The sequence below is a fragment of the Bacillus sp. CGMCC 1.60114 genome (assembly GCF_042676365.1).
Classification (GTDB): Bacteria; Bacillota; Bacilli; order Bacillales; family Bacillaceae_G; genus Bacillus_A; species Bacillus_A rhizoplanae_A.
Genome location: NZ_JBHTHG010000117.1, coordinates 170,322 through 227,992 on the forward strand (window position 1 = coordinate 170,322; position 57,671 = coordinate 227,992).

Annotated in this window: 60 protein-coding genes (1 of these 60 only partly in view); 45 read left to right on the forward strand and 15 right to left on the reverse strand. The window is 35.9% G+C overall.

Annotation, left to right across the window (positions count from 1 at the left end):
* The first annotated feature begins 54 nt into the window (after positions 1-54).
* Positions 55-192 carry a hypothetical protein gene (locus ACFQZ1_RS19450; RefSeq protein WP_377883834.1) on the forward strand — a complete coding sequence of 46 codons (138 nt, stop codon included), beginning with the start codon at positions 55-57 and terminating at the stop codon, positions 190-192.
* Between the two features lie 172 nt (positions 193-364).
* Here ACFQZ1_RS19450 and ACFQZ1_RS19455 read toward each other — a convergent pair whose 3' ends face one another.
* The gene (locus tag ACFQZ1_RS19455) at positions 365-1,582 is read right to left on the reverse strand and encodes an alginate O-acetyltransferase AlgX-related protein (RefSeq protein WP_377883835.1); all 1,218 of its coding nucleotides are present in this window, start codon (positions 1,580-1,582) and stop codon (positions 365-367) included.
* Between the two features lie 13 nt (positions 1,583-1,595).
* Positions 1,596-2,990, reverse strand: a complete 1,395-nt coding sequence (locus tag ACFQZ1_RS19460) for an MBOAT family O-acyltransferase (RefSeq protein WP_377883836.1) — start codon at positions 2,988-2,990, stop codon at positions 1,596-1,598.
* A 442-nt stretch (positions 2,991-3,432) separates the two neighbouring features.
* Here ACFQZ1_RS19460 and ACFQZ1_RS19465 point away from each other — a divergent pair, with 442 nt between their 5' ends.
* On the forward strand, positions 3,433-3,669 hold the full coding sequence (locus ACFQZ1_RS19465) for a hypothetical protein (protein ID WP_377883837.1): 237 nt from the start codon (positions 3,433-3,435) through the stop codon (positions 3,667-3,669).
* Here ACFQZ1_RS19465 and ACFQZ1_RS19470 read toward each other — a convergent pair.
* Positions 3,666-4,058, reverse strand: a complete 393-nt coding sequence (locus ACFQZ1_RS19470; protein WP_377883838.1) for a DUF1885 family protein — start codon at positions 4,056-4,058, stop codon at positions 3,666-3,668. The two genes, ACFQZ1_RS19465 and ACFQZ1_RS19470, sit on opposite strands and share 4 nt — an antisense overlap.
* 136 nt (positions 4,059-4,194) lie before the next feature.
* Between ACFQZ1_RS19470 and ACFQZ1_RS19475 the strand changes: the two genes are divergently transcribed.
* Positions 4,195-4,491 carry a DUF3055 domain-containing protein gene (locus ACFQZ1_RS19475; protein ID WP_377883839.1) on the forward strand — a complete coding sequence of 99 codons (297 nt, stop codon included), beginning with the start codon at positions 4,195-4,197 and terminating at the stop codon, positions 4,489-4,491.
* 197 nt (positions 4,492-4,688) lie between these two features.
* Positions 4,689-4,820 (forward strand): GapA-binding peptide SR1P, encoded by a 132-nt coding sequence (locus tag ACFQZ1_RS19480; RefSeq protein ID WP_377883840.1) that lies wholly within the window; start codon positions 4,689-4,691, stop codon positions 4,818-4,820.
* A gap of 31 nt (positions 4,821-4,851) precedes the next feature.
* Here the strand turns inward: ACFQZ1_RS19480 and ACFQZ1_RS19485 are convergent, their stop codons facing one another.
* Complete coding sequence (locus tag ACFQZ1_RS19485; protein WP_377883841.1) at positions 4,852-5,682, reverse strand: protein-glutamine gamma-glutamyltransferase; 831 nt, start codon at positions 5,680-5,682, stop codon at positions 4,852-4,854.
* A gap of 283 nt (positions 5,683-5,965) precedes the next feature.
* Entirely contained in the window at positions 5,966-7,441 is a 1,476-nt protein-coding gene (locus ACFQZ1_RS19490; protein ID WP_483861720.1) for an aminotransferase class I/II-fold pyridoxal phosphate-dependent enzyme, read from the reverse strand.
* Between the two features lie 573 nt (positions 7,442-8,014).
* Here ACFQZ1_RS19490 and ACFQZ1_RS19495 point away from each other — a divergent pair.
* Positions 8,015-8,284, forward strand: a complete 270-nt coding sequence (locus ACFQZ1_RS19495; protein WP_377883843.1) for a UPF0223 family protein — start codon at positions 8,015-8,017, stop codon at positions 8,282-8,284.
* An 82-nt stretch (positions 8,285-8,366) separates the two neighbouring features.
* Here ACFQZ1_RS19495 and ACFQZ1_RS19500 read toward each other — a convergent pair whose 3' ends face one another.
* Positions 8,367-8,993 (reverse strand): YktB family protein, encoded by a 627-nt coding sequence (locus ACFQZ1_RS19500; protein WP_377883844.1) that lies wholly within the window; start codon positions 8,991-8,993, stop codon positions 8,367-8,369.
* Between the two features lie 207 nt (positions 8,994-9,200).
* On the opposite strand from ACFQZ1_RS19500, the gene ACFQZ1_RS19505 reads away from it, so the two are divergent.
* Complete coding sequence (locus tag ACFQZ1_RS19505) at positions 9,201-9,389, forward strand: hypothetical protein (RefSeq protein WP_377883845.1); 189 nt, start codon at positions 9,201-9,203, stop codon at positions 9,387-9,389.
* An 88-nt stretch (positions 9,390-9,477) separates the two neighbouring features.
* Complete coding sequence (locus ACFQZ1_RS19510) at positions 9,478-10,266, forward strand: inositol monophosphatase family protein (protein ID WP_377883846.1); 789 nt, start codon at positions 9,478-9,480, stop codon at positions 10,264-10,266.
* Between the two features lie 67 nt (positions 10,267-10,333).
* On the opposite strand, the gene ACFQZ1_RS19515 is transcribed toward ACFQZ1_RS19510, so the two are convergent.
* Entirely contained in the window at positions 10,334-10,513 is a 180-nt protein-coding gene (locus tag ACFQZ1_RS19515; RefSeq protein WP_377883847.1) for a DUF5325 family protein, read from the reverse strand.
* A 141-nt stretch (positions 10,514-10,654) separates the two neighbouring features.
* Between ACFQZ1_RS19515 and typA the strand changes: the two genes are divergently transcribed.
* The 3 genes from typA to ACFQZ1_RS19530 all read left to right on the forward strand — a co-directional run bounded on the left by typA (position 10,655) and on the right by ACFQZ1_RS19530 (position 13,266).
* The gene (gene typA / locus ACFQZ1_RS19520; protein WP_377883848.1) at positions 10,655-12,499 is read left to right on the forward strand and encodes a translational GTPase TypA; all 1,845 of its coding nucleotides are present in this window, start codon (positions 10,655-10,657) and stop codon (positions 12,497-12,499) included.
* 174 nt (positions 12,500-12,673) lie between these two features.
* Positions 12,674-12,976: a YlaH-like family protein gene (locus tag ACFQZ1_RS19525; protein WP_377883849.1), complete on the forward strand. Its 303-nt coding sequence runs from the start codon at positions 12,674-12,676 to the stop codon at positions 12,974-12,976.
* Positions 12,977-12,990: 14 nt separating this feature from the next.
* On the forward strand, positions 12,991-13,266 hold the full coding sequence (locus ACFQZ1_RS19530) for a hypothetical protein (protein ID WP_377883850.1): 276 nt from the start codon (positions 12,991-12,993) through the stop codon (positions 13,264-13,266).
* A 327-nt stretch (positions 13,267-13,593) separates the two neighbouring features.
* Here the strand turns inward: ACFQZ1_RS19530 and ACFQZ1_RS19535 are convergent, their stop codons facing one another.
* Positions 13,594-13,794, reverse strand: coding sequence for a YlaI family protein (locus ACFQZ1_RS19535; RefSeq protein ID WP_377883851.1), 201 nt, complete (start codon positions 13,792-13,794; stop codon positions 13,594-13,596).
* A gap of 274 nt (positions 13,795-14,068) precedes the next feature.
* Here ACFQZ1_RS19535 and ACFQZ1_RS19540 point away from each other — a divergent pair, with 274 nt between their 5' ends.
* Positions 14,069-14,524: a pyridoxamine 5'-phosphate oxidase family protein gene (locus tag ACFQZ1_RS19540; RefSeq protein ID WP_377883852.1), complete on the forward strand. Its 456-nt coding sequence runs from the start codon at positions 14,069-14,071 to the stop codon at positions 14,522-14,524.
* A gap of 292 nt (positions 14,525-14,816) precedes the next feature.
* A complete protein-coding gene (locus ACFQZ1_RS19545; protein WP_377883853.1) occupies positions 14,817-16,145 on the forward strand; it encodes a PhoH family protein in 1,329 nt (442 codons plus the stop codon).
* 164 nt (positions 16,146-16,309) lie between these two features.
* Here the strand turns inward: ACFQZ1_RS19545 and ACFQZ1_RS19550 are convergent, their stop codons facing one another.
* Positions 16,310-16,807, reverse strand: a complete 498-nt coding sequence (locus ACFQZ1_RS19550) for a molybdopterin-binding protein (RefSeq protein ID WP_377883854.1) — start codon at positions 16,805-16,807, stop codon at positions 16,310-16,312.
* 153 nt (positions 16,808-16,960) lie between these two features.
* Between ACFQZ1_RS19550 and ACFQZ1_RS19555 the strand changes: the two genes are divergently transcribed.
* From ACFQZ1_RS19555 to pyc, 3 genes are all read left to right on the forward strand, one after another.
* Positions 16,961-17,245, forward strand: coding sequence for an Fpa/YlaN family protein (locus ACFQZ1_RS19555; protein WP_377883855.1), 285 nt, complete (start codon positions 16,961-16,963; stop codon positions 17,243-17,245).
* A gap of 139 nt (positions 17,246-17,384) precedes the next feature.
* The gene (locus ACFQZ1_RS19560; RefSeq protein WP_377883856.1) at positions 17,385-18,551 is read left to right on the forward strand and encodes an FtsW/RodA/SpoVE family cell cycle protein; all 1,167 of its coding nucleotides are present in this window, start codon (positions 17,385-17,387) and stop codon (positions 18,549-18,551) included.
* A gap of 333 nt (positions 18,552-18,884) precedes the next feature.
* Positions 18,885-22,331: a pyruvate carboxylase gene (pyc, locus tag ACFQZ1_RS19565; protein WP_377883857.1), complete on the forward strand. Its 3,447-nt coding sequence runs from the start codon at positions 18,885-18,887 to the stop codon at positions 22,329-22,331.
* 224 nt (positions 22,332-22,555) lie between these two features.
* Here pyc and ACFQZ1_RS19570 read toward each other — a convergent pair whose 3' ends face one another.
* Entirely contained in the window at positions 22,556-23,503 is a 948-nt protein-coding gene (locus tag ACFQZ1_RS19570; RefSeq protein ID WP_377883858.1) for a COX15/CtaA family protein, read from the reverse strand.
* Positions 23,504-24,018: 515 nt separating this feature from the next.
* On the opposite strand from ACFQZ1_RS19570, the gene cyoE reads away from it, so the two are divergent.
* The 6 genes from cyoE to ctaG all read left to right on the forward strand — a co-directional run bounded on the left by cyoE (position 24,019) and on the right by ctaG (position 29,914).
* Entirely contained in the window at positions 24,019-24,942 is a 924-nt protein-coding gene (gene cyoE / locus ACFQZ1_RS19575; RefSeq protein WP_377883859.1) for a heme o synthase, read from the forward strand.
* Between the two features lie 92 nt (positions 24,943-25,034).
* Complete coding sequence (gene coxB, locus ACFQZ1_RS19580) at positions 25,035-26,084, forward strand: cytochrome c oxidase subunit II (protein ID WP_377883860.1); 1,050 nt, start codon at positions 25,035-25,037, stop codon at positions 26,082-26,084.
* A 33-nt stretch (positions 26,085-26,117) separates the two neighbouring features.
* Positions 26,118-27,980 carry a cytochrome c oxidase subunit I gene (gene ctaD, locus ACFQZ1_RS19585; RefSeq protein ID WP_377883861.1) on the forward strand — a complete coding sequence of 621 codons (1,863 nt, stop codon included), beginning with the start codon at positions 26,118-26,120 and terminating at the stop codon, positions 27,978-27,980.
* Positions 27,980-28,603 carry a cytochrome (ubi)quinol oxidase subunit III gene (locus ACFQZ1_RS19590; RefSeq protein ID WP_377883862.1) on the forward strand — a complete coding sequence of 208 codons (624 nt, stop codon included), beginning with the start codon at positions 27,980-27,982 and terminating at the stop codon, positions 28,601-28,603. Before ctaD ends, ACFQZ1_RS19590 begins: the two co-directional genes overlap by 1 nt.
* 3 nt (positions 28,604-28,606) lie before the next feature.
* Positions 28,607-28,945 carry a cytochrome c oxidase subunit IVB gene (gene ctaF, locus ACFQZ1_RS19595; RefSeq protein ID WP_377883863.1) on the forward strand — a complete coding sequence of 113 codons (339 nt, stop codon included), beginning with the start codon at positions 28,607-28,609 and terminating at the stop codon, positions 28,943-28,945.
* 63 nt (positions 28,946-29,008) lie between these two features.
* Positions 29,009-29,914, forward strand: coding sequence for a cytochrome c oxidase assembly factor CtaG (gene ctaG / locus ACFQZ1_RS19600; RefSeq protein WP_377883864.1), 906 nt, complete (start codon positions 29,009-29,011; stop codon positions 29,912-29,914).
* A 248-nt stretch (positions 29,915-30,162) separates the two neighbouring features.
* On the opposite strand, the gene ACFQZ1_RS19605 is transcribed toward ctaG, so the two are convergent.
* On the reverse strand, positions 30,163-30,528 hold the full coding sequence (locus ACFQZ1_RS19605) for a YugN family protein (RefSeq protein ID WP_377883865.1): 366 nt from the start codon (positions 30,526-30,528) through the stop codon (positions 30,163-30,165).
* A gap of 213 nt (positions 30,529-30,741) precedes the next feature.
* Here ACFQZ1_RS19605 and ACFQZ1_RS19610 point away from each other — a divergent pair, with 213 nt between their 5' ends.
* From ACFQZ1_RS19610 to ACFQZ1_RS19635, 6 genes are all read left to right on the forward strand, one after another.
* A complete protein-coding gene (locus ACFQZ1_RS19610) occupies positions 30,742-31,773 on the forward strand; it encodes a CAP domain-containing protein (RefSeq protein WP_377883866.1) in 1,032 nt (343 codons plus the stop codon).
* Between the two features lie 87 nt (positions 31,774-31,860).
* Positions 31,861-32,274: a YlbD family protein gene (gene ylbD, locus ACFQZ1_RS19615; protein ID WP_377883867.1), complete on the forward strand. Its 414-nt coding sequence runs from the start codon at positions 31,861-31,863 to the stop codon at positions 32,272-32,274.
* 11 nt (positions 32,275-32,285) lie between these two features.
* Positions 32,286-32,531, forward strand: coding sequence for a YlbE-like family protein (locus tag ACFQZ1_RS19620; protein ID WP_377883868.1), 246 nt, complete (start codon positions 32,286-32,288; stop codon positions 32,529-32,531).
* A gap of 76 nt (positions 32,532-32,607) precedes the next feature.
* Entirely contained in the window at positions 32,608-33,180 is a 573-nt protein-coding gene (locus ACFQZ1_RS19625; RefSeq protein ID WP_377883869.1) for a histidine phosphatase family protein, read from the forward strand.
* 76 nt (positions 33,181-33,256) lie between these two features.
* Complete coding sequence (locus ACFQZ1_RS19630; RefSeq protein WP_377883870.1) at positions 33,257-33,709, forward strand: YlbF/YmcA family competence regulator; 453 nt, start codon at positions 33,257-33,259, stop codon at positions 33,707-33,709.
* A gap of 161 nt (positions 33,710-33,870) precedes the next feature.
* Positions 33,871-34,146, forward strand: coding sequence for a YlbG family protein (locus ACFQZ1_RS19635; RefSeq protein WP_154710709.1), 276 nt, complete (start codon positions 33,871-33,873; stop codon positions 34,144-34,146).
* A gap of 350 nt (positions 34,147-34,496) precedes the next feature.
* Here the strand turns inward: ACFQZ1_RS19635 and ACFQZ1_RS19640 are convergent, their stop codons facing one another.
* Positions 34,497-34,886, reverse strand: a complete 390-nt coding sequence (locus ACFQZ1_RS19640; RefSeq protein ID WP_377883871.1) for a DUF7147 family protein — start codon at positions 34,884-34,886, stop codon at positions 34,497-34,499.
* Between the two features lie 439 nt (positions 34,887-35,325).
* On the opposite strand from ACFQZ1_RS19640, the gene rsmD reads away from it, so the two are divergent.
* The gene (gene rsmD, locus ACFQZ1_RS19645; protein WP_377883872.1) at positions 35,326-35,901 is read left to right on the forward strand and encodes a 16S rRNA (guanine(966)-N(2))-methyltransferase RsmD; all 576 of its coding nucleotides are present in this window, start codon (positions 35,326-35,328) and stop codon (positions 35,899-35,901) included.
* Positions 35,889-36,377 carry a pantetheine-phosphate adenylyltransferase gene (gene coaD, locus ACFQZ1_RS19650; RefSeq protein ID WP_377883873.1) on the forward strand — a complete coding sequence of 163 codons (489 nt, stop codon included), beginning with the start codon at positions 35,889-35,891 and terminating at the stop codon, positions 36,375-36,377. The genes rsmD and coaD overlap by 13 nt, the downstream gene beginning before the upstream one ends.
* Here the strand turns inward: coaD and ylbJ are convergent.
* Positions 36,372-37,604 carry a sporulation integral membrane protein YlbJ gene (gene ylbJ / locus ACFQZ1_RS19655; RefSeq protein ID WP_377883874.1) on the reverse strand — a complete coding sequence of 411 codons (1,233 nt, stop codon included), beginning with the start codon at positions 37,602-37,604 and terminating at the stop codon, positions 36,372-36,374. The genes coaD and ylbJ overlap by 6 nt on opposite strands.
* Before the next feature lie 107 nt (positions 37,605-37,711).
* On the opposite strand from ylbJ, the gene ACFQZ1_RS19660 reads away from it, so the two are divergent.
* Positions 37,712-38,503 carry a patatin-like phospholipase family protein gene (locus ACFQZ1_RS19660; RefSeq protein WP_377883875.1) on the forward strand — a complete coding sequence of 264 codons (792 nt, stop codon included), beginning with the start codon at positions 37,712-37,714 and terminating at the stop codon, positions 38,501-38,503.
* The gene (locus tag ACFQZ1_RS19665) at positions 38,496-39,521 is read left to right on the forward strand and encodes a SepM family pheromone-processing serine protease (RefSeq protein ID WP_377883876.1); all 1,026 of its coding nucleotides are present in this window, start codon (positions 38,496-38,498) and stop codon (positions 39,519-39,521) included. The genes ACFQZ1_RS19660 and ACFQZ1_RS19665 overlap by 8 nt, the downstream gene beginning before the upstream one ends.
* 234 nt (positions 39,522-39,755) lie before the next feature.
* Here the strand turns inward: ACFQZ1_RS19665 and ACFQZ1_RS19670 are convergent, their stop codons facing one another.
* Positions 39,756-40,997 carry a nucleotidyltransferase gene (locus ACFQZ1_RS19670; RefSeq protein WP_377884153.1) on the reverse strand — a complete coding sequence of 414 codons (1,242 nt, stop codon included), beginning with the start codon at positions 40,995-40,997 and terminating at the stop codon, positions 39,756-39,758.
* Between the two features lie 153 nt (positions 40,998-41,150).
* On the opposite strand from ACFQZ1_RS19670, the gene ACFQZ1_RS19675 reads away from it, so the two are divergent.
* The 3 genes from ACFQZ1_RS19675 to ACFQZ1_RS19685 all read left to right on the forward strand — a co-directional run bounded on the left by ACFQZ1_RS19675 (position 41,151) and on the right by ACFQZ1_RS19685 (position 42,537).
* A complete protein-coding gene (locus ACFQZ1_RS19675) occupies positions 41,151-41,651 on the forward strand; it encodes a YceD family protein (RefSeq protein WP_154710717.1) in 501 nt (166 codons plus the stop codon).
* A 61-nt stretch (positions 41,652-41,712) separates the two neighbouring features.
* A complete protein-coding gene (rpmF, locus tag ACFQZ1_RS19680) occupies positions 41,713-41,886 on the forward strand; it encodes a 50S ribosomal protein L32 (protein WP_001984764.1) in 174 nt (57 codons plus the stop codon).
* A gap of 129 nt (positions 41,887-42,015) precedes the next feature.
* Complete coding sequence (locus ACFQZ1_RS19685; protein WP_377883877.1) at positions 42,016-42,537, forward strand: RsfA family transcriptional regulator; 522 nt, start codon at positions 42,016-42,018, stop codon at positions 42,535-42,537.
* A 29-nt stretch (positions 42,538-42,566) separates the two neighbouring features.
* Here ACFQZ1_RS19685 and ACFQZ1_RS19690 read toward each other — a convergent pair whose 3' ends face one another.
* Entirely contained in the window at positions 42,567-43,037 is a 471-nt protein-coding gene (locus ACFQZ1_RS19690; RefSeq protein WP_377883878.1) for an N-acetyltransferase, read from the reverse strand.
* A gap of 322 nt (positions 43,038-43,359) precedes the next feature.
* On the opposite strand from ACFQZ1_RS19690, the gene ACFQZ1_RS19695 reads away from it, so the two are divergent.
* The 11 genes from ACFQZ1_RS19695 to murG form a co-directional block, all read left to right on the forward strand.
* On the forward strand, positions 43,360-44,241 hold the full coding sequence (locus ACFQZ1_RS19695; protein ID WP_377883879.1) for a 2-dehydropantoate 2-reductase: 882 nt from the start codon (positions 43,360-43,362) through the stop codon (positions 44,239-44,241).
* A gap of 78 nt (positions 44,242-44,319) precedes the next feature.
* Positions 44,320-45,936, forward strand: a complete 1,617-nt coding sequence (bshC, locus tag ACFQZ1_RS19700; protein WP_377883880.1) for a bacillithiol biosynthesis cysteine-adding enzyme BshC — start codon at positions 44,320-44,322, stop codon at positions 45,934-45,936.
* Between the two features lie 391 nt (positions 45,937-46,327).
* The gene (rsmH, locus tag ACFQZ1_RS19705) at positions 46,328-47,260 is read left to right on the forward strand and encodes a 16S rRNA (cytosine(1402)-N(4))-methyltransferase RsmH (protein ID WP_377884154.1); all 933 of its coding nucleotides are present in this window, start codon (positions 46,328-46,330) and stop codon (positions 47,258-47,260) included.
* Positions 47,261-47,275: 15 nt separating this feature from the next.
* Positions 47,276-47,632: a cell division protein FtsL gene (ftsL, locus tag ACFQZ1_RS19710; RefSeq protein ID WP_377883881.1), complete on the forward strand. Its 357-nt coding sequence runs from the start codon at positions 47,276-47,278 to the stop codon at positions 47,630-47,632.
* A 21-nt stretch (positions 47,633-47,653) separates the two neighbouring features.
* A complete protein-coding gene (locus ACFQZ1_RS19715; RefSeq protein WP_377883882.1) occupies positions 47,654-49,816 on the forward strand; it encodes a penicillin-binding protein in 2,163 nt (720 codons plus the stop codon).
* Between the two features lie 83 nt (positions 49,817-49,899).
* Positions 49,900-51,813, forward strand: coding sequence for a stage V sporulation protein D (locus tag ACFQZ1_RS19720; protein ID WP_377883883.1), 1,914 nt, complete (start codon positions 49,900-49,902; stop codon positions 51,811-51,813).
* Between the two features lie 162 nt (positions 51,814-51,975).
* Complete coding sequence (locus tag ACFQZ1_RS19725) at positions 51,976-53,451, forward strand: UDP-N-acetylmuramoyl-L-alanyl-D-glutamate--2,6-diaminopimelate ligase (RefSeq protein ID WP_377883884.1); 1,476 nt, start codon at positions 51,976-51,978, stop codon at positions 53,449-53,451.
* A 22-nt stretch (positions 53,452-53,473) separates the two neighbouring features.
* Positions 53,474-54,445 carry a phospho-N-acetylmuramoyl-pentapeptide-transferase gene (gene mraY / locus ACFQZ1_RS19730; RefSeq protein WP_377883885.1) on the forward strand — a complete coding sequence of 324 codons (972 nt, stop codon included), beginning with the start codon at positions 53,474-53,476 and terminating at the stop codon, positions 54,443-54,445.
* Entirely contained in the window at positions 54,446-55,798 is a 1,353-nt protein-coding gene (murD, locus tag ACFQZ1_RS19735) for a UDP-N-acetylmuramoyl-L-alanine--D-glutamate ligase (protein ID WP_377883886.1), read from the forward strand.
* 273 nt (positions 55,799-56,071) lie between these two features.
* Positions 56,072-57,169, forward strand: a complete 1,098-nt coding sequence (gene spoVE, locus ACFQZ1_RS19740; protein ID WP_377883887.1) for a stage V sporulation protein E — start codon at positions 56,072-56,074, stop codon at positions 57,167-57,169.
* Positions 57,170-57,340: 171 nt separating this feature from the next.
* Positions 57,341-57,671, forward strand: partial view of an undecaprenyldiphospho-muramoylpentapeptide beta-N-acetylglucosaminyltransferase gene (gene murG, locus ACFQZ1_RS19745; RefSeq protein WP_377883888.1) — the start only. The gene runs 773 nt beyond the window's last position; only the first 331 of its 1,104 coding nucleotides appear in the window; it begins with the start codon at positions 57,341-57,343; its stop codon lies off the right edge, out of view.

Here is a 57,671-nt window from a genome sequence, read left to right on the forward strand (position 1 = left end):
TCTAAATTTCTTTTTATTAATCCTAATAGATAAAAAGAAAGGGAGCGATGTTCCGTGATAGAAGCACTAAAAAATCATCACGATGAACTTGTAACAGTTCTTTTGGAAAAGTTAGTTCCGCAAAATCATTTCCTTCGTGATTCATTTTTATCCCGCTATTTTGGGGCAGTAAGACCCTCGCCTCAAGATTGAGAGGAAGCGGAGAAGATAGGTGAGGGATAACTTGGGCAGCTTCCGTCAGTGGAGGGGAAGAAAACCCCTACGGATGGAAGTTTCACTTTATATTTTTTACAAAAGAAAAAGGCCTAAATCTAAATTTAGATTTAGGCCTTAATATTTTTCTATACATGGTTCTATATTGCATTTATTTAATGGTTTGAAATTTGAACATATCACCAAAAACATTTGTATCGTTGTATAAAAACATTACTATATCAGCATTTTGCTCAGCTAGCTGTTGTTGAACGCTTTTACCTGTTGGATAACGTGGATCAATAAATGTTGTATGGGCAAAATTATGTGCAAATAATGGATAAGTTGCATCAGCATAGGAATCTTTTAGGATAACTACATGCAAGTTATTTTGTGCTTTTGGGTTTATAATATTAATTTCGTCGTAATCACCTTGATATACACTTCCATACCCTGGATCTGGAATATTTTTATCTTTCCCAAAAAACTCTTTCATAGTTTCTTTAGGTGTATCCTCTTTTTTGGGACCAAGATAGACTGTATAGTCATTCCATGATTCGTCTGATTTGAAATATACATAAGGAATTTTTACAGATGATGTATCTATAAGGCGATATAACTGATTGTTCCAGCTACCAACAAATTTTCCTCTTGGCTTTTCCCAAGTGATTTCATAATCGTCTCTGTTAACTGGAGTACCTTTATATTTCTTAGAATGTGAAGCTAAATAGTTCATTGTATATTCATAGGCATAAAATGCACCTTCCATATTCCAATGATGATCAGTAGTAAGATACATCCGATCTAGATCTTTCTTTGTAAAATTTTGTTGAAATGTAGGTAATAAATCGATTACAGGAAAATCGGTTTTACTCATTTCCTGCACAAAATGATCCCTATGTTTTTGTTGATAGCCCCGATTGACATAGGATGGGAATTTATACTCTAGTGCCGTCTGTTTACTTGGTACTAGATCGAAATAAAATTCTGTATTGGCAAAAGAATTCTTAAGATGCGTTAACTCATCAATTCCCTTATCGACTTCATTCATATGATTTGCTTGAAGCGGTTGATACAAAAGGAAGTTGTCATTTGTAACGTGTATACCATTAATAAATGTATGTCTAGAAGCTATTTGTAATTCTGTATAGGTTTTAATAAATAGATCACGAGCGCCAATATGATCTGTAAAATAAAGTTCAGTATCTTTAAAGTATTTACCTGATTTTAAATCATCCAAAGTCATAACGGGATCGATTGCTAAATTTCTATTTTCGAAACTAGAAAAGGTTTTTTTATCTAAATACATAACTTTTCCAGTCCATAGGCACATTCCGAAAATAACAAGTAAAAACCCGGTAATTAACATATAATTGTTGCATTTTTTCATAGCTATCCCTCCTTTAAAAACGGAAGTAAATAAATGGATTATAAGTTGCGTTTGTTAAATACATCATGACAATAACTAGTACACTGAGATAAAAAAGTGGGGATAGAATAGCCACTTTTTTTGTTGAAAGTATATTCTTCAGTACAGAGAAGATTGGGGCCGATGTAACAATTGCTAGTAAAAATATTCCCCAGTTGTTCATGAAATAGAAATAACTATCAATATCGGTAAGCGGTCCGTTTATTCCAAACATAGTTTGTAAAAATTTAAAGCAATAGCTAAAATTATCAGCTCGGAAGAAGACCCATCCGATAATGACTAAAAACATGACATATATGTGCTGAACAGGACGCCATGTGTTTTGTAATATTTTTTCAAAACCAGCTTTTTCTAAAGCGATGAGACACCCATAATAAATTCCCCATATCATAAAGGTCCAGCTAGCACCGTGCCAAAAACCTGTTAGGGCCCAGACGATGAAGAGATTACGATATACTTTCCAAGTAGATACACGGTTTCCTCCAAGTGGAATGTAAACATAATCACGGAACCAAGATCCAAGTGAAATGTGCCAACGACGCCAAAACTCAGAAATAGATTTTGAGATATACGGATAATTGAAGTTCTCTAAGAAATCAAATCCAAACATCTTTCCTAATCCAATTGCCATATCACTATACCCGGAAAAATCAAAATAAATTTGCAGTGTATAAGCGATAGCGCCAATCCATGCGGTAGAAACACTCATTGTTGTTGGATTCATCGCAAAGATTTCATCAGCAATAACTCCTAATTGATTGGCGATTAATACTTTTTTTCCTAATCCGATAATAAAACGACGAATTCCTTCGGAGAATTTATCAGCATCAACAGTTCGTGTATGTAATTGATGGGAAATTGTATTATAACGAACAATCGGCCCAGCAACTAATTGCGGAAAGACAGTAAAATATAATGCGAGATCAAATATATTACGCTGAGCAGCTACTTTCTTCTTATATATATCAATAATATAACTCATTGCATGGAAAGTGAAAAAAGAAATACCAATTGGCAATGGGATTTTTTCTAATACAATATTTGTATGAAAGATTGTGTTTATATTATCAACTAAAAAGTTAGCATACTTAAAATATCCTAAAATAGCTGTATTCATAATAATAGCTAGTGTTAGAATTGTTTTTCTGTTTAAGATCGTTGTTTGTTCTTTCCCAAGCCAAATTCCAAACCAATAGTTCATGAAAATAGAAAAAAGCATAAGAAAAACATATACAGGTTCTCCCCAAGCGTAAAATAATAAGCTGAAGAGTAGGAGAACAATATTTTGTAGTTCTTTTCTTACTACATGGTAGGTAAAAAGAACAGCAGGTAAAAATAAGCATAAAAAAAACAAATTGCTAAAAACCATATGAGAGATTCCTTTCTGTAAGTTTATACACAGTCAATAAAATATTATATCATAATTAAAAGGAGTGGGAAATTTTTGTTAGACCCATTTCTCTTGTATGAGTGGATAGGAATACAGGTGGATGAGGAATAATTGGACGAGGTATGTTGTATTTAATTTCGCACTAACGAATGATAATTTTGAGAGATTTGATAAGCTAACGATTTGTAAAAGCCTGATTGGTTCAATTAATCATGAGTAGAAGACATACTGGTAGAAATTTTAAGTTATTTTAGTTCTATATATAATGCTAGTTATATAAAAGCTAGTTTGAAAAAGTAAAAAACACCTTACTTGTCCTGATTTTTAGGATAGTTAAGGTGTGTTTCTTTATATTATGTAATGATTTCTTATGGTGCCCATATATTGTAATAAAATAGGACGTGTGAAAGGAGGCAATACCATGAGAATAACATTGGTTTCATTCCTCCATTTCATCATATGGGGCGGGTTTTCAATTGTATTATTATTATCGGACCGTGATAAACTGCATTACAAAGTGTTGCTCTTTTTTGTATTTTTTTATTTAGCTTATGTTATTGCCCATATTATGCTGCACTCTAGAAAAGAGGCATTTTTTTTCACTATTGCAAATAGCATGCTTTTTTTTATAAGTAAGCTATTCTTTTTTACTGGCTAACGTTTATGAAAGTACATTGTTCTTCCATTAAAAAGCTGTAATTCTCCTTCTAATTTTTTTGCTAGAAATCTAGAAAATTCATTAGCTTTACCCTTATCTCCAAATGTTGCAGAAGGGGGCAATGTAATTTGTACAAAAGATTGTTCGTTTTCTGTACCTATTCCTACATAAATAGAATGATAGCGTTCATGATTTGCCTTTAGATAGAGAGTTGTTTCCGATGTATCAACTATTTCATATGGAAAGGCAGTATTTGAGTATGTAAAGCCTATTTGTTGGCCTGTTTGAGCTGTAATCGTTTTATAATAATGAAAGAGCTGTTTTACATCGTCTAATGAGATAGATTGCTGTTTTGACTTTGGGACAAGTTTAATAAATGCATCTTGCATGATAAGCCTCCTAATGACATAATATAGCACTATTTTAACATTGTTACAAATTTTTTGACAATTGGAAAGGGATATCCTCTTTTTTGTTTAATATATACAATATGGAAAAACCAAGAAGAAAGGAGAGTAAGAGACGATGTTTGAAAAATTATATGATGAACATGAAAAGGCAAAGGTCCGTTTTCTTGGTTTCATGACAAATGAGACTCGGTATGACTTTGGTGTAGTGTATACAACTATGTTTTTTGGTAAACCGCTTGTTATTTGTATGCAAACTGGTCGATCAACTCTTCTTGGGCAGGATGATATCGAAGATGTGCAACATTTACAAGCTGTTTTTAAATTAAAAACAGGTGAAGAAGCAGCAGATCTAGCGCAGTTTTTTAAGTTTTTGCTACCACCTACATCTGTGCATGCTGAACATGAGGAATAATTGCTAAAAAGCAGTCGTAATAATAAATATACGACTGCTTTTTATTATAAATATTTCATACTAATGTGGGTGGAAAATAATTAGTATGACATAATTAAAAACTATTGACGAAAAAAGTATAACATATTAAAATAAAGACAGAAAGTTAAGCGGTTACAAAAAGTTTTGGGGATTATAATAACAGGGGGAATTTTAAAATGGGAACTATCGTATGTCAAATTTGTGAGAATACAATTGCACATTTTGAGGATGAAAAAGTAACGGTATTATACGGAAAATGTAGCTCTAAATGTGATTGTGAGAATAAAGAGCATACTAAAGCCCAATAAATAAAGGAGCGCCTGCATATGCAGGCGTTTTTTAGTGAACTGAAGTAGTGTGTCCAACTGTTGCAATAATGGCATCATCACGAATTGGAATGAGATCGAGTTTTGTTTGCATTTTCTTCTCAGAAGCAAATTGACTCATCATACGGCTATCTATACGTGTTAGAGAGTCTGTTAAGTATGCCGATAAAAAAGCGAAAGGGACACGTTTTTGATTGAGTAAATCAATAATTTGATGTTCCGTTTTTACACCAACTCCATGACCGTAAAAAAAGAAATTTCCTAAATGAATCGCATTTTCACCTTGCCACTCAATTGTTGCCGGGTTTACTTGTGGGTTTTTAAAATAAACAAGATCACCAGGAACAATCTCTCCCCCAGTTTTTGTGATTAGTTTCAAATCCTTATCATAGTCCCATGTATATAAGAGTAGGTTTGCAAACAAACGATTAAACGTTTCTTCATCATATAGCGCTAATAGCGATTTATAGAAGATAATAATCATTGCGGTTGCACATTCTGTTCCGTACTTTTTACCATTTACAAAAATATCACGAATTGCGAAAGAGGGTAACACATTGGGACGAAGTTGAAAGCCTCCTAAATGAGTACGTTCCCAAAATTCAGGATTACAGTAAGATTGCCCAAATGTACGGAATTGCAGTCCACCTTGAAATAACTCTAGAGCAGAAGTGATGATATAAACACGTATGTTTATATCAAAATTTAACTCATATAATGTTTGAAAGGTATATACTTCTTGGTTTCCTGTCATTATCTCTAAAATTTTTTGTTTTTCCGCAAAGAATGGTTCGTTTTCACTTTTTATATATGGATGCACAATGGAACGCCCAATTACAATCATAAAATCCCACCTATATGTTTACGTTCTTTTTACTTTGTACTTATACACAGTAGGGCTCCCATCTCAAAATTTTAATGTGATAAAGGTGTTAGATAAGAGAGCCATTGCCTGTAATAGTCCTATTGGTAGTGTTAACCAGCAGTAAAAAACAAACTAATGGAAGTATTACTTTATATCGTATGAATAGGCGGTTAAAGAGTGCATAAGAAAAACACTGTGAAAACAAAGTGTATATAATTGTAAAGAAAAAATCCCACTTCACAAATATGAAGTGGGATTGGTATTATTCACTAATTGGCTTATATTCTTTAATGACACGCAGTGTTTGTAATGTCATATCTTCAGGGCCTTGTACAGGTAATCCTGCTTCTAAATTTTTTTGAACATAGTCCAAGTTTTCTTGTGTAATAATTTCACCAGGGGTAAAAATTGGAATGCCTGGTGGATAGACCATAACGAAATCTGCTATAATGCGGCCGGCCGCTTCTGCAAAAGGAACAACTTCTGTTTCAGAATAAAAGGCATCACGTGGTGATAGCGCAAGTACAGGAATTGCTGGAATTTCGACTTGTACTTGTACGCCTTTATCTGCACTATATTTAAATGTAGCAGACAAATCATGCAGTGCGTGTACCAATAGATTTGTTTCTTCTTCTGTATCTCCAAGTGTAACAAGACATAAGATATTATATAAATCAGAAAGCTCTACTTCTATATTATAATGCTCTCTTAACCATAGCTCGGCATCGTGTCCTGTAATTCCTAATTCTTTTACAGAAATGATGAGTTTTGTTGGATCATAATTAAATGTTGCATCTGTTCCTAATAGTTCTTTGCCAGGACAATATAGATGTTCAATCTCATTTACCTGTTGTCGTACATTTTCTGCTAATTGAATTGTTTTCGTAATAATCTCTCGTCCTTCTGTTGCAAGTCGCTTTCTTGCAACATCAAGTGAAGCTAGTAAAATATATGACGTTGAAGTTGTTGTAAGCATACTAATAATAGATTGAACATGCTTTACATTTACAAGCCCCTCTTTTACATTCAAAATAGAGCTTTGTGTCAATGAACCGCCTAATTTATGAACGCTTGTTGCTGCCATATCTGCACCAGCTTGCATTGCAGACATCGGTAGTTCATCATGAAAATGAATATGAACACCATGAGCTTCGTCCACTAAAACAGGTATATTATAAGAATGAACTAACTCGACAATTTGCTGCAAGTCGGCTGCAAAACCAAAATATGTTGGATTAATGACAAGTAATCCTTTTGCATCAGGATGTGCTTCAAGTGCTTTTTTTACAGAAGGAATTGTAATTCCATGTGAAATTCCTAATGTTGGATCAATTTCTGGATGAATAAAAATCGGTTTTGCACCTGAAAAGATAATCGCTGACATAACAGATTTATGAACGTTACGTGGTACGATAATTTTATCTCCAGGACCACAAACACTCATTACCATCGTCATAATTGCTCCACTTGTTCCTTGTACAGAAAAAAACGTATGATCAGCGCCGAATGCTTTTGCTGCTAAATCTTGTGCTTGCTTAATCATACCTTTTGGGTGATGTAAATCATCGAGCGGTGCAATATTAATTAAATCAATTGATAATGCATTATGCCCAATAAATTCGCGGAATTCAGGATCCATTCCTTGACCTTTTTTATGGCCTGGGATATGGAATTGGATTGGATTGCGCTTGCTGTGCTCTTTTAAAGCAGTAAACAATGGTGTTTCGTATTGGGACAATTTATACACCCCTTCTTCTAAATTATTATTAATATTTATTAGTTTTGTTTTATGTTTATCCTGTTCCACTAAACAATAGTAGAGAGAAGGTCTACGCTACTAATTGAAGGATCACTTTATGTTCTACAAAACAAAAGCATTATATCACCTATATTGAAAGATGTATAGAAAAATAATAATGGTAATTATCATTTTTTACGTAGGAAGCTTAATACGTGACTGAATAAGAAATAGTGTATAATGGAAAGAGGAATTGCTATGGAAATGCCTTTAGGCGTATTAGCTTGGGTTGTACAGAAGAATTGAATGGATAACCCCTTAAAGTATTAAAGAACAGAGCATAATGGTTTTGTATGGGTTAGATAAGTGGAGGGAAGAATGAAAGCTATCCCAACTAAGTAAGAGTTTATCCTGCTATTCGCGAATAATAATAGCCAAAATCACAATGTTTTGAGAAAATAAGGATGATCGGTGCGGACTATTGCTCGTAAAAGCCCATACCGAAGTTCTACTTTATAGCACGTATGATATGAAGGGGAACATAGAGTGAAATGGAATAAATGAGGTGTTATTATGGAATATCAATATCCAATTGATTATGACTGGTCAACGGAAGAAATGGTTGCAGTAATTAAATTTTATGAAGCAATTGAGCAAGCTTATGAGAAAGGGTTGAAAAGAGAAAATCTTATGAGTTTGTATCGCCAGTTTAAAGAAATTGTACCAGGGAAAGCAGTAGAAAAGAAAATCGACAAAGAATTTCAAGAAGTGAGTGGTTATTCCATTTATCGAACAATTCAAAAGGCGAAAAATTTAGAAGAAGAAGATATCGTAAAGATGTAAAAATTTTTTGAAAAATATAACATGAAGTGTTATAATGGGATAACAACTAAAAACGGACAATACATGTATTGTCCGTTTTGCTTTATCGATTACAAATATTATATAAAGGAAGGAGTGAGTGTAGCGTTGCTTCGATTTTTTTGATAAATTGTTCATCAGTAAGATTGGTAAACTCTTCTGGAGACATGTGAACTCCCACTAATAACTCTGCTTTTTTTACGGTAGATAACCGCTCGATCATTTTCTGTAACTCTTCTAACTGAAGGGTATCGTGTAATTTTACATCAGGCTTAGTGTGGTCAATGGACCAAACGAAATCATTTGGTATATTCTCTTTTAAATCATTTAAATGTTTTAAAAAGGCATGAGCCGTTTCCACTTTTTGTGGGCACTCATAAATTAAACCAAAGTATATAAAAGCATGTGTACCCCATAATCCAATTTGAAAATGTGGCAACATTTTATATCCGCGTTTATTTGTTGAAAATGCAACCCAAGTATCGTTTGGTGGATTGACTTTACGACGTGCGTGTTTTGCTACATGATAGAAAAAGGATTCACCAGTTTCTTTCGTTAAGAAATGGGCAAATTGTTCGCCTAGGGCTTCTAACTTCGGGTGAATGTTCATTTTAATTGCAGCCATTCTTTCTTCCAGGCCATCTACAGAGAACACTGTAAAATCTTTTTCTTTAAAAGTTTTTGATGTCATGGTTGTTCCTCCAACTCCTAGTTTGTTTCTATTCTAGCATAGCTTGTACAATTCATAAAAAAGACACGTATAAAAAATTTTCAGATAAAAATATAAATTAGTTGCATAGATGATTTATCCCACATAATATAGTATAAAACAAAAAATCAGAAAATTAAGTAAATTTTAGGTTGAGGGCAAACGAATATTGGGAGGAGGCAAACGAATATGAGACAGGTAATTAATGCGTTAAAAAGAACAGATGCGGAGAAGAGAATTCCGGTGTTACGTTTAGAGTTAGATTATGAATTAGCAACTCTATATGATGCTATGATGGAAAATGATGATATGAAAAAAGAAGAGTGTATGAAAAAATTAGAATTGTTAAGACTTGAAATGATCCGGTTAGAAGCGTAATAATAGTGTATGTATAAAAATTTAGTTGGTGCGAACCTTATAAAGGGTTCGTTTTTTCTGTGAACTGTACAGATCGGAGTGTTTAAATATGCAAGAGGTATGGAAAGAAATTGATGTGTACGCAAAACAATGGATAAAGGAAGCTGGACAGCACCTTATTTCATCATTGAAGCAATCCCTTATTATCGAAACGAAGTCAAATGCCTCGGATTTAGTAACGAATATGGATCGAGAAATTGAACAGTTTTTTATTGAGAAAATTAAAGATACATTTCCAGAACATTATATTCTTGGAGAAGAAGGATATGGAGATGAGTTAGCTTCATCTGATGGGGTTGTATGGTTAATTGATCCGATTGATGGTACGACGAATTTTGTTCATCAAAAGCGAAATTTTGCAATTTCAATTGGTATATATGAGAATGGTATTGGAAAAATTGGTCTCGTATATGATCCGGTTCATGATGAGTTATATCATGCGCAAAAAGGTGCAGGAGCATTTTGTAATGATATAGAAATTCCATTGTTGCAGCCGAGTCAAGTGTCTTTAGGTGTTGTTGCTGTAAATGCAACGTGGCTTACTGATAATCCTCGCCTTGATATGAGAAAGATGGCGCAGCTTGTAAAAAAGGCAAGAGGAACACGTTCGTATGGTTGTGCAGCACTTGAAATGGTATATGTAGCGACAGGAAGATTGGATGCGTATGTGACGCCTCGTTTATCTCCATGGGATTTCGGCGGAGGAATGATTATTGTAGAAGAGGTTGGAGGCAAAGTAACGACCTTTAATGGTGATCCACTTCGAATTATTGAGAAGAGTAGCGTTCTCGTTGCAAGACCTGGTGTATATGAAGAGGTATTACAATATGTACAATAAGAGTATAAAATCCATAGAAAAAACAAAAAAGTAAGAGGCATAGAAAATCGCTTCTTACTTTTTGTTGTTATTGTAGTTTTCGCATTTTTCTTTTTGTCACAAAACCGTATCCGATTGTAGAAATCGTACCAATAATGCAAATAATAACACCGATTGGACTATTCTCAGCAATCATAATTCCGATACCAATCATAAAAATAACACCAATGATCGCTGTTAATAAAAAGCGATATTGAATCTGTTCCATATATTTCACCCTCCAATCTCATTGTACTTTCACAAAAGTAAGAATACAACTATATTTTCATTCTTGACTTTATTTTGATTGCCATTGTATCCCCTTCGCTCTTATAATAGAGAAGGATTAAAAAGACACTAGGAGTTGGACATGTTGAAAAAACGAGAAGATTTACGAAATATAGCAATTATCGCCCACGTTGACCATGGTAAAACAACACTTGTTGACCAGTTATTACGTCAAGCGGGGACGTTTCGTGCAAATGAGCACGTGGAAGAACGTGCAATGGATTCAAATGATTTAGAAAGAGAACGCGGTATTACTATTTTAGCGAAAAATACAGCGATTCATTATGAAGATAAAAGAATTAACATTTTAGATACACCTGGACACGCTGACTTCGGTGGTGAAGTAGAACGTATCATGAAAATGGTTGACGGTGTTTTACTTGTTGTTGATGCATATGAAGGTTGTATGCCACAAACACGATTTGTGTTAAAGAAAGCACTTGAGCAAAACTTAACTCCAATCGTTGTTGTAAACAAAATTGACCGTGACTTTGCTCGTCCAGACGAAGTAGTTGATGAAGTAATCGACTTATTCATTGAACTTGGTGCAAACGAAAATCAATTAGAATTCCCTGTTGTATTTGCTTCAGCAATGAACGGAACAGCGAGCTTAGATTCAAATCCAGCAAACCAAGAAGAGAATATGAAATCATTATTTGATACAATTGTTGATCATATTCCAGCACCTATCGATAACAGTGAAGAGCCACTTCAATTCCAAGTAGCACTTCTTGATTATAATGATTATGTAGGTCGTATCGGAGTTGGTCGTATATTCCGCGGTACAATGAAAGTAGGACAACAAGTTGCATTAATGAAGGTTGATGGAAGTGTAAAACAATTCCGTGTAACAAAATTATTTGGTTACATGGGATTAAAACGTCAAGAAATTGAAGAAGCAAAAGCTGGAGACCTAGTAGCTGTTTCTGGTATGGAAGACATTAACGTTGGTGAAACGGTATGTCCAGTTGAACATCAAGAGGCATTGCCGTTATTACGTATTGATGAGCCGACACTACAAATGACATTCCTTGTAAATAACAGCCCATTTGCAGGTCGTGAAGGTAAATATATTACATCTCGTAAAATTGAAGAGCGTCTTCGTTCACAATTAGAAACAGATGTGAGCTTACGTGTAGATAATACAGAATCTCCTGATGCATGGATTGTATCTGGACGTGGAGAGTTACACTTATCTATCTTAATTGAAAACATGCGTCGTGAAGGTTATGAACTTCAAGTATCTAAGCCTGAAGTAATTATTAAAGAGGTTGATGGCGTAAGATGTGAGCCTGTAGAGCGCGTACAAATCGATGTGCCTGAAGAATACACTGGTTCTATCATGGAATCGATGGGTGCACGTAAAGGTGAAATGTTAGACATGGTGAATAACGGAAACGGTCAAGTTCGCCTTACTTTCATGGTCCCAGCACGTGGTTTAATTGGTTACACGACAGAATTCCTAACATTAACTCGTGGTTATGGTATTTTAAACCATACATTCGATTGCTACCAACCAGTACATGCTGGACAAGTTGGTGGACGTCGCCAAGGTGTTCTTGTTTCACTTGAAACAGGAAAAGCATCACAATACGGTATTATGCAAGTTGAAGATCGCGGTGTAATCTTTGTTGAACCAGGTACAGAAGTATATTCTGGTATGATTGTTGGAGAACATACACGTGAGAATGATTTAACAGTTAACGTTGTAAAAATGAAACAACAAACTAACATTCGTTCTGCGACGAAAGATCAAACTTCAACAATGAAAAAACCACGCTTAATGACTTTAGAAGAATCATTAGAGTACTTAAACGAGGATGAGTTCTGTGAAGTAACTCCAGAATCAATTCGTCTTCGTAAAAAGATTCTTGATAAGAGTGAGCGCGAAAGAGCTGCTAAGAAAAAGAAATCTGTAGAAGCTTAAGTAATATAGAGCTGCCTTTTGATAAAAGGCAGCTTTTTTATTGTGATTATTTTTTGAAAATTCGATTTTTGTTGTGGACAGTACTTTTTTTGCAGGGTACTCTTATAATAGGTAAATTGGAAATGAAATAGAAGGAGTCGTTATTCATCTGCGTGAGTAAGGGGGAGAAATGTAGTGCTTGAAAAAATGTCATTTTTTGCGAAGTTGTACAATGTAGATGTCAATCCAGAAGTAGGGATGTGGTTGCTTTACGGTACCATTATTATATTCAGCATTATTGTTTATAATTTAGGGTTTGCTAGAAAATTACCTTTATTAAAGAATGTAGTAATTTATACTGTATTAATACTTGGTTGTACTATTTTAACGTTTTTTGCTATCTTTCTACCAATAGGAGAGGGACTTGTTGTAGCAATTATTATACTTGGTATATATAAGTTGCGTTTACGTCAAGCGAAACAACAAAAAGTAAGCTAAAGGGGTAATGTAAGATGCGTTCTGTGCAAGATGCATTATATAATTGGTTAACGATTAAAATTGTTGCAGAAGCTCGTCCGTATGATGAGGCTGCGCAAGAAACATATATGTTTTTTCATAATATGTTACATGAAGATTATCAGTTGAAGCATGTTACGGTAGAAAAAAAAGAAGACATGTATTTTGTTACATATGAAAAAGAGGGAGAAAAGAAAGCTACTCGGTTTCCACTTGAGTTAGTTGATTGTTTTTTAGACCAGATGAACCGTGAGCCAGAAAAATACAAATAAGCTCTTATCATATTTGATAAGAGCTTATTTGCATAGTGCACATAGTAGATGGCTCTCAGTCTACTATAGAGTGATGTTTGCTTTATTTCGCTATTTTCGTACAGCAAGGTTCTAATTGGTGATGGAAGTTTGACTTTATTACTACCATTGTGTAAGAGAACCAGAGAAAGATGGTAAGTGGAAAATCTATTTTCAAAAACGGATGGTTCTAACGATAAGGATTAATTTTACGATAATTATCGGTATTTCGTTGTGTGTACAATTGTTTTTAACAAAATTCCCATGGTTATTCCACTTGTAATTTCAGCATATACTCCTTTTAGTAGATCACCATTCATCTTCTATTGCCTTATCACGATACACTCTAAAATGTCCTGTTGCTTTTCGTTCTATAGTACGTTCTGTAATTCGATCCGTACATTGCTTGCACATATATGTATGAATAGGACGGTTACGAAGCCGTTTTGCTACTGGATTTTCATCGTTTAAATCTTCTTTTTTATCGCAAAGAATACATTTGACTCTCATTTTGTCACCTCAGCACAAGTTCTATCGTACTTTAGTATATCATGGGTACTAGATATTTTTGAACTATAGAAGGAAAAATAAATATTTTCGCAATTTGAAAAATAGGTTATTATATAAAGTGAAACAACTATCAGTGGGAAGTTTGAATTCTTACTGATGGGAAATTGAACCGCATGGGCTAGAGTCCCGCTTTCTTAGTTTCTTACATTCTTGCAGTGGGAGTCTTATTGCTTATTAGAGCGGAATAAGTATAGATGATTATGGAGGTGGAAATATGGCAAACATAGTAGAACCAACATTAACAGCTATCTTAATGCAAGCGTTGCGTGAAGAACGTATTGTAACAATTGCAACGACTGATTTTGAAAAAAGTGTTCCTAATGTAAGTGCAATTTCATGGGTATATGCAATGGATGAAAAATCTATTCGTTTTGCAGTGGATCAACGCTCGCGTATTGTAGAGAATTTACGTCACCATGCAGGACTTGTTCTTACTGTTATGGCGAATGAATCTGTATATTCTATTAGTGGTGAAGCGATTATAAAATCAGAGCGGATGGAAGGTGTGCCGCTTAAATTAACATTAATTGAAGTTTCTGTGCAAGAGGTTCGTGACGTAATGTTTTACGGTGCGAAGCTTACTATTGAGCCAAAATATGAAAAAACATACGATCTTCGCGCTGCGGCAAAATTAGATAACCAAGTTTTGACGGCAGTGAGAGAGTTGTGAAAAAAGGATGGGCAGCAAAGAAAGTTGTTCATCCTTTTTCTTTATCCCGTTCTTTGCAAACAGTAAGCCTCTTGCTTTAAGACACTAAGAAAATAAAGAAGATAGGTAAGGTAACTGCTGGCAACTATATGAAGAGGATGAAAAAATCATTTTTGGAAGTTCCACTTTATATTTCAAGTGATTTCTATTCTATCTCGTTTGTACCGTACATATAATTATAACAATGGTTCGTCCATAGTATGGATGAAACCCTTGTTCTACAAATTTTATGGTGGAGTCAGGGGGGGAAAGGTTGAGTAAAATTTATGTGCTAGATACGAATGTGCTTTTGCAGGATCCGTTATCTATTTTTTCTTTTGAAAATAATGATGTAGTCATTCCGGCTGTTGTGCTAGAAGAAGTAGATTCAAAGAAACGTTATATGGATGAAGTCGGAAGAAATGCACGCTACGTATCAAAACTAATAGATAAATTTCGTGAACTTGGAAAACTGCACGAAAGTATTCCTCTCGAAAATGGAGGGACGTTTCGGATTGAGCTAAATCATCGTTCATTTGTTCAATTACAAGATATTTTCGTAGAGAAAACAAATGATAATCGTATTTTAGCTGTTGCCAAAAATTTATCATTAGAAGAGCAAGAAAAAGAAGATGGAAAATCTGTCATCCTTGTAAGTAAAGATGTACTTGTAAGAGTAAAGGCGGATGCTCTAGGTTTACAAGCTGAAGATTATTTAAGTGATCGTGTTACTGAAGTAGAAAACATATATACGGGCTTCTTAGAGTATTACATACAAAAAGATATTTTAAACCGTTTTTATGAAAAAGGAGAGCTGCCTCTTTCTGAAATTGCGAATCATCCGTTTTATCCAAATCAATTTATTGTGATGAAGGATGCTTTGGGGGGATCAAGTTCAGCTCTTGGCATTGTTGATCATTCAGGGAAAAAAATAAAAAAGCTTATTTTTCCGAATGAGCAAATTTGGGGGATTCGTCCTCGAAATGTACAGCAAATTATGGGGATGGAATTATTATTACGTGAAGATATTCCTCTTGTTACATTGACTGGGAAAGCGGGAACTGGGAAGACATTATTGGCATTAGCTGCGGGGCTTATGCAAACAGAAGATTTAGGAATGTATAAAAAGCTACTTGTAGCAAGGCCGATTGTTCCAGTTGGAAAAGATATTGGATATTTACCAGGAGAGAAAGCAGAGAAGTTAAGACCTTGGATGCAACCTATTCATGATAATTTAGAATATTTATTTAATACAAAAAAACCTGGAGAATTAGATGCCATTTTAGCGGGGATGGGCTCAATTGAAGTGGAAGCTTTAACATACATTCGCGGACGGAGTATACCAGAGCAGTTTATTATTATAGATGAAGCGCAAAATTTAACAAAACATGAAGTAAAGACAATCTTAACGCGTGTTGGAGAGAAAAGTAAAATTGTTTTAATGGGAGATCCGCAACAAATTGACCATCCGTATTTAGATGAATATAATAACGGTTTAACATATGTGGTAGAAAAGTTTAAAGAACAAAAAATTAGTGGACATGTGAAATTTGTGAAAGGAGAGCGCTCTAATTTAGCGCAACTAGCAGCGGATTTATTGTGAGGGAGAGTGGTGAAAAGCCACTCTTATTTGTTTATCCTGCTATTCACGGGACCTCGAGATTATGAAAAAGAAGAAAGATGGCGGATAACGGTTCGGAAAAGTCTGATTGGTGAAGCTTTCTATCAGTGGGGGACGAAACTCCCCCTACTGATAGAAGTTTCATTTTAAACGATGGTAAACTTTCGAATATATCGAATTGGATCGTTGATATTAGAATTATCTCCAAAATAAAGATGAACAGGACCATCTTCTTTTAGAGGCTTTCCGTTTTTAGAAAAACCGAGAATAGCATCCTTTGCTTTTTGTAGTGAAATAGTTGTGATGCCGGTTTCTGTATGAATTTCTACATGAGTTGCATCGCTGGAAATTTCAGCGTTTTGTAAAAAAGGTAAAAATGGCATACCAAATGTCCCTGTAATAATTTTCTCTTTTTCAAATCTTGCAATGCTTTTATTGACAGGCGGGAAAATAGCCCCTTCTCTAATTTCGCGATCCCAATGTTTAGATGCTTGCTCAGTATAATGTGCTAATTCATTTGTAGTTTCTTTTGGATTTGTAAAGTATGTTGTTAAGTCAACTTTTCGATCATCAAAAATCCAGACACTTGGATCAATTGTAATTGGAAAGCGTACATTTCCATTAATAAATAAAATTTCACTCATTATTGTTCCCCCATTTGTCTTATACTCCCACTTTTCAGTATAATAGGACTAAGGACAATTGTCACAGGAAATGTTTCTATTGCAATTTATGAAAACTATCGCTAATATTAATAGATAGGATAGGAGAGTAGGACGGAAACGGAGGGAACCAATTTGACGTCTGAGACAGTAACAAATCATCAGGAAAAGGCACTTGCCCTTCTACAAGCTGATGCAGAGAAAATTCTAAGACTTATTAAGGTGCAAATGGATCACCTTACGATGCCGCAATGTCCATTGTACGAAGAGGTGCTCGATACACAAATGTTTGGATTATCCCGTGAAGTTGATTTTGCGGTTCGTCTTGGTCTCATTGCGGAGGAGCAAGGTAAGGAAATATTAGGAGAATTAGAACGAGAGCTATCGGCACTGCATGAAGCTTTTACAAACAAACAATAATAGCTGGTTCAAATAAGGAGCTCAAACTGAATCAGTTTGAGCTTTTTGGTGCAAAAAAATGATTTTCCTGAAAAGCAGGAAGAACACAAATACATATGGAATACAACTGTTAAAAAAGAAAAGAGAAAGAGGATTTTGAATGAAAAGAGTTTGGAAGTCCATAGATTATTCTTTAGTGCTTCCTCTTGTTATCGTATGCGTGCTCGGGGTTATTATGGTTTATAGCGCTAGTTCAATCGTAGCGATTACAAAATATGGATACGCGAGCGATTACTTTTTTCGTTCGCAGCTTAAAAAGCAAATATTAGGGACAATCATATTATGTGTTGTTATGTCCCTTCCTTTTCAATTCTGGAGAAAACGAATTGTTAACGTTTTTATTGTTTTTGGTAGTATTCTAATGCTCTGTTTAGTATTGTGGAAAGGAAAGGTTGTAAACAATGCTCAAGCATGGATATTTGGAATGCAGCCAGCTGAGTTTATAAAAGTTGGTGTTATCGTTGTATCAGCTCGCTTTTTGGCAAAACGTCAAGAGACGGATACACCAATTTGGCATGGAGCAGGTAGTACGACAATTTTTTTAGTTTTAACCTTTTTGTTAATTTATAAGCAGCCAGATTTAGGAACGGCTCTATTAATTTTAGGAACAGTTGGAATTATGTTCCTCTGTTCAGGTATACAAATTGGACGCTGGATAAAGCGTGTTACTCTGTCATCTGTTATTTGGGCACCGCTATTATATTTCATTGGTAAACATAGTTTATCACCAGTTCAGATTGCCCGAATTACAACAGCAATCAATCCCTTTAATGATCCGCAAGGTAAAGGCTTCCAATTGGTTAATTCATTTGTTGCAATTGCTTCAGGTGGAGTTAGTGGACGAGGATTAGGAAATAGCATTCAAAAGTACGGCTATTTACCAGAGCCACATACAGATTTTATTATGGCAATCGTTTCGGAAGAACTTGGTTTTATAGGCGTGGCGATTATCTTAATCGCATTATTAGTGATTGTAATTCGTTCTTTTCGAATTGCTCAAAAATGTAAAGATCCATTTGGGAGTTTTTTGGCGATTGGCATAGGAAGTATGATAGGTGTGCAAACTGTTGTAAATTTAGGTGGAATTACAGGGTTATTGCCACTTACTGGTGTACCGGTTCCGTTTATCAGTTTCGGAGGAAGTTCTTTATTAGCGAATTTACTAGCAATGGGGATTTTATTAAATGTAGCTAGTTCTGTAAAACAACAAGAAAATAGAGTTGAGCAACAGCCTAAACAAGAGAGACATCTCGTTGTTGTAAAATAAAGAAGCTTTGTATAAGTATACAAAGCTTCTTTTTTTACATAATTCCAGAAAAAAACGAACCTATTTTGGTCGTTTTGAATAAAAAGTATATCACATTTAATTAAATGTGTTTTACGAAAAGCTTGGTTGCGTATTGAAATTTATGCTATACTAATTTTGTGAGACAAATTGGACAGAAAGCTTATCATTTGTCTAAAAATAAGGTATGATGAATAAAAATAAAGTGCAGCTTTCGGGTAGTGAATACCACTGCTAGAAGTAAGGTACTTATTCCTGCTAAAGCAGGACAAATTTATGTTGTTATGAATGGTAGAAAAATAGAGGGGGAAAATCATGAAAAAGCTGCAACGTATTCAAAAAGTATTAGTAGCTAACCGCGGTGAAATTGCGATTCGTGTGTTTCGGGCTTGTACAGAATTAGGACTACGCACAGTTGCGATTTACTCGAAAGAAGATAGCGGTTCATATCATCGATATAAAGCAGATGAAGCGTATTTGGTAGGAGAAGGTAAAAAACCAATCGATGCATATCTTGATATTGAAGGTATTATTGAAATCGCAAAACGCAATCATGTTGATGCAATTCACCCAGGATATGGTTTTTTGTCAGAAAATATTGAATTTGCAAAACGTTGTGAAGAAGAAGGTATTATATTTATTGGTCCAAAGAGTAAACATTTAGATATGTTTGGGGATAAAGTGAAGGCCAGAACACAAGCACAATTAGCCAATATTCCTGTCATTCCTGGTAGTGATGGTCCGATAAGTATAATTGAAGAAATAGAGAATTTTGCTAAAACGTATGATTATCCGATTATTATTAAAGCAGCTCTTGGTGGCGGCGGTCGTGGCATGCGTGTCGTACGCAGCGAAGATGAATTAAAAGAAGCATATAACCGTGCGAAATCCGAGGCGAAAGCAGCGTTTGGTAATGATGAAGTATATGTTGAAAAGTTTGTTGAAAATCCAAAGCATATTGAAGTACAAATATTAGCAGATGAACATGGTAATGTCGTTCATTTATATGAGAGAGATTGTTCAGTGCAGCGCCGTCATCAAAAAGTTGTAGAAGTAGCACCAAGTGTGTCTCTTTCAGAAGAACTTCGCAATCGTATTTGTGAAGCTGCAGTTCAATTAACGAAAAATGTCGATTATGTGAACGCAGGGACAGTTGAGTTTCTTGTAAAAGAAAACAATTTCTATTTTATTGAAGTAAATCCACGTGTCCAAGTTGAACATACGATTACAGAAATGATTACAGGCATTGATATCGTTCAATCACAAATTTTGATTGCTGATGGCTATGCTTTACATAGCGAAAAAGTAAGTATTCCAAAACAAGAAGATATAATTACACACGGATTTGCGATTCAATCTCGTGTGACAACAGAAGATCCGCTTAATAACTTCATGCCAGATACAGGGAAAATTATGGCATATCGTTCTGGTGGTGGTTTTGGTGTCCGTTTAGATACAGGGAACAGCTTCCAAGGTGCAGTTATTACACCGTATTATGATTCATTACTTGTAAAAGTAACAACTTGGGCGTTAACGTTTGAACAAGCAGCAGCTAAAATGGAACGTAATTTAAAGGAATTCCGTATTCGTGGTATTAAAACAAATATTCCGTTTCTAGAAAACGTTGTAAAACATAAGAACTTTTTAACAGGAGAATATGATACATCGTTTATCGATTCTTCACCGGAATTATTTGTATTTCCGAAACGAAAAGACCGTGGTACAAAAATGCTATCATACATTGGCACAGTAACAGTCAACGGATTTCCTGGAGTAGGAAAACAAGAAAAACCGATTTTTGCAGAAGCGCGCGTTCCAAATGTGAAATATACTGAACCGATTCCAGCTGGTACGAAGCAAATTTTAGATGAGCGCGGAGCTGATGGATTAGTAAAATGGGTTCAAGAACAAAAACAAGTTTTATTAACGGATACTACATTCCGTGATGCGCATCAGTCATTATTAGCAACACGTATCCGTACACAAGAGTTAGAAAAAATTGCTGAACCAACAGCAAGAATGCTACCGAATTTATTTTCGGCAGAAATGTGGGGCGGAGCAACATTTGATGTCGCGTATCGTTTCTTAAAAGAAGATCCATGGGAACGTTTATTACAATTACGTGAGAGCATGCCAAATGTATTATTCCAAATGCTTCTTCGTGCATCAAATGCAGTAGGATATAAAAACTATCCAGATAACTTAATTCAAAAGTTTGTAGAGTGTTCTGCGCAAGCTGGTATTGATGTATTCCGTATTTTTGATAGTCTAAACTGGGTAGAAGGTATGCGCGTTGCGATTGATGCTGTACGTCAAAACGGTAAAATTGCAGAGGCAACAATGTGTTACACAGGTGATATCCATGATCCGATGCGCAGTAAATATGATTTGAATTACTATAAAAGCTTAGCAAAAGAGTTAGAGGCATCAGGTGCTCATATTTTAGGGATTAAAGATATGGCAGGATTATTAAAACCAAATGCAGCATATGATTTAGTTTCCGCATTAAAAGAGACGGTATCGATTCCGGTTCATCTTCATACGCATGATACGAGCGGAAACGGTGTATTAACATATGCGAAAGCAATTGAAGCTGGAGTTGACATTGTAGACGTTGCAGTAAGCTCTATGGCAGGATTAACATCTCAGCCGAGCGCTAATACGTTGTACTATGCATTAGAAGGAAATGAAAGACAACCGAATGTAGATGTGAAATCTTTAGAGAAGCTCTCTCATTATTGGGAAGATGTTCGTAAATATTATTCTTCATTTGAAAGTGGAATGAATGCACCGCATACAGAAGTGTACATGCATGAAATGCCAGGTGGTCAATATAGTAATCTACAACAACAAGCAAAAGCTGTCGGTTTAGGAGATCGTTTTGATGAAGTGAAAGTGATGTATCGCCGTGTCAACGATATGTTTGGTGATATTGTTAAAGTAACTCCATCGTCAAAAGTAGTGGGTGATATGGCTCTATTTATGGTACAAAATCATTTAACAGAGAAAGATATTTATGAGCGTGGTCACGCATTAGACTTCCCAGGATCAGTTGTAGAAATGTTCTCTGGTGATCTTGGACAACCGTACGGTGGTTTCCCGAAAGAGTTACAAGAAATTATTTTAAAAGGAAAAGAACCTTTAACAGTAAGACCAGGTGAACTGTTAGAACCAATTGATTTTGAAGGGGTAAAAGAAGAGTTATTCCATAAGCTTGGTCGTGAAGTAACGATGTTTGATATTGTAGCGTATGCGTTATATCCGAAAGTATTTATGGACTATCAAAAAGTTGCAGAGCAATATGGAAATATCTCTGTTCTTGATACACCAACATTCTTCTATGGTATGAGACTTGGTGAGGAGATTGGTGTAGAAATTGAACGTGGTAAAACATTGATTGTGAAATTAATTTCGATTGGAGAACCACAATTAGATGGTACGCGTGTTGTCTATTTTGAATTTAATGGACAACCTCGTGAAATTGTTGTAAAAGATGAAAGCGTCAAAGCAACAGTTTCACAACGAGTAAAAGGAAATCGTGAGAATCCAAATCATATTAATGCAACAATGCCGGGAACTGTAATTAAAGTAGTAGTAAATGAAGGCGATATAGTGAAAAAAGGTGATTCCATGGCAATTACAGAAGCGATGAAAATGGAAACAACTGTACAAGCGCCATTTACTGGTACGGTGAAAAAAGTGTATGTGAAAGATGGAGAGGCAATTCAAACAGGTGATTTGCTGATTGAATTGGAACAATAAAATAAAGTGAAACTTCCGTTAGTGGGGGGCTTCGTCCCCAAATGATGGTTAGTTGAACCAATCAGGCATTTACTATCCGTAAATGCGGGATGAAACTGCTATGTGTACGATTTTTTACATATCTTACTCATTTGGCAGTTGTAAAAGATAAAAATAAAAAAGAGCTGCTTGATGCAGCTCTTTTTGCTTTTTGAAAATAATAACTTATCGCAATAGAAAAGTTATTATAATAGTTTCTTTTGCTGTGTAGTATGATTCATTTCTGTTTTTTGTATGTTTGTGTTACTACGTGTTACTAGCATAACTAAATAGCATAATACAGCAAATAAGCATGATATAAAGAGTGAATGCAGAAGTGACATCGTTAAGCTTGCTCCTGTGAATACAACTAAAATACCAGAGATTGCTTGACACATCACAAGGATAAATGCAGTGACCCACCCATAATATATAACAGCTTGTTGTTTATATTGCCGGATAGCTATAATCATTGCGTATAAAATCCAAACAAAAATTAATGTAGCGGCAAATCGATGTCCCATTTGTATCCATTCATGAAATTGCGTTGGAAATGGACTGTTTTTGCTGCATAATGGAAAAGTTGGACATGCTAAGCTTGCGTGTTCATGACGTACCAATGCCCCTGTATAGACAACAATGTAACTGTAAATTGTTACACCGTAAATATGAAATTTCATCTTCTTATCAATATTAAGTGAGCGGGCATCAAACTTTTTATCAATTTCAAAGATGAGGAGTGTCAATAAAATAACAGCAGCAAACGAAATAAGAGAGATACCGAAATGAATTGCTAATACAGCTGGAACTTGTCCCCATACAACTGCAGCTGCTCCCATGAGTGCTTGAGCTACTAAAAATACGAAAGACAGAATGGCAAGGGTTTTTGTTTCCCGAACATGTCCGTAGTATTTCCAAGCTAAGACGCATAGTAGTGTAACAAGAATCCCTGCAGAGCCTGAAGTAAGGCGATGACTCAGCTCAATAATTGTGTGCATTGATAGGTGCGAGGAAATCAATTCCCCGTTACATAGCGGCCAAGATTTACCACACCCTTGTCCTGAACCAGTCTTAGTAACCAATGCTCCGCCAAGAAGAACACATAATAAATCAAAACTCGTAATGACTGCTAACCATTTTATAAAACGTTGCAATCCTTTTCACCAGCTTTCTATCCTAAAGTTATTGTGCAATATTTTAATGAAATACATATTATAGAAACAGAAATGCACTACAGTCCTATGATATATAAAATCTTATAAAATAGCAAAGGCGGACGGGAAAGGAAAAGATAAGATAAAATAATACTAAAATCTAGAAAATAAATTACTGATTTTAACAAAAAAAGCGGATTTTATAAATAAATAAACGGAAATACATGCGGAATTTGACAAAATGGTTTATTATAAAAGGTAATTACGTGCTATTATGGAGAGAGTAGGGAAAAACTTTTTTAATCATAGACACAAAAAGTTCATGTTTTCTTCACAATTTTTTCATGAAATATGTTTTAATATATTCGAGTGAGAAGTGTATATTAATAGCAGAACCATAAAACAACATTTCTACTGTAATAATATTGTTATATAGAAGCTAAAGAGTGTTTTATTTCGAGTAAAATGCTCATTGCAGAGTAATTATGATGAAAGTTTTAGAGGGGGTTGAAACGATGAACCATGCAACAAGTCAATTGCATGAGGAATCAGCTGTAACGGATGTGCCGGAAACAAGTCGTGTACAAGATTTGTTAGCGCTTGTAAAAATGGGAATTGTAAATTCAAATACATTAACGGTATTTACTGGTTTTTGGTTGGCTCTACATTTTAATGGATTAAACTTTTTGGATCAGCTTGATAAAATGTTTTTCACAATTGCTGGTTCTGCACTTATTATGGCAGGATCATGTAGTTTGAATAACTACATTGATCGTGATATTGATCATTTAATGGAACGAACAAAAAATCGACCGACAGTAACTGGGAAAATGAAACCGAGTTTTGTATTAACATTCGGTATTGTACTATTACTATTAGGTTTCGTATTCTTGCTTCTTACAACGCCGATGGCTGCATTTATTGGTTTTATTGGAGCATTCACATATGTTGTTCTTTATTCATTATGGACAAAGAGAGCATATACGCTTAATACAGTAGTAGGTAGTGTATCAGGAGCGGTTCCACCTTTAATTGGTTGGGCAGCTATTGATCCAAGTTTGGATCATCCTATTGCTTGGATGTTATTCTTAATTATGTTTATATGGCAAATTCCACACTTTCTCGCTCTTGCGATGAAACGTGTTGAAGAATATCGCAATGCAGGTATTCCAATGCTTCCTGTTGTATATGGATTTGATATTACAAAACGTCAAATTATGATTTGGACAGTCTGCTTATTGCCAATTCCATTTTATATGAGTGCACTTGGAGTAACATTTATGGTAATTGCAACAGTGCTTAACATCGGTTGGATCGCGTTAGGGTTTTATGGCTTCCGTAAGAAAGACGACATCAAATGGTCCGTGCAAATGTTTGTATACTCCTTGAATTACTTAACAATCTTATTTATTTCAATGATTGTTGTAACATTCTTCTAAGACAACGACATCAGGGGATTTCTTTACGTTGAGATTTACTTTACTTACTATAAAGTACAATCTAATTAACAAAGAAAGTGGGGGTTGTTTGCATGAAGAAACAGTGGCGATTGCTTTCGCTTGTTTCACTAGTGGCTTTACTGTTAGGGGGATGCGGTAAAGCCTTTCAATCTACTTTGATTCCACAAGGTGAAGTAGCAAAAATGCAATACGATTTATTGTTGTTAGCCAGTGCAATCATGATTGGTGTCGTTCTTGTTGTTACGATTATTTTCTTGTATGTAATTGTGCGTTTCCGTCAAAGAAAGGGACAGGAAAGCTTTATTCCGAAGCAAGTAGAAGGAAATCACAAGCTAGAAATTATATGGACAGTCATTCCAATTTTACTTCTATTGGTATTGGCTGTCCCTACTGTTACATATACGTTTAAACTTGCTGACGTTAGTGCAATTGAGAAAAAGAATATTGATAAAGATACAATCGTTGTTGATGTAACAGCGAATCTTTATTGGTGGGAATTTTCTTACAATAATGAAAAATTAGTAACTTCGCAAGATTTAGTCATCCCTACAGGTAAAAAAGTATATTTAAATTTAAAGGGTTCTGATATTAAACATTCATTTTGGGTTCCGTCTTTAGCTGGAAAAATGGATACAAATCCAGATAATACAAACAAAATGTGGATTAAAGCGGATAAATCGGGCACATATAATGGTTTTTGTGCAGAATTTTGTGGACCCTCTCACGCTTTAATGCAGTTTAAAGTTAAAGCTGTTGATGAAAGCGAGTACAAAAAATGGGTTGCTAGTATGAAAGACTTAGATGGTAAGAAAGCTGTTGCTTCTACGCAAGAGCAGGAAGGTAAACAAATTTTTGAAAAGAGTTGTATTGGTTGTCATGCTGTTGGATCAAATGATAAAAGACCGCCTTCTGCACGTATTGCACCGAATTTAGCCAACTTCGCAGATCGTGATATGGTTGCAGGTATTACTGAAAATAATGAGGAAAATGTGAAGAAGTGGTTAAAAGACCCTGAAAGCATAAAACCAGGAAATAAAATGACTGGAAAATACGGTAATCTTACTGACGATCAAGTAGATGCATTAAATGCATATTTACAAACATTAAAAGTTGAAAAGTAAAGAGAAACTATTTGCGAAGGGGAGGTTGAAAACGTGAGTTCTGTAGCAAAAAAACAGGGAGTGGGCTCTGTAATTTGGGATTATTTAACGACAGTAGACCATAAAAAAATTGCCATTCTCTATTTAATTGCAGGTGGGTTATTTTTTATCATCGGAGGAATAGAAGCATTATTTATTCGGTTGCAGTTAGCGATTCCAAACAATGATTTTCTCGTTGGAGATATGTACAACCAAGTGTTAACGATGCACGGAACAACAATGATTTTCTTAGCGGCAATGCCACTTGTATTTGCAATGATGAATGCGGCGGTACCACTTCAAATTGGTGCACGAGACGTTGCGTTTCCATTTATTAATGCTCTTGGATTTTGGTTGTTTTTCTTTGGAGGCGTATTTTTAAACTTAAGTTGGTTTTTAGGCGGGGCACCTGATGCAGGTTGGACATCGTATGCATCGTTATCACTCGCATCCAAAGGACACGGTATCGATTTTTATGTTCTCGGTCTGCAAATTGCAGGTATTGGGACATTAATAGGAGGAATTAACTTCCTTGTTACTATTATTAATATGCGGGCACCTGGGATGACATATATGCGGATGCCGATGTTTACATGGACGACTTTTGTAACATCTTCACTTATTTTATTTGCATTCCCACCGCTTACAGTAGGTCTAGCTCTGTTAATGTTGGATCGTTTATTTGGCACAAGCTTCTTTAACCCAGCTCTAGGAGGAAATACGATTATATGGGAGCATTTATTCTGGATCTTCGGTCATCCAGAGGTATACATTCTTATACTCCCTGTTTTCGGAATATTCTCAGAAATCTTCGCTACATTCTCTAAAAAACGTTTATTCGGATATTCATCTATGGTCTTTGCAACGGTATTAATTGGATTTTTAGGATTCATGGTTTGGGCACATCATATGTTCACGGTAGGTCTTGGACCAGTAGCGAATGCAATTTTTTCTGTAGCTACAATGGCAATTGCTGTTCCAACAGGTATTAAAATTTTTAACTGGCTCTTTACGATGTGGGGCGGAAGTATTCGCTTTACAACACCAATGATGTGGGCTGTTGGTTTTATTCCATCATTTGTTATGGGTGGTGTAACAGGCGTTATGCTTGCATCAGCTCCTGCTGATTATCAATTTCATGATAATTATTTCGTTGTGGCTCACTTCCATTATGTAATTGTTGGTGGTGTTGTGTTCGGATTATTTGCAGGTGCTCATTATTATTGGCCGCTTATGTTTAATAAAGTTTTAAATGAGACACTAGGTAAAATTACATTTTGGTTGTTCTTTATTGGCTTCCATTTAACGTTCTTTATTCAGCACTTCCTTGGTTTAATGGGTATGCCACGTCGCTATTTTACGTATTTGCCAGGACAAGGATTAGAAGTTGGTAACTTAATTAGTTCAGTAGGGGCAGTATTTATGGCTCTCGGAACAATCGTACTATTAGTTAATGTTATAAAAACATCTTTTTCTAAGAAACAAGCTGGTCAGGATCCTTGGGATGGCCGTACGTTAGAATGGGCAATTCCAGCGCCGACACCTGAATATAATTTTAAGCAATTACCATTTGTTCGTGGATTAGATCCATTATGGATTGAAAAACGTGAAGGGAAAAACGAAATGACACCAGCAGAACCGATTGGTGATATTCATATGCCAAATGCATCTTTCCTGCCATTTGTCATCTCTTTAGGCTTATTTATTGCAGCATTTGGAGCGATGTATATGCATGCGGGGAAAGAGAAAATGTGGCTAGTAGTAGCAATCATTGGTCTGATTATTACTTTTGGAGCAATGCTCTTACGATCTGTAATTGATGATCATGGATACCATATTCATAAAGAAGATTTAGAAGATAAAGGGGGCAAGGCATAATGCATGTAGAGGAAAAATTAACAAATGAAACCTTTCCAGCAGAGCCTGAAAAAGCAACCCTTGAGGGAAAGAATAAATTTATTGGATTCTGGTTGTTTCTAGGAGGCGAGACAGTACTGTTTGCGTCCTTATTTGGAACATATTTAACACTGAAAAATTCAACAAATGGTGGAGCGTCATCACAAGAGATGTTTCAAATGCCGCTTGTGTTCATTATGACGATGCTTCTGTTAACGAGTAGTTTAACTAGTGTATATGCAATGTATCATATGAAGAATTTTAACTTTAAGCAAATGCAGCTTTGGCTTATTGTCACTGTATTGCTGGGGGTTGGATTTTTAAGTTTTGAGATTTATGAATTTAATCATTACGTTCATGAGTTTAAACATACGATGAGAAGTAGTGCATTCGGTTCTGCATTTTATGCGTTAGTTGGTACGCATGGGTTACACGTACTATTTGGATTACTTTGGATTTCAACTTTAGTAATCCGTAATGCGAAGCGTGGTTTAAATTTATACAATGCTCCAAAGTTTTACGTGGCATCAATTTACTGGCACTTTATCGATGTAGTTTGGGTGTTTATTTTCACTGTAGTATATTTAATGGGAATGGTGGGATAAACAATGGCAATTAAACAAACAAATATAAGTAATCCTAAAGTCGATCTTGCTTATCGTAGAAAAAAAAGTGCGGAAGAAATGAAGCATCAAGTGATTACTTTCGGATTAATGATTTTTTTAACACTCATTGCATTTGCAGCAGTCGCATATCCTAAAACATTTAGTCCGCTTTTTTCCGTACCATTTATTTTATTGTTAGCTGCTGTACAAGTTATTTTTCAATTGTATTATTTTATGCATATGAGTCATAAAGGGCATGAAGCGCCTACATTTTTCTTGTATGCCGGTCTGCTAGTCGGTTTAATAACAATTTTAGCTTTTATGACAATTGTTTGGGTTTAAAAGGAAAGGGGATTGAATGTTTTATCAATCCCCTTTTACGTATGTAAGGGAGGGTGTAAAAAAGTGAACAACTTATGGATATTTGGTTTTGAAGCACTGTGGAGCCCAATCTTTTTTCTTTTTATGTTAGCTGTTGTGATTGGTTATCTTTTAATTATTGGAAAGTATCGACATCGCTTTCCAAATGGAGAAAAAGTAAGTAAACGAAAAATTTTTTGTTTTCTAAGTGGTATGTTACTTTTGTATTTAGTTAAAGGAGGGCCAATTGATTTGCTTGGACATGTTGTGTTTAGTGCACATATGTTTGAAATGGCAATCATGTATATGGTTGTACCTCCACTGTTATTACTTGGATTACCAAATTGGTTGTTTCAATACATAACATCATTTCGATTTATTCGTATGATGTTACATATATGGGCAAATCCTGTTGTAGCTTTATTTGTTTTTAATGGGCTATTTTCTATGTATCATTTGCCAGTTGTGTTTGATGCGGTAAAGCAAAGTCAATTTGGACATCCAGTTGTTCTTTTCATATTGTTTTTTATGGCTATGATGCTATGGTGGCCAATATTTAATCCATTACCGGAATATCGAACGTTAAGTGATATTCAAAAAATTGGTTATATGTTTGCAAATGGTATGTTATTAACGCCGGCTTGTGCGCTTATTATTTTTGCAAATGAACCATTATTTGCTACCTATACAGATCCAAGCGCATGGATGAAGGCAATGGAACTTTGTGTACCAGCTGGAACGTTATCTAGCTTAAATATTACAGGTCCTGATTTCTTACATTGGCTTCCTGTTTTAGAAGATCAGAAAACAGGAGGTATTGTAATGAAGATTATACAAGAAATTGTGTATGGTACGGTGATAGGATATGTTTTCTTCTCATGGGCGCGAAAAGAACGAAAAAAGGATGCAGAACAGATTCATGCATTACCCCCGTATTTACAGTCAAAATAATAATGAAGTTTCCATAAGCGGAAGGTTTTTCATCCCCACTATTGGAAACTTCTCACCAATTGAATGCATGTCAGTAGTTATCTCTTAGTCTTGAGGCGAGAGCGTATTATCTACAAATAATGATATAAATTTACAAAGCAAAAAGAAGGTATACCATTGTGTATGCCTTCTTTTTGCTTTAATCGAAAGTACCTTCTTTCAAGAGCAACCATGTTGCTTATGAGAGCACTCATGGAAGTTTTACTTTATTATTCTATAATCGCTAAATCTTGCAATTCTTTTTCGATGCTTTGAAGTAACTGCTCACTTTTTTGAAGAACATTTTTTGGGAAATTTTCGTCCTCCCCATACTCTACACCATGTGGATAATAATGTTTACCGAGAAGCGGTGTCAATAATTTAATATTTGCATGTCGTCCTCCGATATCTCCTTCTATGGCAAAACCTTGTATACGTAAATAATACACATCTTTTAGCATTTCAAATTTATAGTCGTATGTAACTCGCTCGTAATCCCATTGCCCAGCTAGTACAAAATGATGCTTGTTCATTACCTCAGTTAGAAGTGTGAGGTCAACAACTGTGCCTTCAAGTTTCGTATTTGTAAATCGCATGAAATATCCTCCTTATTATAAACATAAAATCCTCTTGAATTTATAATAGTACGAATAGTAAGAAAATACAATTCGTATAGAGAGAAAAGGTATAATGTCTGCTTTTATGCAGGAAATATGATATAGTGAACGTAGTGTGGTACACACAAAATGGAGAAAAACAGTTTTGTTTGTGTATACCTCAATTTTATGGGTATGCAGGAGGTATATAATTTGAAAAAGTTGTTCCGTATTATAGTAATTACCGTTCTTATTTTAGCAATTGATTTATACGGGAAATTACTCGTTTCTCAATATATATTACAATCCCCTCATTTAAAATCAGAGCATAAAATCGTGAAAATGAAAAAAGAAAATAAAGGTGTGCCAGAAGAAATTCCACAGCTACTTGGTAGTGACCCCGAAAATTTGTTAGCGAAGTGGGGCGAACCGGAGCGAATTGAGCTTTCTGCATATGGTTATGAATGGTGGATATATAATCAGGACTTATCACAGTATGTGCAATTTGGAATTTTGGATCATAAAATTGTTACGATTTATGTTGGTGGAGAGAAAGTGAATATTTCCCCATTTCATATTGGGGAGAGATATGAAGATGTTTATAAAAGAAATCCGTTTTCATATGAAATTTCACTTAAAATGGGGAAAAATAGTTATCAATTTGAATTGTCTGATGTTGAAGTAGCAGAGCAACCACTTGTTTCTTTGGAAGAAGGGTGGGCACAATTATATTTTGATCATTTTACACATAAGCTTGTCGGTGTTCGTTATATGGATGATGAAACGTTAATAAAGCAAAGGCCATATCAACTCGTTTCTTCTGGAGAATTAACGAATCCACAACCATTATCACTAGAGCAAATGAAGCAAGTCGAACAAGGAAATGCACAACAAATTTTAGATTTGACAAATGTAATTCGTAGTCGTTATCACCTTCCATTATTAGCATGGGATCAACAAACGGCGGTAGTAGCATATGAACATAGTAAAGATATGAAAGATAACAATTATTTTTCGCATGATTCACCTTCATTTGGGACATTAGGTGATCGTTTGCAAAAAGGAAATGTATCATTCCAACTAGCGGGAGAAAACATCGCGACGCAACATATTGATGGAATTGCAGCAGTGCAAGGATGGTTAAATAGCGAGGGTCATCGAAAGAATTTATTAAACGAACAGTTCACTGATTTAGGAATTGGAGTGTATGATAAATTTTATACGCAAAATTTTATTGAAAAGTAAGGTGTATGAATTGCCTAAAAATAGGCGAACCATGCGCCTTTTTTTTCTTACAATATAGTAAAAGATACATCTTGTGAGGTGATTGTAATGACAACGGTGAAAGGAGATTTACATCCTTCTATTCAAGAATTTAAAGAGTTTGTACGCCAGCATCCAAAGATGGTTCATGACGTTCGAAATGGAAAGAAATCGTGGCAACAGTTTTATGAAGAGTGGTATTTACTTGGAGAACAAGATGACGTGTGGAATCATTACAAAGTGAATGGAGAGACTATCTCTTCTTCTGTACAAGAAGATCACGAAGAAAAGTCTGGAGACTTTATGGGGCAAATGGTATCGTTTTTTAAAAAGTTAGATGTGGACCAGGTGCAGCAACATTTAGCAAATATGACGACTGCACTTGGAAGTGTGCAGCAAGTTATTCAACAGTTTCAAGGGAACCGAGCAACAAAACAGCAGCGTAATTCGGAAAATAATCCATTTTTCTTTCAAAAAGATTAGGAGGAAAAGTGATGAGAAAAGAACTCATCGAATTTGTAAGATCGAATGAAGATTTACAGAAATATATTCGGGAGCAGCCGTATTGGTATCGGAAACTTTCTAGAGATCCAAGTGAAAAAGATTCATTTGAACTGGCAGCCATGCAATATTTTAAAAAGACAATTCCAGACAAGGTAGCTAAGTTTCAAAATCAGTTATCGGTTGCTTCACTAATGATAGATATGTTTCAATATATGAAACAGCAAAACGTTGATTAACTGGAAGTAAAAACTGTGTCCGTCATGCGAAACTTTTGTTACAATAAAAAAGAATTCTGGAAAAAGGAGTTACAGCATGACGGAAATTTGTTTAGTACGACATGGACAAACTGATTGGAATTTTCAAGAAATCATTCAAGGAAGAGAAGACATTCCTTTAAATGAAATTGGAAAACAACAAGCAGCGCAGAGTGCAGAAGCATTGCGAGCTGAAACTTGGGATGTAATCATTAGTAGTCCTTTAGTGAGAGCGTACGAGACGGCACAAGCAATTGCAGATGCGATTGGTATAAATACAATTCATCTTGATGAGCGTTTTATGGAACGTAATTTTGGTGTGGCATCAGGGAAACCAGTTAATGAAGTAAGGCAGCTCATTGCTGATGGGAATGTAGTGGATATGGAAACAGAGGAAGAAATTGTAGAGCGTTGTTTTTCTGCATTGAAAGATGTTGCTTGTCAGTATGATGGGAAGCGAATTATTATTGTTGCGCACTCTCATGCAATTAAAGCGATTCTTCATGCGATTGTTCCAGAAGAAATTACGTTTAAAACGCCTTTAAAAAATGCGTGTATGAGTTATGTAAAACAATCAAAAGGGAAATGGGCCGTATTAAGATACAATATTGCAGAACACATCTCATTATAAGCTGTTTGCAAACTGGGAAGCAAAGTTAGTAGTTCCGTTATAAATATGATATGATTAGTATTCGGAGGTGTCTCTTATGATACTAGCGACGCTAGAGAGCGTAATAATTCTAGATGAAGCCGAACAATTAGCGAAAGCAATTGTTTGTTCAGATATAGCTGAGCGTTATCGCGAATGCCATCATGCATTGCAGCAAAATGAAGAAGCACAAACGTTAATTAAACAGTTTATAGCTCTGAAGGAACGATATGAAGAAGTACAGCGTTTTGGAAAATATCATCCAGATTTTACTTCAGTTTCTGCGCAAATGCGAGAATTGAAACGGGCGGTAGATTTGCATGAAGTGATAGTTGCTTTTAAAAAAGCAGAAAATGAATTGCAAAAGCTATTAGATGAAGTCAGTACAATAATTGGGATGGAAATCTCTGCTTCTATCAAAGTCCCAACAGGGAACCCGTTCTTTGACGCAGGTGGATGTGGAGGCGGTTGTGGCTCTGGTGGTAGCTGTGGGTGCAAAAAAACGGGGTGATTTGCCCCGTTTTTTAGAATTTGGAATAAAATGAATATAAAACACACCCGCTGATATCCTTTGATGTTTAAAAAGCTGATGAGGAATTGTATGTACAGTTATAAATTTCTATGTGCTTTTTGTAAAATAGAAAGAATGAAATTATATAAAAGGAGAAGATTATGTTTGGGCAACGACAAAGTATGATTGTCTATCTACATTCCTTAAAACACGCTAAAATTTTAAGGAAGTACGGAAACATTCATTACATATCAAAGCGGTTTAAATATGCCGTAGTGTATTGTGATATGGAACAACTGGAACATATGATGCAAAAATTAAATAAGCTTCCGTTTGTAAAAAAGGTAGAGCCATCTTATCGCCCATTTTTAAAAACGGAGTTCGAAAATTCTAGACCAGATCGTGCAAAAGAATACGATTATAATAAGATTGATTAAAAACCCACCAAAATTTTGGTGGGTTTTTTGTATGATTTGTATTTAGAATCAGTAAAATTTTTATAATGGAAGTTTCACTTTACTTTGTTTTAACAGTCGATAAGCTGATTTTTTAAGGGAATTACATCAAACTGACTGTAAAATCTCGGTTAGATCCACTAACTATCAGTGGAAAAAGCGTTCCTTAATAAGAGTTTCACTTTATCCCGTATTAACGGACAGTAAGACCTCCCACCTCAATATTTAGAGAAAAGCAAAGAAGATAGTTGGGGGATAACTGCCCGTAACAGCCTGATTGGGTGGGCTTTCCATCAGTGTGGGATGTAGACCCCAATGATGGAAGTTTCACTTTATTGCATAGGCGGAATGAAATGGTTCATTCGTAAAATACCAATGAGATGGTTAAAATATAATTCTTTCTCAGGGAACATAGTCGATGGTTTGACTGTGAAAGAAACGACTTGTTTACCAATTTCTGAAGCAGTATTTTCGAACAAAGCAATGCGCTTACTTTGTTTATCTTCTTCTACAGGAATCCCTTCTAGACATATGTATAATGGCTGAAAATTGCCTACTGCTGTTGGATGTAGAATAACAGCAAGAGAACAAACAGATTTATTATTTTTTAATGTGTGAAATTGTAACATATGAGCTACACGGTGTTGGTTTGCCTTTGCGATTTCTAGTAACTCATATAAATCGGAGTAACCTTCACCTAGCTGAATAAAACGTTGAATCATGACTTTCCCTCCTTCTTCTTTTACTGTATCATTTCATTTTTAAAATGAAAAGAAGGCAAAGAAAAAAACCCTGCCGAAGCAGGGCCCTTCTTATACTAGCATGACTAGCAAGAAGGCAAAGGGAGAGGAGAAACCGGAGGAAGAACTTATGGGGAAACGTAAGTCTTCTCCGCGGTTGGCAACAACATCGAAGGTGATGTTGTTATCCTTATTTATGTCCAAACTATTTGAAGATATACATTGTAAAATTAAAATTTCTCTTTTGCTTTTTATTTTTCTTTCGTATGTTTTATGATAGGATAAAAAAGATGAATATACATATAGTGGAGCTTTCATTAGTGGAAGTCTTACTGTCCGCAAGTAGTGGGTAACATTGAGCTTGCACAAGAATGATTTATATGAACAATATGTTAGAAAGAGATAAAGGTAGTGACAAATTATGAGAGTAGTTTCAGGAAAGTGTAAAGGTCATCCTTTAAAAGCTGTACCAGGTAACACAACGCGCCCGACAACAGACAAGGTGAAAGAAGCCATTTTTAATATTATTGGTCCTTATTTTGACGGTGGTTTAGCTCTTGATTTGTTTGGAGGAAGCGGTGGTCTCGGTATTGAGGCTCTTAGTAGAGGGATAGATAAAGCTATTTTTGTTGATCGTGATGGAAAAGCTATAAAGGTTATCCATCAAAATTTAGAAAGTTGTAGGTTAGAAGCGCAAGCTGAAGTATATAGAAATGATGCAGAACGTGCTGTGAAGGCGCTTATGAAACGTGAGGTATCGTTCGATCTTGTGTTATTAGATCCACCATATAAAGATCAAAAGATTGTCTCTTTAATTAGTATAATGGATCAACACGGTCTATTGAAAGAAAACGGAATCGTTATGTCAGAGCATGGGGTAGATGTAGAATTGCCTGAAACAATTGGAAGACTTGTGAAGGTGAGAGCTGAAAACTATGGTATTACAGCGATTTCGATTTATAAGTATGAAGGTGAGGGGACCGAATGGCAAGCATAGCAATTTCTTCGGGGAGTTTTGATCCGATTACGCTTGGACATTTAGACATTATTAAGAGGGGCGCAAAAGTCTTTGACGAAGTATATGTCGTTGTTTTAAACAATTCATCAAAGAAACCACTTTTTACGGTAGAAGAGCGTTTAGATTTAATTCGCGAGGCGACAAAAGATATTCCGAATGTAAAAGTTGATTCACATAGTGGCTTATTAGTAGAGTATGCAAGGATGCGTAATGCAAATGCGATTTTACGCGGTTTGCGTGCCGTATCTGATTTTGAATATGAAATGCAAATTACATCCATGAATCGTAAATTAGAAGAGAATGTAGAAACATTTTTTATTATGACAAATAATCAATATTCCTTTTTAAGCTCAAGTATTGTAAAAGAAGTAGCACGTTATGGTGGTAATGTTGCTGGACTTGTCCCGCCAATTGTAGAACGTGCTTTAAAAGAGAAGTTTCAAACCCCGTTATGATGAACGGGGTTTTTTGCTATTGATAAAACGCATGAATAGTAACATAACATATAAATATAAACAAAACAGTGTAAAGATTGGACCATATGTAACTAGTGAAGCCCATCCTTTTGTTAGCAGGGTAGATTGTTCAGATAAAAAGACTGGAATATCATATTGGGTAGGTGAAAAAGAATGTAATCTTTCATAAAGTGGTCCCCAAAATATATATGTATAGATTGGAGCAAGGATACTTTGAATAATTCGTGCGATAAAATATGGTTTAAAACGAATGTCGGTTTCTGCTAAAATACTGGCAACTTGAGCTTGAATTGAAAGACCGCTAAATGCTAAAACGAAACTTGTCATCATGGCTTGTTGTAAAATAGAAGTATGCTCTGTTTGACTAATCATTTGGCTCCCGAGTGTCATTTCAAAAAGACCGGATAAAATGGGAAAACTAAAGTAAGGCGAAAGTTGAAATGCAACTAATATTTGTTTCATAATAAGGGAAAGGAAAGTTGTAATATGAAAAACAGTTAGCATTTTATTGAAAACAGAGAATAAAATAATAAACCCGCCAATCATAAGTAATGTTTGAATTGAAGAAGTGATAGCGTCACCGATTAATTTGCCAATGGGTCGTTTTTCTTGTAAGCGAGTTTTATGAAGAACGGAAAAGGCGTGTCGCAATGGAATGGGCGTTGAATGTTTCTTCGTTTCTGTTTGTGTGTGTCTATCTTGGTAAAAACGCATGAGTAGTCCAACTGTGAAGTTACTGACATAATGGGCAGCTGCTAAAATTAGTCCTAGTTTTGGATTGTCAAAGAAACCAATCGCTACAGCGCCGAAAATAAATAATGGATTAGAAGAGTTTGTGAAAGACACAAGGCGCTCTGCTTCAATTTGTGTAAGTTGATTTTCTTGGCGTAATCTAGCGCTTAATTTTGCACCTGCAGGAAAACCAGAGGCCATCCCCATTGCCCATACAAATCCTCCGATACCAGGTACACGAAAGAGTGGACGCATAAGGGGTTCTAATAACACACCAATGAACTTTACAATCCCTAGTCCAATTAGAAGTTCTGCAATAATAAAAAAAGGTAGCAACGAAGGAAAGACAACTTCCCACCATATATTTAAGCCTCGAATAGATGATTGCAGTGCTGCTTGGGGGTGGAGTACGAGAGAAACTGTAAAAAAAGTGACCGATATGGTGAGAAAGCCGGTTTTCCATTTTTCGTACATTTTGTATCCCCCTTTGTCCCAAATGTTCATTTCAGTATACGAGGATACATGGTGAAATTAGACCATAAGTATAAAAAGAGAGTGAAAAAATTTTGAGGGTGAAGAAGATGAGAGAACCGAAAATTGGGTTAGCACTTGGGTCAGGCGGTGCGAAAGGGTTTGCACATGTAGGTGTTATTAAAGTGTTAAGAGAGGCGGGGATACCTATTCATATGATTGCTGGGAGCAGTATGGGAGCACTAATAGGTACGTTCTATGCTGCAGGATGTAACGTGGACCGTTTGTATCGATTAGCAACAGTGTTTAAGCGAAAATACTATCTGGACTTCACTGTACCTAAAATGGGATTTATTACTGGCAAACGTGTGAAGGATATGATTAAAATGTTTACATATAATAAAAAATTAGAAGAACTGGATATCCCGACAGCGGTTGTAGCAACTGATATTCTAAATGGTGAAAAGGTTATCTTTACACAAGGTTCTATTGCGGATGCTGTCAGGGCAAGTATTTCTGTACCCGGTATATTTGTTCCAGAGAAAATAAATGGAAGGCTACTAGTTGATGGGGGAGTGATTGATCGTATTCCAGTATCGGTAGTGAAAAAATTAGGGGCTGATATTGTCATTGCCGTTGATGTATCCCCTATTAAGGTCAATGGAGAGGTTACATCTATTTATGATGTCATTATGCAAAGTATTGAAATTATGCAGCATGAACTTGTAGTAAATAGACAAATTGCATCAGATCTTATGATGCATCCAGCTGTAGAACAGTTTAGTTCAAGGGCCTTTACGAATATAGAAGATATCATTCGTGTTGGAGAAGAAGAAGCGCAGCGGCATATTCAAACGATTTATACGTTGATTGAACAGTGGAAGGAGAAAAAGAATGTTTAAAAAGTTTCGGTATTTATATGCATTACTCATTGGAGTTATAGTTGCAATGTTGATTGTGTTTGTTCCTCTGCCATACTATATTACAAAGCCAGGTATGGCAGAGAAATTAGAGCCGTACGTACAAGTTGAGGGAGGGAATAAAGAGAAGGGTGATTTTATGCTCGTTACGGTTTCAATGGGACGAGCGAATGTTGTTAACTTTCTTTCTGCTAAATTTAACAAGTATGCTGAAATTTTAAAAACAGAAGAAATTTTACAAAAAGGTGAAAGTGATGAAGAGTATCAATTTCGCCAAGTGTATGCAATGAAAGATTCGCAAGATGCGGCAATTTATAATGCATATAAACGAGCAAACGCCTCTGTTTCATTTGAAAATCAAGGTGTAATCGTAGCAGGAATTGCAGATGGTATGCCGGCTGCTGAGAAGTTAAAACTTGGCGATCGTATTGTTGCTGTTGATGGACAACCATTTCAAACGGCAGAGCAGTTCATTGCGTACATGAAAACAAAAAAACAAAATGATGAAGTAAATATTAAGTATGTACGCGACAAGGATGAGAAAGAAGACAAATTTGTATTAAAACCAATTCCGGAAGATAAAAGCCGTGCTGGCATTGGAGTTTCTATTATTACGGATAAGAAACTTACAGTAAGCCCTAACGTAAAAATTGATGCGCATAAAATTGGAGGACCTTCTGCTGGGCTTATGTTTACGCTAGAGATTTATAATCAGCTTGTGAAAGAAGATATAACAAAAGGTCACGAAATAGCTGGGACTGGAACAATAAACGAAAAAGGAGAAATCGGTCCGATTGGAGGTATTTCTCAAAAAGTAGTTGCAGCTAATAACGCGGGTGCAGAAGTATTCTTTGCTCCAAATGAGAAGGGTGCAAAGAATTCCAATTATAAAGAAGCGGTGAAAACAGCTAAAGATATAAATACAAAAATGAAAATTATACCTGTGGATACGTTAGATGATGCATTAGCATATTTGGACAAAATGTCAGAAAAAAAGTAAATCCTCTCGTTTAAGAGAGGATTTTTTTTATCTAGCTATTCGTGGACAGTAAGACCCCTGACTGATGGAAGTTTCACTTTATCCCGCTATTCGCGGGCAGCAGGACCCCCACCTCAAGATGCAGAGAAAAGCGAAGAAGATAGGTGAGGGATAAATGCTGGCATGCGCCCGATTGGTGAGAGCTTTCCATCAGTGGGAGATGAAGAAAATCCCCGCTGATGGAAAGCTCTCACTTTATAAAAATAAATGTTGTGTTTCGTCATATCGAATTGGATGCTGCGTTATATCCCGCTTTATCATTTCACCGCAAAGAGGCTCTTGTAAAATAGAGCAATAAACAGCGCTTGCTTTTTGATCTATATCTAGAAGGGGGTGCTGAAACGTTTTTGTATGAGAAAGCAAAGGGAGTGTTATTTGTTTTTTCATACTTGATATATACTTTTGTCCTTTTTGGGACATGCCGAGTAAACGTATATATTGTGCGTGCTGTTCTATGTGAGCTTTTTGCATCTCTTCTTTTGTTGTGTTTGTTAAAATATGAGTACAAATACGCTGCAGTCGTGTCCATGTGTAACGTTTTGTTTTTAATGCTTTCATAAATACCGTGAATGAAGTTGCTTCCCGAATAGAAGATAAAATCCGATGCTCCAATCCTTCCTCTACTTCATATATACGTTGTAATTGAGAGGGTGACATTGTCAAGAGTTTATATTTTAGTAAATGAAAATAATGTTCCCAGTTATGTAGTAGCTGATAGGAATGTTTATATTGCTCTAAAAGTAGCTTTGTTATATTTGGAACAAATGGAGCAATTGCTGAAAAAGTTTTCTGTTCATGAAATAATTGTTTACGTATGCTTGTTGCGCTGGCAATTTGTTCATCTTGAAATGTTTCATCATGATAATGCGAAGCAAAACGCTTAATTGTACTTGCTTTCATTGAACTTTTCTGCTCTATAATTGCTTTTGTGTAATGTAGTCCTAAAATATTATTTGGCTCTGAGACATCAATAGTAGCTACGTTTTTTTGTAAGGATGAAAATGCTTCAGAAGTGGCTTTTGCGTAACTCATTCCGGTTTTTATGTATTGTTGTACAAGGTGATTAAATAAATCATGCTCAGCCTGACGTATCGTAATTGTATTGTGAAAATGTTCGATATTACCGCTTTCACTTCCAAAGCAAATTTCAGAGACGCGAAGAGCATCTAATATTGAAATTGCACCGTTTGCAAACGTTTCAGCTTTTTGCGCTGCAAAGGCATAAGGAAGTTCAACGACAATATCTACCCCATTTGCTAATGCCATTTGTGTTCGAGCCCATTTTGAAACTAGGGCTGGCTCTCCTCGCTGTAAAAAGGGTCCGCTCATAACAGCAATGATTATATCGGCATTTGTTAATTTTTTTGTTTGTTGCACATGATAAGCATGACCGTTATGAAACGGATTATATTCAACAATAATGCCGCTAGCTTTTATAATAATCCCTCCTTTCAGTGTAGCATCTTTTTCTAAAACATGATAATCTATATATTATTTCCTATAATGACTCCATTATAGTGTAAAGAAAAAATATTGACAAATATACAACGGCTAGCTATAATTTTGTTTGTTGCCTTGAGGTGATATGATATGAAATGGTCCATCCATCAATTGAACAAATATCGACAAAAAGGACTCACGTTGGATGAGATGGTAGATGTAAGTGAGCTAAAAAATGTTGAGAAAGATGTTCGAGACGTTACTCCTGTTCATGTGACAGGTAGAGTTGATTTTGGCTCCAACAAATTTACGTTTCATCTACATATAACAGGAAGCATGGTATTGCCATGTTCTAGAACGTTAGTAGATGTAACATTACCATTTGACATTGAAACAACTGAGGTGTTCTTAGTTTCGAAAGAAGATTACGAAACCGAAGCAGATTTTCATTACTTAGAAGGAGAAGTACTTGACTTACTCCCTGTAATTAAGGAAAATATACTATTGGAGATTCCAATGCAAATTTTCAGTGAGGATGTTTCTGAAGGAACACCGATGCAAGGTCGAGACTGGCAAGTGATTTCGGAAAAAAGCGAAGAAAAGCCTGTTGATCCAAGATTAGCGGGACTTGCGAAGTTTTTTGACAAATAATCAGAAGACCGGTTCAGGCCTTCATATGAAAATAACTCTCTCTTTTAAGGAGGTGGGAAGAATGGCTGTACCTTTTAGAAGAACTTCTAAAACAGTAAAAAGAAAGCGTCGTACGCATTTCAAATTATCGGTACCTGGTATGGTAGAGTGCCCAAGCTGTGGTGAAGCGAAATTAGCTCACCGTGTATGTAAAGCATGCGGTACTTACAAAGGTAAAGAAGTAATCAGCAAGTAATTGCAGAAATAAACGCAGGAGGGAAACCTTCTGCGTTTATTTTTTTAACCTTTTCTTTACATGTTATTCTTCTATCTTTTCTAGTAACTGCATATGTTTAATAAAAAATGCATAAGGAGGACTAGAGAGATGGCAACAACAAGACAAGACGCATGGATTGATGACGAAGATTTACTTCTGGCAGAAGTAGTGCTCCGGCATATTCGTGAAGGGGGAACGCAACTTTCTGCCTTCAAAGAAGTAGGAAGACATTTATCACGTACACCTGCTGCTTGTGGATTTCGCTGGAATTCTTACGTACGTAAACAATATAAGGAACGTATTGACGAAGCGAAGCGAATGAGGAAAGCTGAAAATTATGAAGCACAAGAACAGAAGAAAGAGAAAGTAACTTCCCTTTCATTAACGTTAGAAGATGTAATTGTCTTTTTACAAAGATATAAACAAGAAGAAGAAAAGACGGATTTATATAAAAAGATTGAAGTGTTACAAAAGGAAAAAGAGGGACTTTTGCAGCAGTTGTCATTGTATGAAGAAGAGTATCGCACTTTATTTGATTATATTGACAGAAAAAGAAGCGCCATGGTATTAGAGCCTTCTGAAAAAGAGAGAAAACGGGAAAAAGGAATACTTGAAAAAACATCAAAATAAAAACAGCTGACTTGCAGCTGTTTTTATTTTTAAGCAGATTCACTTTTTGTAACCGCATTCAAATTTGTGTTTGGATGCCAGATGTAAAAATCCCCATCACCAATGGTTACTTTTTCAAAGTGTAATTTTTCCCAAAAATCAGCAGATTGTACGCGAGCAATTGTTTTGATAGGAAGGTTCAATTGTTTTGCGTAGTTAACTAGCATCTTGCCAAATCCTTGTTTTTGGAACGTTGGTAACACTTCAAGTTTAAAAAGCTCTATATAAGGACCAGTGAACAAATTGTTAACGGACTGTTCTTTCCTATACAAACTCATGCGTGCTACAAGAGAGCCGCCGTAATAAATTCCATAGAATGGGGACTCACTATCGTTTTCGATAATATTTGCTTGTAAATCTTCTAACATAGATAACTCTTCAGCACCGCAACCTTTAAACTTTTTAAACTCGTCTAACGTTTTATAATTGATGAGCAAACGCTCAACTTTCGGAAAGTGCATGTAATCACATCCTTTTCTAGGTGTAAAAATAAAGAAAAGTAAAAATATTTATAATAGTATTATAACTCATTTTTAAATTTTTATGAAGAAAAGAGATCATTCTTTCAGTATTTTTTTGAAAAGTCTGCTAAACTTATTTTGTAAACTATAAAGTGAAACTTTCATGAGCGGAGTTTCTTTTCTGTTGATGGACAGCTTTTGACGATTAGGCTCTTGGCAGCTATCCTCAGCATATCGCCTTCGTTTCTTCTAAACCTTAAGGCGTGGGGAATACTATATACTATCAGTGAATATCGGGATAAAAAGGGGGGGGCTTTGTAGAATGGAGATTGGCATAGTTGGACCGGGAGCAATCGGGCTCCTTTTTGCATTTTATCTAGAAAAAAATCAGCAGGCTGTTACATTGTATACGCGAACAGTAGAACAAGCTAAGCGATTGAACGAGTGCGGGATTACATGTATATACAATGGTGCAAGAGAAACTGTATATCCGTCTATAAGTCCTTTAGAGGATATAAAAAACAAAACACATGATTATACATTTGTCGCTGTGAAGCAATATCATTTGGAAGGAATATGGCCGTATTTGCAAGGAGAAAAACGACTTATTTTCTTGCAAAATGGAATGGGACATCTTCGTATATTGCAACAGATTCAAAGTGCCAGTGTTGCGGTAGGAATTGTAGAGCACGGAGCAAGAAAAGAAAATATTAGTACTGTTCATCATACTGGAATAGGCAGTACAAAATTTGGGCTTGTACATGGCGAGACGGAACAATTTGAATCTCTATTTACTGTATTCCCTTCCAGTCTATTTCCGATAGTGATTGAAAAAGATTGGAAGCAAACAATGCTCTATAAACTTGTTGTCAATGCATGTATTAATCCCTTAACTGCATTGTTTGGTGTACAAAATGGTGAGTTATTGACAAATCCATCGTTTTACAAAGTGATGAAGCAAGTATTTTCTGAAGTGATGGAAATTGTAGGTGATTCACAATGTGGTGAATATTGGGAACGTGTATGTACAGTATGTGGAAATACGGCTTATAATACTTCATCTATGTTAACGGATGTACAAAATAAGAGGAAAACAGAAATTGATGCAATTGTTGGTTATTTAATTCGAGAAGCAGAGCAGCAACAAAAATCAGTTCCGACGCTCTCCTTTTTGTATCATTCTATAAAAGGATTAGAAAGATAAGAGATATTCTTTGCTTTTATAACGAACATTGACTACAATTTGGTTGGTGAGAGATCAGGATATGAAAGGAAGAAGTATATGGAGATAAAAGAAATCTCTGTCCCGCTTCAAGGAGTTGTTGGGGACTATTTGAAACATAAAAAAGAGATTCAAGAATGCTTTGATTATCCGATAACGGAAGAGGGCTTTGTGAGACGTATACAGGATTTGCGAAATAGACAGTATCCAAGGAAAGAGTTAGTATCCCATTTATTGCAATATAATCAAGAATTGAATGCAGGGGAAAAAACACTTCAAAATATCCATGCTTTGTTAGAGGAAGATACATATGTTGTTGTTGGAGGACAACAAGCAGGGTTATTGACTGGACCTCTTTATACAATTCATAAAATTATATCTATTTTACAACTTGCAAAGGAAAAGGAAGCATCGCTTGGGGTACGGGTTGTTCCTGTTTTTTGGATTGCTGGTGAAGATCATGACATTGATGAAATTAACCATGCGTTCGTTACGAAAAATGGAAAAGTGAAAAAGACAATTTTTCATGAACGTCATCCATATAAAGCGAGTGCTTCTGAAATGGAGATTTCTATTGAGGATTGTAAACGGTGGATGGAAGAAATATTTAAAACATATCCGGAAACAAAATATACAAAGGACGTATTGCATTTTGTAGATGAGTGTTTACAGCAATCCCGGACATATGTTGATTTCTTTGCGCACCTTATTACAAAGTTATTTACACACTCAGGCTTAATTCTTGTAGATTCTCATCATCCGATGCTTCGAAATATAGAAGTGCCTTTTTTTAAAGAAATATTAGCACGTTATAAAAATGTGCAAGAAGGGCTGAACAATCAGCAACGTATATTGCGTGAACAAGGATATAAACCGATCATTGAAACAAAACAGAATGCCATTCATGTTTTTATGAAAATCAATGGAGAGCGTCTTCTGTTAGAAGAAGAAGAGGGGCGTTTTATTTGTAAAGAGGGTATGTATTCATTTTCGTATGAGGAGCTCATAGAAAGGATGGAGAGTCATCCTGAACAATTTAGTAACAATGTTGTAACAAGACCGCTTATGCAAGAATATGTTTTCCCTACGCTCGCATTTATTGGTGGGCCAGGAGAAATTGCATATTGGAGCGAATTACAACAAGTGTTTCATGCAATGGATTATCAAATGCCGCCGGTTGTGCCGCGTTTGACAATTAGTTATTTAGCGCGCGATATTGAAACCGATTTACAAGATTTGCAGCTGCAAGAGAGTGAAGTGTTTCATGAAGGTATTACTGCACTCCGAGAAAAGTGGCTGTCTATGCAAGTTGAAGAGCCGATAGGCAATCAATTTACTCATGCAGCGGAACAAATTGGAGCGATTCATACATCTTTACAACAATTTGTACAAAAAGTAAATCCAGGTCTGAGAGATTTTGCAAAGAAAAATGAGTTAAAAATTATGCAACAACTTGAATTGTTAGAACGAACACTTCAAGCGGATTTTGAGAGAAAACATGAAGTGCAGCTTAATAAATTTCGTCGAATTGAAAATTCTTTACAACCTCTATATGCACCGCAAGAACGAGTATGGAATATTTGTTATTACTTAAATGTTTATGGACTTGATTTTGTGGAACGAGTTATGAAGCAAACTTTTAGTTGGACTGGAAAACAGCATATTATAAAATTATAAAATCTTGCTCTTAAGAGCAGGATTTTATTTTATTTCGTGGAATTATCTGTAAAACAATTTTATTTACTATGTAAATCTAAGCGTGTAGAAGCTGAGAGTGCTCTTTTTTTTGAAGAACAGTACTTTTTTTGACAAAATGAAACAAACCGAAAGTAGATTATTATCTTTTTCGACAGGTTTTTATGTATTTTCCCGCAAAAGATGATAAAATTTAGTATATAATAAGGTGACGTTACCATTAGTAGGGAGTTGTGTTCCTGCTAATTGTTAGCCATACCAATCAGACTCTTAGAGGCAGTTATCTCAATTCCTCATAATTTTGTGGATTGACTGTTAAAGCGGGATAAAAAGATGCGTCAAGAGGATTATTTTGCAAAAAGTAGGTGCAACAATGTTTAAACACGTAACAGTGCTTTTAAAAGAAACAGTAGATGGCTTAGAAATTAAACCAAACGGTACATATGTAGATTGTACGCTAGGAGGTGGAGGTCATAGTGCTTATTTACTATCTCAACTTTCCGAAGAAGGAAGACTAATTGCATTTGATCAAGATGAGATTGCAATCCAAAATGCAAAAGAAAAATTCTCTTCTTACAACGGCCAATTTATAACTGTAAAAAGTAACTTTCGCTATTTGAAGGAAAGATTATATGAATTAGGAATTACAGAAGTAGACGGTATTTTATTTGATTTAGGTGTTTCTTCCCCGCAATTAGATACACCAGAACGTGGATTTAGTTATCATCACGATGCTCCGCTTGACATGCGCATGGATCAAGATGCCCCGTTAACAGCATATGACGTTGTAAATAGTTGGTCATATGAACAACTTGTAAGAATCTTTTTTCAATATGGTGAAGAAAAATTTTCGAAGCAAATTGCAAGAAAAATTGAAGCGTACCGTGAGAAAAAGTCAATTGAAACAACTGGAGAGTTAGTGGAATTGATTAAAGAAGGGATTCCAGCTCCCGCACGTCGAACTGGTGGACATCCTGCAAAGCGAGTATTCCAGGCAATTCGTATTGCAGTTAACGATGAATTAAAAGTATTTGAGGAAGCGTTGGAAGCGGCGATTGATGTAACAAAAACAGGTGGACGAATTAGTGTTATCACATTCCATTCATTAGAAGATCGCATTTGTAAAGTGACATTTAAAAAACATAGTACAACACCTCAGCTTCCACCAGGATTACCAATTATTCCCGATGAATATAAACCGAAATTGAAGCTAATTACAAGAAAACCAATTTTACCTTCTGATGTGGAATTAGAAGAAAATAATCGAGCACGTTCTTCAAAACTACGAATTGCTGAAAAATTATAAAAAGGAGAGAGAGGTATGACAAATTTAGCCGTTAAGTATAAAAAGCAGCAAGTAGAAGTACAATCTCAAGCTCCGCAGCAAGTAATACAGCCAGGTGTGAAAACAAAAATTACAAGAATTGAAAAATTATTGTATGTTGCATTTATTGGCTTTTTATTATATGCCTGTGTAGCATATATTGGTAATAAAGCGGCGTTATATGAAGCTGATGCTAAAGTAACCGAAATGGAAAGCACAATTACAAAACAACAAAAAACAAATCAAGAATTACAGGCTGAAACTGAAAAGCTAACACGTTATGATCGCATTGCAGAAATTGCAAAAAAACATGGGCTTGAAATTAATGCGAATAATGTTAAAGGCTTAAATTAATTCAATAGGTGTGAAGAAGAGATGAATACACGTAAATTTCATACCAACAAAGGAGCAGGGTTTTTTATCAAGGTTTTTCTCCTGCTCTTTTTTCTGTTGTTAGCCCGCTTTCTTTATATTGAAGCAACAAAAACAGTGCATGGAGTAGATTTAGAGACAATTGCACAGCAAAAACATAATAAAAATGGGGTGCTCGAAGCAAGTCGAGGAACCATTTATGATCAAAATGGTTATGTGCTTGCTCAAGATACAAATTCATATAAGATGGTTGCTACTTTAAAAGGGCAAGATCATATAAAAGACAAAGAAGATGCTGCAGCGAAAATATCGAAAGTACTTGACGTAAGTAAAGAAGAAATTTTGAAGTACTTAAATAAAGATCTTACACAAGTAGAGTTCGGATCAATCGGAAAAAATTTAACGAAAGAAAAGAAGGAACAAATTGACAGTTTGGGTATAAAAGGAATTTCTTTTGTTACAGAAAAAGCAAGGGTATATCCGAACGGAGATTTTGCTTCTTACGTACTTGGATATGCTAAGCCGAATGATCAAGGAATTGGAGAAGGACAGTTCGGACTTGAAAAAAGTTTAGATAAATATTTACGTGCGTCTAACGGAAGTATGTCGTATACAGGAGATGCGAAAGGTATCTCCCTAGATGATAAAAAAAATGATGTGAAGCCTCCTAAAAATGGAGATAATGTATATTTAACAATTGACCAACGTATTCAAAGTTTTCTAGAAGATGCGATGACAGAAGCAGAAAAGCATTATGATCCATCAATGTTAATTGGAGTCGTAGCGGATCCAAAAACAGGGAAAATTTTAGCGATGTCTAGTAGGCCAAGTTATGACCCGAATAAACGAGACATTGAGTACTTTTTAAACGATCCGATTGCTAATGCGTATGAACCGGGTTCGACAATGAAAATCTTTACGTTAGCGGCTGCGATTAATGAAGGTGTATACAACGGTCAAGAGTATTATCAATCTGGTACGTACAAAGTAGGGAATTCGGTAATTAAAGATCATAATAACGGTGCAGGATGGGGCTCGATTACGTTTGATGAAGGCGTTGAGCGTTCATCAAACGTTGCTTTCGCTATTTTAGGAAATGAAAAGCTAGGACCTGATCGTTTCCATCAATATATTCATAAATTTCACTTAGATCAACAGACAGGAATTGATTTGCCTGGAGAAGGTGAAAATAAAATTTTATTTGATAAGCAAATTCAGCAGGTAACAACGGCATTTGGACAAGGTTCTACCGTAACACCAATTCAACTTGTGCAAGCGGCTACTGCAATTGCTAATGATGGAAAAATGATGAAGCCGTATGTAATTGATCGGATTGAAAATCCAATAGATAATAAAGTTGTCATGCAACACAAACCGGAAGAGGTAGAAAGACCAGTTACAAAAGAGACTGCAGCACAAGTAAGGCAATTGTTAGAACGAGTTGTAACATCACCTAAAGGAACGGGAACGGCGTATAAACTTGATGGCTATTCTGTTGGTGGTAAAACCGGAACAGCACAAATTCCGGATGGAAAAGGCGGTTATATGACAGGGTCACAAAATTATATTTTCTCATTCCTTGGTATGGCACCAATAGATGATCCGCAGCTTGTCGTATATTTAGCAGTTAAGCAGCCTAAATTAAAAGACAATGAATACGGTGCACAACCGTTAGCTGAAATATTTAAATCTGTAACGAAAAATAGCTTGGAGTATTTAAAGATTAAACCGAATGAAGTAAAAGATGTGCAAAAACAAGTAAAACAGCAGCAAGCCGCTGTTCCAGATGTAGCAGGTAAAACGATGGAAGAAGCAAAGGGAATGTTAGAAAAGGCGAAGTTCCGACCTGTTATATTGGGAGAGGGAACGGTCAAACAACAAATGCCAAAAGCGAGTGAAAAAACATTAACGGGTGATCGAATATTCTTAGTAGGAAATCAACCGAAAATGCCGAATATTAATGGTTGGGCACTTCGTGATGTGATGAATTTAGCGGAAACATTAAATCTAGATTTGAAACTTTCAGGTACAGGATATGTAACCGAGCAAAGTATTGCTGAAGGTACCCCATTAAAAGAGAAAACGCCGCTAGAAGTAAAACTTGTTCCGCCTCTTGAACCGCAGCAAGAAGCGGAGAAGGAGCCGAGCAAAAAGGACGGCACTTAATATAGGAGAAGTGGTCGTGTTCTAATTAAATAAGTACAAGCATATATTGGAACAAGTTAAGCGTAAAGGAGGCTTGTTCCAATATGCGTGTATCGAATGTAACAGTAAGAAAACGACTTATTTTTGTGCTTATATCTGGTATACTGATTTTTACCATTATCGATATTCGTCTGGGATATGTGCAGTTTTTTCTTGGGAATATGTTAACAGATCGTGCGAAAGATTCATGGAGCCGTAATATTACATTTGAACCTGAGCGAGGAAAAATTGTAGATCGAAATGGTGTAGAGCTCGCAACAAATAAAAGTGCACCAACTGTCTTTGTGGTACCGAGGCAAATTGAAAAACCAGCAGAGACTGCAGAGAAATTAGCTGCAGTTTTAGGTGTGTCGAAAGAAGACATTTATCAGCGTCTTACGAAAAAAGAGTCCATAGTCAGATTAGACAAAGGTGGGCGGAAAATTTCTCATGACAAGGCAAAAGAAGTTAGGGCTTTAAGTTTAAAAGGGGTATACATTGCTGAAGATTCAATTCGATATTATCCGTTTGGAAAATATCTATCACATGTGCTTGGATTTGCTGGGAGTGATAACCAAGGACTTATGGGGCTGGAGTCATATTATGACAAAGAATTAAATGGTGACAAAGGATATGTACGCTTTTTTGCAGATGCGAAAGGGCAACGTATGCCAAATATTGGTGATGATTATAAAGAACCTGGAGATGGCTTGGATTTAAAATTAACAATCGATTCACGTATTCAGACGATTATGGAGAGAGAATTAAATATTGCGGATTCTACGTATCATCCAGATGGAATGATTGCAATTGCCATGAACCTCAATAATGGTGAAATTTTAGGTATGTCCAGTCGTCCAAGTTTTGATCCAGCAGATTTCAGAAGTGTTTCACCAGAAGTATTTAATCGAAATCTCCCTGTCTGGAGTACATATGAACCAGGATCCACATTTAAAATTATTACACTTGCAGCTGCTTTAAATGAAAAATTAGTAGACTTGGAGAAAGATACGTTTTATGATGATGGAGCAGCAGAAGTTGGCGGTGCACGATTACGTTGCTGGAAAGCAGGGGGACACGGTAGCCAAACGTTTTTAGAGGTTGTTCAAAATTCTTGTAACCCAGGCTTTATAGAGCTTGGAGAACGTTTAGGGAAAGAAAAATTGTTTCAATATATCCATGATTTTGGATTTGGCCAAAAAACGGGTATTGATTTACAAGGAGAAGGTAAAGGGATTCTATTTGATTTAAAAAAAGTAGGGCCTGTTGAACAAGCGACCACAGCGTTTGGTCAAGGTGTGTCTGTTACCCCTATTCAACAAGTGGCAGCAGTAGCCGCTGCTGTAAATGGAGGCACGTTATATCAGCCGTATATTGCGAAAGAGTTTATAGACCCAATTACGAATAAAGTGGTTAGTAAAAAAACGCCTGTAGCGAAGAAACAAGTTATTTCAAAGGATACATCTGAAAAAGTGCGTTATGCACTTGAAAATGTTGTTGCAAAAGGTTCAGGTAAAGGTGCTTATATTGATGGTTACCGTGTTGGAGGAAAGACTGGTACAGCCCAAAAAGTAAAAGATGGGAAATATTTGGATAACAACTATATCGTGTCATTCGTTGGATTTGCACCAGCAGATGATCCGCAAATTGTTGTGTATGTCGCTGTAGACAATCCAAAAGGGACTATACAATTTGGAGGAGTTGTAGCTGCGCCAATTGTTGGGAACATTCTTCGTGATGTCTTGCCGGTTATGGGAGTAGAGCCTAGAAAAGAGCAAATTGAAAAGAAATTAACTTGGGATGAGACGCCTTTAGTAGAGGTCCCTAATATAGTAGGCATGGATCGAAAAGAAATACAAAGCCAACTTGTTGATTTGCAATTGGATGCTAGTGGTGAAGGAGATAAAGTGGTTGAACAATCTCCGAAACCAGGTACGAAAGTCAAAGCAGGATCAAAGGTTCGAATATACTTTAATTAAGTATGAAGTGCGTATTTACGGTACAATATCATTCAACTAACTAGCAGTGAGACGCTTGGTTCTCACTGTCTGTTAATGAAATAGATTACGCTCTTATGCATGGATTTCTTTGTAAGAATCTATTTATAAGGGATAAATAAAGAGTAGAGAGGGTTTAAAGAAATGAAGTTGCATACACTTGTATCAAGTTTGCATGATTTTCCGGTTGTTCCAAAAGAAAATCCGGAAATTACATCTATTGAAGCGGATTCGCGTAAAGTGAAAAATGGAAGTTTATTTGTATGTATAAAAGGTTTCACGGTTGATAGTCATGAATTTGCTAAGCAAGCAGCCGCGCAAGGTGCGGCTGCTATTGTTGCGGAAAGACCAATTGATGTTGACGTTCCAGTTGTACTTGTGAAAGATACAGTACGTTCTTTAGCGATTTTAGCTGATTATTTTTATGGACAGCCAACGCAAAAGTTACACTTAATTGGAATTACAGGTACAAATGGAAAGACAACAACATCGCATATAATGAACGAAATTATGCGTGCGCATGGACATAAAACAGGATTAATTGGAACAATTAATATGAAAATAGGTGACGAAACGTTTGAAGTGAAAAACACAACACCAGATGCATTAACATTACAAAAGACGTTCCATAAAATGATTGAACAAAATGTAAATAGTGCTGTTATGGAAGTATCTTCACATGCATTGCACTTTGGTAGAGTACATGGATGTGACTATGATGTAGCGGTGTTTACAAACTTAACGCAAGATCATTTAGATTATCATAAAACGATGGAAGAGTACAAATATGCAAAGGGCCTATTATTTGCACAGCTTGGTAATAGCTATTCACATAACCGTGTAAAATATGCTGTATTAAATAATGATGATGCCGTAGCAATAGATTATATGAAAAGTACGGCAGCAACGGTAATTACGTACGGCATTGATACGAAAAGTGATATCATGGCGAAAAACATTGAGATGACAAGTGCTGGTACAGCATTTACGCTTGTAACTCCGACTGAAAATATCGAGGTTACAATGAGATTAATTGGAAAATTTAACGTCTATAATGTATTAGCGGCAACAGCAGCATGTCTTGTTTCTGGCGTAGAGTTGCAAACGATTATTGACGCTGTGAAAAAACTAAAAGGTGTACCTGGACGCTTTGAAGTTGTTGATGGAGGACAAGATTTTACTGTTATTGTTGATTATGCACATACACCTGATAGTTTAGAAAATGTATTATTGACAACGAAACAATTTGCAAAAGGAAATGTGTATTGTATCGTTGGTTGTGGTGGAGATCGAGACCGTACGAAACGGCCAATTATGGCGAGGGTCGCATCTAAGTATGCAACACATGCAATCTATACGTCAGACAATCCGCGTAGCGAACATCCTCAAGCAATTCTTGATGATATGATAGAAGGTATAAAAGGGAATAATTATGAAGTGATTGTTGATCGAAAAGAAGCGATATCTCATGCCGTTGCTTCAGCAACAGCTGGAGATATTATTATAATTGCTGGTAAAGGTCATGAAACATATCAAATTATCGGTGCAGAAGTACATCATTTTGACGATCGTGAAGTTGCTGGGGAGGCAATTGCACAGCGTTTAAGCATGAAAGAATAACAACAAGAGAGGGGGACTAAATATGCTTGAACAAGGATTATTAATTACAGTTGGGGTGGCATTTTTAATTTCTGTTGCGTTGTCACCAATTTTCATTCCATTTTTACGCCGTTTAAAGTTTGGACAGAGCATTCGTGATGAAGGTCCGAAGTCACATCAAAAGAAATCAGGAACACCAACCATGGGCGGAATTGTTATTTTTATTTCGGTTATGATTACGTCTATTATTATGATGTTTAAGTTTCAAAAGAGCGCCGAGACATATTTATTGCTGCTTGTTACATTTGGTTATGGTTTAATCGGATTTCTTGATGATTACATTAAAGTTGTCAAAAAAAGAAATCTTGGTTTGACATCAAAACAAAAATTAATAGGGCAGTTTATTATTGCAGTAGCTTTCTTTATCATTGCAAAGGGACACGGATTTGATACACATTTAAGTATTCCAGGAACGGAAATTAAGTTTGACTTACACTGGGCATACTTTGTTCTTGTTCTCTTTATGCTGATAGGAGCTTCAAATGCAGTTAACTTAACAGATGGATTAGATGGATTATTAGCAGGAACAGCCGCGATTGCTTTTGGTGCGTATAGTATTATTGCTTTTGCTCAGGAGCAGTACACAATTGCTATTTTTTGTATGGCAGTTGTTGGAGCGGTATTAGGATTTTTAGTATTCAATGCTCATCCAGCAAAAGTATTTATGGGAGATACAGGATCTTTAGCACTTGGTGGTGCTTTAGCTGCTGTTTCAATTTTAACGAAAACAGAACTATTATTAGTCATCATTGGTGGGATGTTTGTTATTGAGACACTCTCTGTTATTATTCAAGTTGTTTCGTTTAAAACAAGAGGAAAGCGTGTATTCAAAATGAGCCCGCTTCATCACCACTATGAATTATGCGGTTGGTCAGAATGGCGAGTAGTTGTAACATTCTGGTCAGTAGGGCTTTTATGTGCAGTGTTAGGAATTTATATCGGGGTGTGGATGTAATTGAAAACGATAACTGACTATCAAAATAAAAATATTCTTGTATTAGGTATGGCAAAAAGCGGTTATGCTGCAGCCGTTTTATTAAAGAAACTTGGAGCAAACGTAATTGTAAATGATAGCAAGCCGCTAGCTGAAAATCCGTTAGCGACAGAGTTGAAAGGTCAAGGAATGGAAGTTGTATGTGGCGGTCATCCTTTAGAATTATTAGAAAAAAATATTTCTCTTGTTGTAAAAAATCCTGGGATTCCGTATTCTAATCCGTTACTTGTAGCGGCAAAAGAAAAAAATATTCCGATTGTAACAGAAGTAGAATTAGCATATCGTATTTCGGAAGCACCGTTTATTGGAATTACAGGATCTAACGGAAAAACAACGACAACAACATTAACATTTGAAATGTTAAAAGAAGGAGAAAAACATCCTGTTATTGCTGGGAATATCGGTACGGTAGCATGTGAAGTTGCACAAGATGTAACTGAGCAGCAAGTAGTTGTAACAGAACTATCTTCCTTTCAATTAATGGGTATTGAAACGTTTCAACCGAAGATTGCGGTGCTGTTAAACTTATTTGAAGCACATTTAGATTATCATGGTACAAAGAAAGAATATGGTTTAGCAAAAGCGAATATCTTTAGAAATCAAACTGAAAATGATTATAGCGTCATTAATGCTGACGATGAAGATGTAATGGTGTTGTCTGAGCAAAGTAAAGGACAAAAAGTGTATTTTTCTACGACGAAAATAATTGAAGACGGCGCTTGCGCAAAAGATGGTGCTCTTTACTTCAAAGGCGAAAAAGTGATTGATGTTCAAGATATCGTGTTGCCGGGTAAACATAATTTAGAAAATATACTAGCTGCTATGAGTATTGCAAAGCTTATGGGTGTTGCGAATGAAGCAATTATAGCAGTCTTAAAACGTTTTACAGGTGTAAAGCATCGTCTAGAGTATGTAACAACGATTGGAAACCGTAAGTTTTATAATGATTCAAAAGCAACAAATATGCTCGCGACAGAAAAGGCATTGTCTGCATTTACGCAACCAGTAATTTTATTAGCGGGTGGATTAGATCGTGGGAATGAATTTGATGATTTAATCCCATACTTTGGGCATGTGAAGGCGCTGCTTACATTTGGACAAACTGCACCTAAGCTTGTTAAAGCTGCAGAAAAAGCTGGAATGAAAGTTATTAAATGTGTCGATAATGTGGAACAAGCGGTACAAGAAGCATATGCTCTTTCAGAAGAGGGAGACGTGATTCTTTTATCTCCTGCATGTGCAAGCTGGGATCAATTTAAAACATTTGAAGAAAGAGGAGACATGTTTATACAAGCTGTGCATAAACTAGTATAAAGTAAAAGAATCATCAGTGGATTGTTCCTGCTGATGATTCTTTTATAGGTAGATAAAGTGAAACTTCTATTAGTAGGTTTTTTTCTTCGTCTCTTACTGATGGAAAGCGTTCATCAATCGGGTTCTTACAGGCAGTTATCTCACACCTAACTTCTTCGACTTCTTGCAATCTTGAGGTGGGAGTCATACTGTCTGCAAGTAGCTAGATAAATGCTGCCTTGTTTGTGAAAAAGTATGGCTAACGAAAAGCTGCTTTCAAAGAGGTGATGTTCATTGCCGACAAAGAAGACTCCTGATTTTATTCTTATTATTGTGACATTGTTACTTTTGACAATAGGAATGGTGATGGTGTACAGTGCTAGTGCTGTATGGGCTTCGTATAAAATGGGAGATTCATTCTTTTTTGCAAAACGTCAATTGTTATTTGCTGGGCTCGGTGTCGTTGCTATGTTTTTTATCATGAAGATTGATTATTGGGTGTGGCGTACATACTCCAAAGTGATTTTGCTTATTTGTTTCGCTCTCCTTATTTTAGTTTTAATTCCTGGAATTGGACTAGTACGAGGCGGGGCTCGAAGCTGGATTGGTGTAGGGGCATTCTCCATTCAGCCTTCTGAGTTTATGAAGTTTGCGATGATTATTTTTTTAGCGAAATTTTTATCGGAAAAACAAAAAATGATTACGTCTTTCAAACGAGGATTACTTCCTGCGCTTAGTTTCGTGTTTGTTGCATTTGGTATGATTATGTTACAACCTGATTTGGGAACAGGAACCGTAATGGTTGGAACCTGTGTTGTTATGATTTTTGTTTCGGGAGCACGTATTTTTCATTTTGCAATGTTAGGGTTAATTGGAGTTGGAGGATTTGTTGGGCTTATCGCATCAGCACCGTATCGAATAAAACGTATTACATCATATTTAGATCCATGGTCAGATCCGCTTGGAAGTGGATTTCAGATTATTCAATCGTTGCTTGCAATCGGACCGGGAGGATTATTTGGACTTGGTCTTGGACAAAGTAGACAAAAATTCTTTTACTTACCAGAGCCGCAAACAGACTTTATTTTTGCGATTCTATCCGAAGAATTAGGTTTTATTGGTGGTTCGTTTGTGTTATTATTATTTAGTCTGTTGTTATGGCGCGGAATTCGTGTAGCGTTAGGAGCGCCAGACTTATACGGTACTTTTTTAGCAGTCGGGATTGTGGCGATGATTGCGATTCAAGTGATGATTAACATCGGTGTTGTAACTGGATTAATGCCAGTTACAGGAATTACCTTGCCATTTTTAAGCTATGGTGGGTCTAGTTTGACCCTTATGTTAATGGCGATTGGAGTGTTACTAAATATAAGTCGTCATTCTCGCTACTAAACCCTGTTTTTATGACAGGGTTTTTCGTATGTGAAAACGGAAACTAAGCGATTGACATATGAATGGCATACATAAAGTGAAACTTCTATCAGTAAGGTTTAGTTGAATCAATCAGACTTTTACTGCCCGTGAGTAACGGGATAATAGAAAAAAGAAGCGGAGGAATAGGCAGTGCGAGTATTAGTCAGCGGTGGCGGAACAGGTGGGCATATTTATCCAGCTCTTGCGTTAATTCGAGAAATTAAAAAAATACATCCTGAAGCAAGATTTTTATATATTGGTACGGAAAATGGTTTGGAAAGTAAAATTGTTCGCAAAGCCGGCATTCCATTTCAATCCATTGTTATTAGCGGATTTAAACGGAAATTATCAGTTGATAATGTGAAAACGGTGATGCGTTTTGTAAAAGGTGTACAAGATAGTAAACGTTATATTCGCCGTTTCAATCCAGATGTTGTAATTGGTACAGGTGGTTATGTATGTGGTCCAGTTGTATATGCAG

What these genes read in the sequence shown, in the direction of transcription:
- ACFQZ1_RS19455 (WP_377883835.1), bottom strand. Translation starts at nt 1,582, where the DNA reads ATGAAAAAATGCAACAATTATATGTTAATTACCGGGTTTTTACTTGTT.
- ACFQZ1_RS19460 (WP_377883836.1), bottom strand. Translation starts at nt 2,990, where the DNA reads ATGGTTTTTAGCAATTTGTTTTTTTTATGCTTATTTTTACCTGCTGTT.
- ACFQZ1_RS19465 (WP_377883837.1), top strand. Translation starts at nt 3,433, where the DNA reads ATGAGAATAACATTGGTTTCATTCCTCCATTTCATCATATGGGGCGGG.
- ACFQZ1_RS19470 (WP_377883838.1), bottom strand. Translation starts at nt 4,058, where the DNA reads ATGCAAGATGCATTTATTAAACTTGTCCCAAAGTCAAAACAGCAATCT.
- ACFQZ1_RS19475 (WP_377883839.1), top strand. Translation starts at nt 4,195, where the DNA reads ATGTTTGAAAAATTATATGATGAACATGAAAAGGCAAAGGTCCGTTTT.
- ACFQZ1_RS19480 (WP_377883840.1), top strand. Translation starts at nt 4,689, where the DNA reads ATGGGAACTATCGTATGTCAAATTTGTGAGAATACAATTGCACATTTT.
- ACFQZ1_RS19485 (WP_377883841.1), bottom strand. Translation starts at nt 5,682, where the DNA reads ATGATTGTAATTGGGCGTTCCATTGTGCATCCATATATAAAAAGTGAA.
- ACFQZ1_RS19495 (WP_377883843.1), top strand. Translation starts at nt 8,015, where the DNA reads ATGGAATATCAATATCCAATTGATTATGACTGGTCAACGGAAGAAATG.
- ACFQZ1_RS19500 (WP_377883844.1), bottom strand. Translation starts at nt 8,993, where the DNA reads ATGACATCAAAAACTTTTAAAGAAAAAGATTTTACAGTGTTCTCTGTA.
- ACFQZ1_RS19505 (WP_377883845.1), top strand. Translation starts at nt 9,201, where the DNA reads ATGAGACAGGTAATTAATGCGTTAAAAAGAACAGATGCGGAGAAGAGA.
- ACFQZ1_RS19510 (WP_377883846.1), top strand. Translation starts at nt 9,478, where the DNA reads ATGCAAGAGGTATGGAAAGAAATTGATGTGTACGCAAAACAATGGATA.
- ACFQZ1_RS19515 (WP_377883847.1), bottom strand. Translation starts at nt 10,513, where the DNA reads ATGGAACAGATTCAATATCGCTTTTTATTAACAGCGATCATTGGTGTT.
- typA (WP_377883848.1), top strand. Translation starts at nt 10,655, where the DNA reads ATGTTGAAAAAACGAGAAGATTTACGAAATATAGCAATTATCGCCCAC.
- ACFQZ1_RS19530 (WP_377883850.1), top strand. Translation starts at nt 12,991, where the DNA reads ATGCGTTCTGTGCAAGATGCATTATATAATTGGTTAACGATTAAAATT.
- ACFQZ1_RS19535 (WP_377883851.1), bottom strand. Translation starts at nt 13,794, where the DNA reads ATGAGAGTCAAATGTATTCTTTGCGATAAAAAAGAAGATTTAAACGAT.
- ACFQZ1_RS19540 (WP_377883852.1), top strand. Translation starts at nt 14,069, where the DNA reads ATGGCAAACATAGTAGAACCAACATTAACAGCTATCTTAATGCAAGCG.
- ACFQZ1_RS19550 (WP_377883854.1), bottom strand. Translation starts at nt 16,807, where the DNA reads ATGAGTGAAATTTTATTTATTAATGGAAATGTACGCTTTCCAATTACA.
- ACFQZ1_RS19560 (WP_377883856.1), top strand. Translation starts at nt 17,385, where the DNA reads ATGAAAAGAGTTTGGAAGTCCATAGATTATTCTTTAGTGCTTCCTCTT.
- pyc (WP_377883857.1), top strand. Translation starts at nt 18,885, where the DNA reads ATGAAAAAGCTGCAACGTATTCAAAAAGTATTAGTAGCTAACCGCGGT.
- cyoE (WP_377883859.1), top strand. Translation starts at nt 24,019, where the DNA reads ATGAACCATGCAACAAGTCAATTGCATGAGGAATCAGCTGTAACGGAT.
- coxB (WP_377883860.1), top strand. Translation starts at nt 25,035, where the DNA reads ATGAAGAAACAGTGGCGATTGCTTTCGCTTGTTTCACTAGTGGCTTTA.
- ACFQZ1_RS19590 (WP_377883862.1), top strand. Translation starts at nt 27,980, where the DNA reads ATGCATGTAGAGGAAAAATTAACAAATGAAACCTTTCCAGCAGAGCCT.
- ctaF (WP_377883863.1), top strand. Translation starts at nt 28,607, where the DNA reads ATGGCAATTAAACAAACAAATATAAGTAATCCTAAAGTCGATCTTGCT.
- ACFQZ1_RS19605 (WP_377883865.1), bottom strand. Translation starts at nt 30,528, where the DNA reads ATGCGATTTACAAATACGAAACTTGAAGGCACAGTTGTTGACCTCACA.
- ylbD (WP_377883867.1), top strand. Translation starts at nt 31,861, where the DNA reads ATGACAACGGTGAAAGGAGATTTACATCCTTCTATTCAAGAATTTAAA.
- ACFQZ1_RS19620 (WP_377883868.1), top strand. Translation starts at nt 32,286, where the DNA reads ATGAGAAAAGAACTCATCGAATTTGTAAGATCGAATGAAGATTTACAG.
- ACFQZ1_RS19625 (WP_377883869.1), top strand. Translation starts at nt 32,608, where the DNA reads ATGACGGAAATTTGTTTAGTACGACATGGACAAACTGATTGGAATTTT.
- ACFQZ1_RS19630 (WP_377883870.1), top strand. Translation starts at nt 33,257, where the DNA reads ATGATACTAGCGACGCTAGAGAGCGTAATAATTCTAGATGAAGCCGAA.
- ACFQZ1_RS19635 (WP_154710709.1), top strand. Translation starts at nt 33,871, where the DNA reads ATGTTTGGGCAACGACAAAGTATGATTGTCTATCTACATTCCTTAAAA.
- ACFQZ1_RS19640 (WP_377883871.1), bottom strand. Translation starts at nt 34,886, where the DNA reads ATGATTCAACGTTTTATTCAGCTAGGTGAAGGTTACTCCGATTTATAT.
- rsmD (WP_377883872.1), top strand. Translation starts at nt 35,326, where the DNA reads ATGAGAGTAGTTTCAGGAAAGTGTAAAGGTCATCCTTTAAAAGCTGTA.
- coaD (WP_377883873.1), top strand. Translation starts at nt 35,889, where the DNA reads ATGGCAAGCATAGCAATTTCTTCGGGGAGTTTTGATCCGATTACGCTT.
- ylbJ (WP_377883874.1), bottom strand. Translation starts at nt 37,604, where the DNA reads ATGTACGAAAAATGGAAAACCGGCTTTCTCACCATATCGGTCACTTTT.
- ACFQZ1_RS19660 (WP_377883875.1), top strand. Translation starts at nt 37,712, where the DNA reads ATGAGAGAACCGAAAATTGGGTTAGCACTTGGGTCAGGCGGTGCGAAA.
- ACFQZ1_RS19665 (WP_377883876.1), top strand. Translation starts at nt 38,496, where the DNA reads ATGTTTAAAAAGTTTCGGTATTTATATGCATTACTCATTGGAGTTATA.
- ACFQZ1_RS19675 (WP_154710717.1), top strand. Translation starts at nt 41,151, where the DNA reads ATGAAATGGTCCATCCATCAATTGAACAAATATCGACAAAAAGGACTC.
- rpmF (WP_001984764.1), top strand. Translation starts at nt 41,713, where the DNA reads ATGGCTGTACCTTTTAGAAGAACTTCTAAAACAGTAAAAAGAAAGCGT.
- ACFQZ1_RS19685 (WP_377883877.1), top strand. Translation starts at nt 42,016, where the DNA reads ATGGCAACAACAAGACAAGACGCATGGATTGATGACGAAGATTTACTT.
- ACFQZ1_RS19690 (WP_377883878.1), bottom strand. Translation starts at nt 43,037, where the DNA reads ATGCACTTTCCGAAAGTTGAGCGTTTGCTCATCAATTATAAAACGTTA.
- ACFQZ1_RS19695 (WP_377883879.1), top strand. Translation starts at nt 43,360, where the DNA reads ATGGAGATTGGCATAGTTGGACCGGGAGCAATCGGGCTCCTTTTTGCA.
- bshC (WP_377883880.1), top strand. Translation starts at nt 44,320, where the DNA reads ATGGAGATAAAAGAAATCTCTGTCCCGCTTCAAGGAGTTGTTGGGGAC.
- rsmH (WP_377884154.1), top strand. Translation starts at nt 46,328, where the DNA reads ATGTTTAAACACGTAACAGTGCTTTTAAAAGAAACAGTAGATGGCTTA.
- ftsL (WP_377883881.1), top strand. Translation starts at nt 47,276, where the DNA reads ATGACAAATTTAGCCGTTAAGTATAAAAAGCAGCAAGTAGAAGTACAA.
- ACFQZ1_RS19715 (WP_377883882.1), top strand. Translation starts at nt 47,654, where the DNA reads ATGAATACACGTAAATTTCATACCAACAAAGGAGCAGGGTTTTTTATC.
- ACFQZ1_RS19720 (WP_377883883.1), top strand. Translation starts at nt 49,900, where the DNA reads ATGCGTGTATCGAATGTAACAGTAAGAAAACGACTTATTTTTGTGCTT.
- ACFQZ1_RS19725 (WP_377883884.1), top strand. Translation starts at nt 51,976, where the DNA reads ATGAAGTTGCATACACTTGTATCAAGTTTGCATGATTTTCCGGTTGTT.
- mraY (WP_377883885.1), top strand. Translation starts at nt 53,474, where the DNA reads ATGCTTGAACAAGGATTATTAATTACAGTTGGGGTGGCATTTTTAATT.